Annotated in this window: 45 protein-coding genes and 1 pseudogene (2 of these 46 running past the window's edge); 39 read left to right on the forward strand and 7 right to left on the reverse strand. The window is 42.6% G+C overall.

All coding sequences use genetic code 11. The features are described from left to right. Together MKX60_RS14775 and MKX60_RS14780 are read left to right on the forward strand one after the other, a co-directional pair. Nucleotides 1-1,358 carry the 3' portion of a GNAT family N-acetyltransferase gene (locus MKX60_RS14775; protein WP_341060184.1) on the forward strand. The gene continues 1,819 nt to the left of window position 1, outside the view, so 1,358 of the gene's 3,177 nt are visible here — the last part of the coding sequence; its start codon lies off the left edge, out of view; it ends in the stop codon at nucleotides 1,356-1,358. Then, nucleotides 1,345-2,220 carry an amidohydrolase family protein gene (locus tag MKX60_RS14780; RefSeq protein WP_076286532.1) on the forward strand — a complete coding sequence of 292 codons (876 nt, stop codon included), beginning with the start codon at nucleotides 1,345-1,347 and terminating at the stop codon, nucleotides 2,218-2,220. The genes MKX60_RS14775 and MKX60_RS14780 overlap by 14 nt, the downstream gene beginning before the upstream one ends. Nucleotides 2,221-2,353: 133 nt before the next feature. Here MKX60_RS14780 and MKX60_RS14785 read toward each other — a convergent pair whose 3' ends face one another. Then, nucleotides 2,354-2,908, reverse strand: a complete 555-nt coding sequence (locus tag MKX60_RS14785) for a helix-turn-helix domain-containing protein (protein WP_076286531.1) — start codon at nucleotides 2,906-2,908, stop codon at nucleotides 2,354-2,356. Between the two features lie 124 nt (nucleotides 2,909-3,032). Here MKX60_RS14785 and MKX60_RS14790 point away from each other — a divergent pair, with 124 nt between their 5' ends. The 3 genes from MKX60_RS14790 (at nucleotide 3,033) to MKX60_RS14800 (ending at nucleotide 6,025) form a co-directional block, all read left to right on the forward strand. Then, the gene (locus tag MKX60_RS14790) at nucleotides 3,033-3,614 is read left to right on the forward strand and encodes a LysE family transporter (RefSeq protein WP_076286530.1); all 582 of its coding nucleotides are present in this window, start codon (nucleotides 3,033-3,035) and stop codon (nucleotides 3,612-3,614) included. A gap of 118 nt (nucleotides 3,615-3,732) precedes the next feature. Further along, entirely contained in the window at nucleotides 3,733-5,133 is a 1,401-nt protein-coding gene (locus MKX60_RS14795) for an ADP-ribosylglycohydrolase family protein (protein ID WP_076286529.1), read from the forward strand. Between the two features lie 73 nt (nucleotides 5,134-5,206). After that, nucleotides 5,207-6,025 (forward strand): CAP domain-containing protein, encoded by an 819-nt coding sequence (locus MKX60_RS14800; protein WP_341060185.1) that lies wholly within the window; start codon nucleotides 5,207-5,209, stop codon nucleotides 6,023-6,025. 130 nt (nucleotides 6,026-6,155) lie between these two features. Here MKX60_RS14800 and MKX60_RS14805 read toward each other — a convergent pair whose 3' ends face one another. After that, complete coding sequence (locus MKX60_RS14805) at nucleotides 6,156-6,434, reverse strand: hypothetical protein (protein ID WP_076286528.1); 279 nt, start codon at nucleotides 6,432-6,434, stop codon at nucleotides 6,156-6,158. A gap of 82 nt (nucleotides 6,435-6,516) precedes the next feature. On the opposite strand from MKX60_RS14805, the gene MKX60_RS14810 reads away from it, so the two are divergent. The 9 genes from MKX60_RS14810 (at nucleotide 6,517) to MKX60_RS14850 (ending at nucleotide 17,813) form a co-directional block, all read left to right on the forward strand. Continuing rightward, nucleotides 6,517-8,094, forward strand: coding sequence for a spore germination protein (locus MKX60_RS14810; RefSeq protein ID WP_076286527.1), 1,578 nt, complete (start codon nucleotides 6,517-6,519; stop codon nucleotides 8,092-8,094). After that, the gene (locus tag MKX60_RS14815) at nucleotides 8,084-9,265 is read left to right on the forward strand and encodes a Ger(x)C family spore germination protein (protein WP_076286526.1); all 1,182 of its coding nucleotides are present in this window, start codon (nucleotides 8,084-8,086) and stop codon (nucleotides 9,263-9,265) included. The genes MKX60_RS14810 and MKX60_RS14815 overlap by 11 nt, the downstream gene beginning before the upstream one ends. A 33-nt stretch (nucleotides 9,266-9,298) precedes the next feature. Then, nucleotides 9,299-10,405, forward strand: coding sequence for a GerAB/ArcD/ProY family transporter (locus tag MKX60_RS14820; RefSeq protein ID WP_076299321.1), 1,107 nt, complete (start codon nucleotides 9,299-9,301; stop codon nucleotides 10,403-10,405). A 92-nt stretch (nucleotides 10,406-10,497) separates the two neighbouring features. Next, nucleotides 10,498-10,923, forward strand: coding sequence for a MarR family winged helix-turn-helix transcriptional regulator (locus MKX60_RS14825; RefSeq protein WP_042189684.1), 426 nt, complete (start codon nucleotides 10,498-10,500; stop codon nucleotides 10,921-10,923). Between the two features lie 151 nt (nucleotides 10,924-11,074). After that, the gene (locus tag MKX60_RS14830) at nucleotides 11,075-12,460 is read left to right on the forward strand and encodes an MFS transporter (RefSeq protein WP_341060186.1); all 1,386 of its coding nucleotides are present in this window, start codon (nucleotides 11,075-11,077) and stop codon (nucleotides 12,458-12,460) included. A gap of 166 nt (nucleotides 12,461-12,626) precedes the next feature. Then, nucleotides 12,627-14,027 (forward strand): MFS transporter, encoded by a 1,401-nt coding sequence (locus MKX60_RS14835; RefSeq protein ID WP_341060187.1) that lies wholly within the window; start codon nucleotides 12,627-12,629, stop codon nucleotides 14,025-14,027. A gap of 93 nt (nucleotides 14,028-14,120) precedes the next feature. Continuing rightward, a complete protein-coding gene (gene hcp / locus MKX60_RS14840) occupies nucleotides 14,121-15,413 on the forward strand; it encodes a hydroxylamine reductase (protein WP_341060188.1) in 1,293 nt (430 codons plus the stop codon). A 287-nt stretch (nucleotides 15,414-15,700) separates the two neighbouring features. Further along, the gene (locus MKX60_RS14845) at nucleotides 15,701-16,228 is read left to right on the forward strand and encodes a hypothetical protein (RefSeq protein ID WP_341060189.1); all 528 of its coding nucleotides are present in this window, start codon (nucleotides 15,701-15,703) and stop codon (nucleotides 16,226-16,228) included. 376 nt (nucleotides 16,229-16,604) lie between these two features. Beyond that, nucleotides 16,605-17,813 (forward strand): hypothetical protein, encoded by a 1,209-nt coding sequence (locus tag MKX60_RS14850; protein ID WP_340971181.1) that lies wholly within the window; start codon nucleotides 16,605-16,607, stop codon nucleotides 17,811-17,813. Nucleotides 17,814-17,987: 174 nt separating this feature from the next. Here the strand turns inward: MKX60_RS14850 and MKX60_RS14855 are convergent, their stop codons facing one another. After that, nucleotides 17,988-18,461, reverse strand: a complete 474-nt coding sequence (locus tag MKX60_RS14855; protein WP_341060190.1) for a hypothetical protein — start codon at nucleotides 18,459-18,461, stop codon at nucleotides 17,988-17,990. Between the two features lie 270 nt (nucleotides 18,462-18,731). Between MKX60_RS14855 and MKX60_RS14860 the strand changes: the two genes are divergently transcribed. From MKX60_RS14860 to MKX60_RS14905, 10 genes and pseudogenes are all read left to right on the forward strand, one after another. After that, entirely contained in the window at nucleotides 18,732-20,009 is a 1,278-nt protein-coding gene (locus tag MKX60_RS14860) for a hypothetical protein (RefSeq protein ID WP_341060191.1), read from the forward strand. Nucleotides 20,010-20,131: 122 nt separating this feature from the next. Then, nucleotides 20,132-20,542 carry a DUF6855 family protein gene (locus MKX60_RS14865; RefSeq protein ID WP_042189670.1) on the forward strand — a complete coding sequence of 137 codons (411 nt, stop codon included), beginning with the start codon at nucleotides 20,132-20,134 and terminating at the stop codon, nucleotides 20,540-20,542. 182 nt (nucleotides 20,543-20,724) lie between these two features. Beyond that, on the forward strand, nucleotides 20,725-22,269 hold the full coding sequence (locus MKX60_RS14870; protein ID WP_341060192.1) for a flavocytochrome c: 1,545 nt from the start codon (nucleotides 20,725-20,727) through the stop codon (nucleotides 22,267-22,269). A 156-nt stretch (nucleotides 22,270-22,425) separates the two neighbouring features. After that, a complete protein-coding gene (gene dcuS / locus MKX60_RS14875) occupies nucleotides 22,426-24,033 on the forward strand; it encodes a DcuS/MalK family sensor histidine kinase (protein WP_341060193.1) in 1,608 nt (535 codons plus the stop codon). Further along, nucleotides 24,030-24,737 (forward strand): response regulator, encoded by a 708-nt coding sequence (locus tag MKX60_RS14880; protein WP_076286516.1) that lies wholly within the window; start codon nucleotides 24,030-24,032, stop codon nucleotides 24,735-24,737. The genes dcuS and MKX60_RS14880 overlap by 4 nt, the downstream gene beginning before the upstream one ends. Nucleotides 24,738-24,915: 178 nt before the next feature. Beyond that, entirely contained in the window at nucleotides 24,916-26,259 is a 1,344-nt protein-coding gene (locus MKX60_RS14885) for a 2-hydroxycarboxylate transporter family protein (RefSeq protein WP_341060194.1), read from the forward strand. A 70-nt stretch (nucleotides 26,260-26,329) separates the two neighbouring features. After that, nucleotides 26,330-27,520: an NAD(P)-dependent malic enzyme gene (locus MKX60_RS14890; protein ID WP_341060195.1), complete on the forward strand. Its 1,191-nt coding sequence runs from the start codon at nucleotides 26,330-26,332 to the stop codon at nucleotides 27,518-27,520. A gap of 19 nt (nucleotides 27,521-27,539) precedes the next feature. After that, nucleotides 27,540-27,950: pseudogene (locus MKX60_RS14895) on the forward strand (MFS transporter); the annotation flags it as partial. Between the two features lie 347 nt (nucleotides 27,951-28,297). Continuing rightward, on the forward strand, nucleotides 28,298-28,903 hold the full coding sequence (locus tag MKX60_RS14900; protein ID WP_179085852.1) for a YkoP family protein: 606 nt from the start codon (nucleotides 28,298-28,300) through the stop codon (nucleotides 28,901-28,903). Nucleotides 28,904-28,981: 78 nt separating this feature from the next. Then, nucleotides 28,982-29,632, forward strand: coding sequence for a polysaccharide deacetylase family protein (locus MKX60_RS14905; RefSeq protein ID WP_179085854.1), 651 nt, complete (start codon nucleotides 28,982-28,984; stop codon nucleotides 29,630-29,632). A gap of 21 nt (nucleotides 29,633-29,653) precedes the next feature. On the opposite strand, the gene MKX60_RS14910 is transcribed toward MKX60_RS14905, so the two are convergent. Continuing rightward, nucleotides 29,654-30,493: an AraC family transcriptional regulator gene (locus tag MKX60_RS14910; RefSeq protein ID WP_042189655.1), complete on the reverse strand. Its 840-nt coding sequence runs from the start codon at nucleotides 30,491-30,493 to the stop codon at nucleotides 29,654-29,656. 271 nt (nucleotides 30,494-30,764) lie between these two features. Here MKX60_RS14910 and MKX60_RS14915 point away from each other — a divergent pair, with 271 nt between their 5' ends. The 9 genes from MKX60_RS14915 (at nucleotide 30,765) to MKX60_RS14955 (ending at nucleotide 46,093) form a co-directional block, all read left to right on the forward strand. Beyond that, a complete protein-coding gene (locus MKX60_RS14915; protein ID WP_076286561.1) occupies nucleotides 30,765-31,637 on the forward strand; it encodes a chitosanase in 873 nt (290 codons plus the stop codon). 88 nt (nucleotides 31,638-31,725) lie between these two features. Then, nucleotides 31,726-34,314, forward strand: a complete 2,589-nt coding sequence (locus MKX60_RS14920; RefSeq protein ID WP_445670760.1) for a metallophosphoesterase — start codon at nucleotides 31,726-31,728, stop codon at nucleotides 34,312-34,314. Nucleotides 34,315-34,532: 218 nt separating this feature from the next. Beyond that, entirely contained in the window at nucleotides 34,533-35,486 is a 954-nt protein-coding gene (locus MKX60_RS14925; RefSeq protein ID WP_076286513.1) for an ABC transporter permease, read from the forward strand. 43 nt (nucleotides 35,487-35,529) lie between these two features. After that, nucleotides 35,530-36,411 (forward strand): carbohydrate ABC transporter permease, encoded by an 882-nt coding sequence (locus tag MKX60_RS14930; protein WP_076286512.1) that lies wholly within the window; start codon nucleotides 35,530-35,532, stop codon nucleotides 36,409-36,411. Between the two features lie 58 nt (nucleotides 36,412-36,469). Next, entirely contained in the window at nucleotides 36,470-38,101 is a 1,632-nt protein-coding gene (locus MKX60_RS14935) for an extracellular solute-binding protein (RefSeq protein WP_042189649.1), read from the forward strand. A 137-nt stretch (nucleotides 38,102-38,238) separates the two neighbouring features. After that, entirely contained in the window at nucleotides 38,239-40,596 is a 2,358-nt protein-coding gene (locus MKX60_RS14940; protein WP_076299303.1) for a hypothetical protein, read from the forward strand. A 120-nt stretch (nucleotides 40,597-40,716) separates the two neighbouring features. Beyond that, nucleotides 40,717-42,522 (forward strand): sensor histidine kinase, encoded by a 1,806-nt coding sequence (locus MKX60_RS14945; protein WP_341060197.1) that lies wholly within the window; start codon nucleotides 40,717-40,719, stop codon nucleotides 42,520-42,522. Nucleotides 42,523-42,550: 28 nt separating this feature from the next. Beyond that, nucleotides 42,551-44,119 carry a response regulator gene (locus MKX60_RS14950; RefSeq protein ID WP_341060198.1) on the forward strand — a complete coding sequence of 523 codons (1,569 nt, stop codon included), beginning with the start codon at nucleotides 42,551-42,553 and terminating at the stop codon, nucleotides 44,117-44,119. A gap of 138 nt (nucleotides 44,120-44,257) precedes the next feature. Further along, nucleotides 44,258-46,093: a hypothetical protein gene (locus tag MKX60_RS14955; RefSeq protein WP_340971150.1), complete on the forward strand. Its 1,836-nt coding sequence runs from the start codon at nucleotides 44,258-44,260 to the stop codon at nucleotides 46,091-46,093. Nucleotides 46,094-46,469: 376 nt separating this feature from the next. Here the strand turns inward: MKX60_RS14955 and MKX60_RS14960 are convergent, their stop codons facing one another. Beyond that, nucleotides 46,470-47,759, reverse strand: coding sequence for a lytic polysaccharide monooxygenase (locus MKX60_RS14960; protein ID WP_445670761.1), 1,290 nt, complete (start codon nucleotides 47,757-47,759; stop codon nucleotides 46,470-46,472). A 722-nt stretch (nucleotides 47,760-48,481) separates the two neighbouring features. Here MKX60_RS14960 and MKX60_RS14965 point away from each other — a divergent pair. Genes MKX60_RS14965 through MKX60_RS14975 form a run of 3 tightly spaced genes read left to right on the forward strand, consistent with a single transcriptional unit; the run spans nucleotide 48,482 to nucleotide 52,093 of the window. Further along, entirely contained in the window at nucleotides 48,482-49,807 is a 1,326-nt protein-coding gene (locus tag MKX60_RS14965) for a glycosyltransferase (RefSeq protein WP_341060200.1), read from the forward strand. 44 nt (nucleotides 49,808-49,851) lie between these two features. Continuing rightward, complete coding sequence (locus tag MKX60_RS14970; protein ID WP_341060201.1) at nucleotides 49,852-50,952, forward strand: acyltransferase; 1,101 nt, start codon at nucleotides 49,852-49,854, stop codon at nucleotides 50,950-50,952. A gap of 4 nt (nucleotides 50,953-50,956) precedes the next feature. Then, nucleotides 50,957-52,093, forward strand: a complete 1,137-nt coding sequence (locus MKX60_RS14975) for a glycoside hydrolase family 18 protein (protein ID WP_341060312.1) — start codon at nucleotides 50,957-50,959, stop codon at nucleotides 52,091-52,093. Between the two features lie 282 nt (nucleotides 52,094-52,375). Here the strand turns inward: MKX60_RS14975 and MKX60_RS14980 are convergent, their stop codons facing one another. Then, on the reverse strand, nucleotides 52,376-53,182 hold the full coding sequence (locus MKX60_RS14980) for a M23 family metallopeptidase (RefSeq protein ID WP_341060202.1): 807 nt from the start codon (nucleotides 53,180-53,182) through the stop codon (nucleotides 52,376-52,378). 193 nt (nucleotides 53,183-53,375) lie between these two features. Between MKX60_RS14980 and MKX60_RS14985 the strand changes: the two genes are divergently transcribed. After that, a complete protein-coding gene (locus tag MKX60_RS14985) occupies nucleotides 53,376-53,750 on the forward strand; it encodes a hypothetical protein (RefSeq protein WP_060622951.1) in 375 nt (124 codons plus the stop codon). Between the two features lie 172 nt (nucleotides 53,751-53,922). Beyond that, entirely contained in the window at nucleotides 53,923-55,563 is a 1,641-nt protein-coding gene (locus tag MKX60_RS14990) for an alkaline phosphatase (RefSeq protein ID WP_341060203.1), read from the forward strand. A gap of 131 nt (nucleotides 55,564-55,694) precedes the next feature. Here the strand turns inward: MKX60_RS14990 and MKX60_RS14995 are convergent, their stop codons facing one another. Beyond that, nucleotides 55,695-56,741 (reverse strand): DUF418 domain-containing protein, encoded by a 1,047-nt coding sequence (locus MKX60_RS14995; RefSeq protein WP_341060204.1) that lies wholly within the window; start codon nucleotides 56,739-56,741, stop codon nucleotides 55,695-55,697. Nucleotides 56,742-56,925: 184 nt separating this feature from the next. On the opposite strand from MKX60_RS14995, the gene MKX60_RS15000 reads away from it, so the two are divergent. Continuing rightward, nucleotides 56,926-57,671, forward strand: the 5' portion of a protein-coding gene (locus MKX60_RS15000; protein ID WP_341060205.1) for a VanZ family protein. It continues 403 nt past the right edge of the window; only the first 746 of its 1,149 coding nucleotides appear in the window; the start codon lies at nucleotides 56,926-56,928; its stop codon lies off the right edge, out of view.

A 57,671-nucleotide genomic window follows, 5' to 3' on the forward strand; every position in this document is an offset into this window, starting at 1 on the left:
GCGGCGTTTGCTGGGACCCTTCGCTGAAGCTGCTTCGTCCGGAGTATCCACTTGGACTGGAACATAATCTTGGTCAAATCGCTGCTGGAGATGTCGTACGAACAAAGGCGCTGGTGTTCGCTTTAAACACCTTCCTGAAGTGGTCGGATTTCCGCACCTTTGCCCGGAAGCAGCTGGATCCGATCACACCTGTGTTGGATGATCATCTTGAATTAACGCTCGGCGGTGGAAATCCGTTTGCGGCGGGGGCGCTTCATGCGGAGTTAATCGAACGAAAGATGACTCCGCTTAATGGAAGCCTCGAGCTGTATGTACTAACGGATAGAGGAGAGGAGCAGAAAGTAGCTGAGATGGAGCTGCAAAGAGAGCAGAATCTGCACTCCGCGGGCTTTGAGCTCTCACCTGAGGAAGCGGAATCTTCTTCAGAACACAGCCAATCAGGACAGAAGGTACGAGTCGTCTATCGTGGAGAGGATCGTATTCAAGAGCGAACAGGCCTCTGGTTCCCTCAAACGGAAACAGCAGCCGTTATCTGTGATATAGAAGAGGGACCAGCGGGTCCTATTTACACTGTGAGTAACGGAGTACTTTCTATTGCAGCTACTCCTGATTTCGGCAGTGTTGTGCACTCCCTGAAGCACCATGGAGAAGAATGGCTGGATAGCTCCTACCCGGAAGCAGCACCACGTTCCTGGTGGAATCCTTGGCATGGTGGACTCGGTGTAGGTATTTCAGGCATAGGTGGATTTAGTCGTTTGGAGGAGCCAAGAAGCGCAGCTTGGACCGAGCAAATGGATGTTCAGGGCAATGTATGGAAAGGATTACGTATCACTACTTCAATCGAGAAGCAGGAAAAGAACCGAGGGATTGTTGTTAATCAGCATTACCTTATGCTCCCCGGCGTCCCTGTGCTCTGTGTGTTGCATTCGGTGACTAATGACAGCGGAATGACCTTGCCGAATTATTCGTTGTCGGAGGAGTATTATATCAAACCTTCGCCAGTCTATGCCGAAGGATGGATGGAATTCTCCAAGGAGGGCAAGTTCTTATTAGGAACGGTTGAAACCTATCTTGAGGCCAAGGGACTATTGCGAATTGGTGCATCTTCGCGTAAGGATATGCTGCATATGGTGAGCAGTCACCCGAATCAGAGTGCCTCGGCGTATGTGAACAATAAGGTATTTAATCACGGGGTGCATCATCATCTTCCGCTTCTAAATGGAGAAACCGTTTGGACACAGCCCTCCTTCCTGATCATGGGAGAACTCGCTCTGAATTCAGAGGATGTCCGCAGTCTTTTGAAGCTGACCTTTGCTAGACCTACTGACGAAAAGGAGATCTTAAATGCCGATCATTGATATTCACATTCATCTGTCGGACATCGACAGCTTTCATCAAACAGCACTGGATCTCTCCAAAGTCGATTACACTGCTGCCGGGCTCAAAGCGGAGTTTGATAAGAACGACGTTGTTCTCGGCATTGGAATGGGGGTCACGGAACAGACGAAGGGAGCTTTCCCTGACTCTACTTCCCCTAATCCGATGAGCCTTGACTTGGAGGATACTGTGCCGCCTTTCTTAATGGAATGCGTGGGGATCAATCCGAACATGCTCGGAGGAAAGGATGCACAAGAGGAACTGGATCGAATTGAGGCACGGCTGCAAGCGCCCGAGGTAGCTGGTATTAAGCTCTATGCCGGGTACTATCATCATTACGTTTATGACAAAATCTATTCGCCGATCTATGAGCTGGCAGCAAAGTATGGCACGCCTGTGGTCATTCATACCGGTGATACGTACTCGATGAATGGATTGCTAAAATATGCACATCCACTTACCGTGGATGAATTAGCGTTTCAACGACGTGATGTGAATTTTATGATCTGCCATCTTGGCGATCCGTGGGTGATGGATGCCGCCGAAGTGGTGGCCAAAAATCCAAACGTCTATGCCGATTTGTCCGGTCTTGTGGTCGGTGATCGGCCTCATTTTGAACGGTTCATGAATGAACCTCTGTTCATGGATCATTTTCGCCGAGCGCTGGTGTATTCCGACCACTATGAGAAAATGCTGTTCGGCACGGATTGGCCACTCGCTCCTATTGACCTGTATGCGGAATTTGTCCGCCGACTTGTCCCTGAGCAGCACCACGAAAAAGTATTTTACGAGAATGCCTTCGCCTTATTTCCACGCATCCAGCAGCGGATTGCGGCGCTCTAAGCATTACGAACAAGCCATCCTTTAGTTCTTCTAAAGGACGGCTTGTTTTTTTTTGTAAAAGGATATTAGCTCATCTAGCAACCCTATCATAGAGAACGTAATCCCAAGGCTCAAGTGCCTTGGGATTTTTTTGCTAAGAGGGGTAGTATAAAATCATGCTTAACCGGGTTATTGTTTGTCCTGGATTATGATATACATGGGGTTTGTCTGCGAGGAATGAGATAGAATCACCTGATTTCAAGAGGTATTCATTGTTATTGACACGGAAAGACAATTCTCCGTCAAACACGGTGATTAATTCTTCGGTACCTTCCATATGAGAATTGGCATCAAGGTATCCACCCTTGTCTATCTCCACGGTATAACCTTCAAACCGTTTACTTTCTTCAAATGGAAAAGATAGATACACTCGATATTTTCCGTTATCTTCAAGCAGTGGCTGAATGTCACTTCTTAAGATTACTCTTGTGTCAGGCTTTGGGTAATCTATCAGCGCAGAAAATGAAATTTTTAAGCCATTGGCGATTTTCCAAAGGGTTGTAATGGTTGGTGTCGATTCGCCTCTTTCGATTTGACCAATCATTGTTTTGCTGACGCCTGTTAATTCCGCAACCTTTTCCAGGCTTAACTCTTTACTTTTTCTTATCTTTTTTATATTTTCCGCAATAATTAGATTTATTTCTTCCACTGTAATTACTCCTGTCTCCATTTACTTTATAACGATCGTGATATACAATAAAACGCACGAATGTACGTTATAACGTCTGATGGATACATTATAGCATACAAGCTGGAAGGGGAGATATAATTTAGTGTTTGTTTCTTTGTTTTTATATGCATTTGTTGCAAGTTTTACTCCGGGACCCAATAATATTATGGCAATGGGTTTTGCAAACCAAGTTGGGCTCAAAAAATCAATGAAATTTTGTTTAGGAGTGGGTACAGGATTTTTTATAATCATATTGTTATGTTCCTACTTTAATCTACTTTTGAATAATCTTCTTCCACAAATTAAATCTATTATGGCTGTAATAGGCGGAATCTACATGCTGTATTTAGCAGTTAAAATGATTACAAGTAAACAAGCAGAAAGTGATACAGCTGGAGATAAACACAATAGCTTTATTGCAGGAATGCTTTTACAATTTATCAATCCAAAAGGGATATTATATGGGATCACAGTTACATCGACATTTATCCTTACCTATCCTTCTTCCTCTTTTAGATTATTGAGTTATTCATTAATTCTTGCTTTCATCGGTTATATGGGCACTTTTTGTTGGTGTTTGTGTGGTTCTCTTTTCAAAAAAATGATATCTAAATATAGAAGTCAATTTAATGTACTGATGGGACTGTTGTTAGTGTATTGTGCAGTTTCGATAGTGTTGGGATGAAGGATTATTAAGGGAAAATCAATATTCGACCAATACTTTTTTGTCTAGTTATTTTTTACTTCTAAAGCTTATGATATTGATGTATTGTGGATAGATACGAGGACAAAGGAGATGCAATATGCTACCATCACTCACATTTCTTAAACTTCAATTAGAGGGAGTTCTGCGTAATAAATTCGAGCAGGGGCATCAAACCTCCGGTTATTTAGCTAAGTTGGAAAAGCTCCCTGCAAGCTATGATGCCTATCTAGAATTCGCCCATAGCTTGGCTGTCATTCCAATGAGGGACAACTGGCCTTACTATGAGCCAAACGATTTAGATGAGATATGGCGGGAATGTGATCCGGCTCGACCTCTAGGTCAGGTCGGGATTTTGAATCTGAAGGATAGCTCAAAGCGTGTAGAGGCAGGTTTCCTTGCTTCAGTCTGTGGCTCAATGCTAGGCAAACCGATAGAGGTAAACCCCAGCTTGTTGGAATTACGTCAAGCGTTAACTTCTGTAGGGGAATGGCCACTGAATGATTACATTTCTGAAGAAACTCTCCATGCGCTGGATCGTCGTCATTGGTCTTGGTTTGAGACGACACGGGGGCGAATTCGTTATGTGGCACCTGATGATGATATCAATTACACATTAATGGGAATGATGGTGCTAGAACAATTCGGTGATGGTTTTACGAAAAGAAATTTAAGGGATTTATGGTTAAATCACCTTCCGATAAGTACAACTTGGGGGCCGGAAAGAGCTATTTTGATGCGATCAGGGATTAGCTATTTGGAGCATGATAAGGAACTATTCAATCATTCTGAAATAGAGGCTTGGCCTGATTTTATGGTGCAGGGAACGGAACTATGCGGTGCGGCGATTCGTGCAGATGCTTACGGATATGCCTGTCCTGGTCAACCTGCTCTGGCTGCTGAGCTAGCTTGGCGGGATGCAAGTTTTACTCATCGCCGGACCGGCATTTACTCCACGATGTTCATTGCTGCTGCGATTGCTGTTGCTCACGTGCAGCGCGATCCCATTGAAATAATCAATACGGCTCTGCAATTCGTACCTAAAAGAAGCCGATTCTACGAGATTACTAAAGATTGCCTTGAGATGGTAGCGAATGCAGATGACTGGCTGGAAGCGTATCAGAGCATTAACCATAAGTATGCGAATTATTGTCACTGTGATGTTTATCAGGAAATAGGCACCTTAATTAATACCCTGCGTTTTGCAGACAATGTTGGTGATGGAATATGCAAGCAGGTGATGCAAGGCAACGATACGGATAGCTTTGGAGCAACGGCTGGCTCTCTGCTTGGGGTTTATTTCGGTCCTGATCACTTAGAATCAAGGTGGCTTAAACCTTTTCAAGATCGGATTCATACGGGGCTTTCTAATTTTCATGAGCAAAGTCTTTCTTGTTTAGCGGAACGGATGGGGCGTTTACCAGAGCTGCTGCAAACCGGTCGATATCAAGTTCAGCCTAGTGAGCTCTATGTGAGCAAGAATACGGATCTCGATACATAATAAGCTTACAAAAAGTCCACAGCAACAAATGTTGCTGGTGGATTTTTTTGCTTTTTATTTTTTTGAATTAGAGATGAATAATTCAATCGTGCTTTACAAAAACTTTATTCGATTAAGTCACTACTTTGCCAAATCAGGAGGGGTCGTTATTAAACCATTTATCGTAATAGTAGCGCTATTGCTCGTTACAGCTTGTTCGGGTAATCAATCTGCCAACAACCAAATGACTACTCAACAAACGAAGGTTGGACATCATGCTGGCAAAACAGCTACAACAACAACCTTAACTCAAGCGTCTTCTATTTCCACAGAGAATGCTAGGAAATCAACGATTAATGCTAAACAAGTACCCGGCGATGTAACGAAATGGCTGGATGGGTTTATCCGCACTACTCCACCTACAGGTGGTACAACAGGTGATCAAACCACTTATCCGCAAACTTCCGCTAAGCCACAGTATTCTGCTAATCCGCAACAATCGGCCAACCCACAATATTCTGCTAATCCGCAAACCTCCACCAATGCATCGGCATCTGTGCAGAAAGTATTGGAACTGGTAAACAAAGAAAGAACAAACGCAGGCTTGAAACCCCTTAGTTTGAATAGTGAGCTGTCGAAAATGGCTTTGGCTAAAGCGCAGGATATGTCCGATAACAATTATTTTGACCATCAGTCACCAACCTACGGATCTCCGTTCGACATGATGAAGGCATTTGGGATCTCCTATAATACAGCAGGGGAAAATATCGCCAAAGGCCAGTCGAGTCCGGAAGAAGTAATGAATCAATGGATGAATAGCCCTGGTCACCGTGCCAACATCCTGAATAGTTCCTTTACTGAAATTGGAATAGGTTACTACAACAGTGAGTGGGTTCAAGAATTTATTGGTTAGTGTGATCAGCAATCTAAACGTCACATATTAAAAGCTAATTTTAAAACCCATGTCATCAGACATGGGTTTTATTTTTATAAAGGAGGGTAGTTAATTCCACGTATGGCTGGAAGATCGAAATCGATGATCACTATTTCGTCTGGGTTTTGTCGACATGCTCGGATGGTTGACCTTGCGATGATGGAGATTGCTGTGGCAGCCATTTTTGTACCAGTGGCCACATTAAATAAGTTATTGTGCCTACAATCAAGAAATTAAAGATGATGAGTTCTGAGGTACTCATGACGCGAAAAGAGGCCATTAGATTACGAAATGTTTCTTGTATGTTAAAGAGTGAAATGAAGTCAAGCAGAAAGGTCAGTGCTATTACTAAGATTAATAAGAGTATAGTTACGACGAATATTTTCATACTACTTCCCTGCCTTCATTGTTAATCTTCCAATAATATTTGCTGTTAATGGGTAGAATAATCACGCAAAGAGCAGCAAATAATGGAGAGAAAGGTGAAGGGCATGGCAGAGGATGGCAATGCAAGTAGCAAAAGTGCTGGAAGCAATCCACAATGGACCGTCCCTTCAATTCCGATTGATTCAACAGAATTAAGAGTCAATTTAGAGCAGATTCGCCAAAAGACAGGGAATAGTGGAGATATAATTATTCGAGAATTTACGATTGGGGGCTCGGAGGAGGAGCTTCAAGCCGCAATTATTTATGTGGATGGCATTGTTAACAATACAACCATTAATCAATTTGTCATGGAAGTCTTGCTGAACGTCATGCTGAGTAATGAACAAAGGACATTAAATGATCTGGTCCAAGTAATCACTGATAAAATTGTTCCAATCGGTGGTCTGAAGACGCTTGTTCAATGGGATGAACTCTATGATGCTCTGTTGTGGGGGCAGACTATTTTATTAATTGATGGATCGAATGAAGCCCTAGCGATTGCTACATCGGGCGGTGAAGTCCGCGCTATAGATGAGCCCGGTACGGATACTTCTATTCGAGGATCTCGTGAAGGGTTTGTTGAAAGCTTAACGACAAATATTTCGATGGTTCGGCGTCGCATAAGAAATCCTAATTTATGGCTGGAATCGATGACATTAGGTCAAGTTACACATACCAGGATAGGGATCATGTACATAAATGGGATCGCGGATGATAGCATTGTTGAAGAGGCGAAGCGACGTCTCCGCAAGATCAAATTGGATAGCATTCTGGAATCAGGATATATTGAGAAAATGATAGAAGATCAGAGTTTTACTCCGTTTCCAACGGTCCTACCTACAGAACGCCCAGATACCGTCGCTGCTAATCTTTTAGAAGGGAAAATTGCAATTATGGTGGATGGAACGCCCTTTATGCTAATCATCCCAGCCGTTTTTAATCAATTCTTTCAAATTACAGAGGATTCTTATCATCGGTATGATATCAGTGTTGCATTGCGGCTGTTACGAATCGTAATGTTCATCATTTCGATGATTGGACCTTCTTTCTATATTGCAGCAACAACCTTTCATCAAGAAATGATACCAACGCAGTTAGTGATTTCGCTTGTTTCACAGCTAGAAGCAACGCCATTTACCGCGTTTGTTGAGGCGCTATTAATGGAGGTTATTTTTGAAATTCTGCGTGAAGCGGGTGTTCGTATGCCAAAAGCAATTGGATCAGCAGTATCCATCGTTGGAGCACTTGTCATTGGGCAGGCAGCTGTACAAGCAGGTTTAGTGTCAACGGCAATGGTTATTGTTGTTTCACTTACAGCTATCTCTAGTCTAGCGACGCCTGTTTTCTCAATTGCTGTATCCGCGAGATTGTTACGTTTTCTCCTCATGATCAGTGCAGCAACGTTCGGTTTCTTTGGAATGATTCTTACCTTGATTATGATCATTGCACATATGTGTAGTTTACGTTCATTTGGTGTACCTTACATGGCTCCTTATAGTCCAATGATGCATGTAAAGAATAGTCAGATTCATGCACCTTTACCGATTTGGATGAGACATTTGATTCCAAAATTGATGAAGAAGCCTACAACAGAGCAAGTGGGTGATCAAGATGGGACGTAGAATGGCACGGTTTTGTTTGTCGATGGTTATGATTGCTCTCCTTACGGGTTGCTGGGATAGTCGAGAGTTAACGGATATCGGTTTTGTGGTTGCGATGGCGATTGATAAAGGAGAAAAAAAGAACATTAGGGTTACGGTTCAGATCGTGAATCCTGTAAATGTCTCAAGTACACAAGGAGGAGGTAGCCCAATGCCTTTACCTCCAACCACATATTCAGCAGAAGGAAATAATGTATTTGATGCCACTCGCGTTCTCTCACAAAAACTTTCTAGGCAATTGCATTATGGTCATGCGATAGTTCTCTTGGTAGGTGAAGAATTAGCTACAACACAAGGGATAAAGAAGCTTTTTGACGGCATTGAGCGGGATAGTGAGTTTCGTCCTTCCGCTACAATGGTTATCGCGAGGGGAACGACGGGAGAAGAAATCATTAAACAACGAACGAGTCTCGATAATTCACCTGCCATTAAAATTAAGAAAATGGTAGCTGAAACCGAGAAAGCATTTGGTGAAAATATTGATGAGAAAATATACCAAGTCATTCAAGCCATCGTCTCATCTGGTAAAGAACCTACGATTACTGGCATTCAACTCGATTCTACAAATAAAGAAGACAAATTAATGGCTAATGGGATTGCTACTTTTAAAGATGGAAAATTAATGAGGTGGTTAGACGGAAATGAAAGCCGTGGATTCTTATGGGTGTTAGGCAGAGTTAATTCGACATTGTTAACCATGGATTGGAATGGTCAGCCACATACAATCGGGATCGAGAATATACGAACCAAATCATCATTTCATTCAAGCTTTGATAAATCCGGTAAACCAATTATTGAGGTGAAGATTGGCGCGGATGCAAATATTGGTGAGGTTGATGTCCCAATTGATGTAACTAACCCGAAATTGTTCTTGCAAATTGAGCGCCTGTACATGCAAGCCGTTCATGATGAAGCGGTAGCCACGATTAAATTAATGCAACAGCAAAAGTCGGACATTTTTGGATTTGGAGAAGTGGTGCATCGTGATCACCCTAAGCAATGGAGAACGTTAAAGCGGGATTGGAACGATGTGACCTTTCCCACCATTGAAGTAAAAGTGAAAGTGGAGGCTTATTTGCGTAATACTGGGTTGCGTAATAGAACCATAATGGAAAGTATCGATAATAGCTGATAAATGAATTGTTCATAGAGAGAAGGAGTGACATTGGAAAAAGCAAAGATCAGTCCCCGTCAATTGCTTATCCTTGTATTGATGTTTGAAATCGTGAGTGCGATTATCTCCGGATTTGGTGCGGAAGCCAAGCAAGATGCATGGATCACCGCAATCCTCGGAATGCTCGGGGGAATTTGTTTATTTCTAATCTATCATCGATTGTTTTTATTTTATCCGGATCTTCCGCTCACGGAATATGCGAAAAAAATATTAGGGCCCGTTGTGGGTCGTATCGTCGCCTTGTTATATGTCGTCTATTTCTTGTTTAATGGGAGTTTTGTAGTCCGTGAATTCGCCTCAATGGCTGTATCCTTTGTTTTTACACAGACTCCCTTTCTCGTTATTATTGCCTTGATGCTACTTTCGGTTATGTATGTCATTGGAAAAGGTATTGAGGTGTTGTCGAGGACAGCGGAGCTCTTTTTTTCTGTGTTACTTCTTGTTACTGTAACCGGTCTAATTTCGATTGTTACATCTGGGAATGTAAATCTTCAAAATTTAAGACCTGTACTTGAAGAGGGATGGTTAACCGTACTGAGGCAATCGATTCCAAGCACCGTTGTATTTCCTTTTGGAGAGATTATAGTGTTCTTGATGTTGTTTCCCTATGTGAATAAACCGCAACAAGTGAAGAAAACAGTGATTACAGGATTATTGATCAGCGGATCTTTTATCGCGTTTGTTACGATGCTAAATGTGTCTGTCCTCGGTGCGGATCTATTTACAAGAACACAATACCCATTGCTGACAACCTCGGAGTTGATTGAGGGAAGAGCTTTATTAGAACGATTGGATGTATTGTTTCTCGTCACGGCTATTGTCGGTGGTTTTTTCCGTATCGGCATTTATTTATATGCGACGCTAATCGGTGCGGCAACATTGTTCGGTATTCCCTCCTATCGCAAATTAATGATCCCCGTGACTATGGTTATGTTTATTTGTTCCATTGCGATGGCAGGAAACTATGTAGAATTTATCTATACAGGATTACGTGTCGTCCGGTTCTATGTCCAGATTCCGATGCTGTTTATCATTCCACTAATACTTCTAGTGATGGGCTGGTTTCAAGAGAAGAAGAAGCTGAAATCTGCGAAATAAGGAGCTTATATTCTAGAGTTGCATTTATTAGCCTTTACAATTATACTCGTCATAGCAACTATAATCATGTCAATTATCTGGGGGCCATACCATTGGAATTAGAAAAATACATAGGCGTAATTGTACACCGGGCAGATTTAAAGCTGAATAACTATTATCAAAAAGTGGTAAATCCCTTTGATATTACGGTGGACCAATGGGAGATCCTCGTTATTCTTTGGGAGAGTGAAGGGATTACTCAAAAGGATATTGCTGAAAGACTCTATAAAGATCAAACTAACATTGCGCGTATGCTCTTCAAGCTTGAAAAGAAAGGCTTTGTTCATCGTGTAACCCATGAGACGGATAGAAGATCTTTACGTGTATATCTAACCTCTAAAGGGCGTGAAATAAAAGATGAGATTCTTGCTCCCTCTCTTGAAGCGTATAGAAAGACCATTGAAGGGTTAACTGAGGAAGAGGTTGAAACCTTTAGAAGGCTACTTTCTGTCATTCATAATAATGTAAAGGATTTATAGTAGATTTTGTTTGTAAAAAGAGAAGCTCTTCACGCCAATTAGTTGCTATGACGATTATCGTCAAGACCATTTGTTTTGAATCGTTTGTTTTTTATTACTTAATACTTGCTATAGCAACTAGTGCTTCGACAATTATAAGGAGGATACAAAGATGAGAACAAGCAATAATAAAATCGGGATTTTTGATGCCCAGTACAGAGCGTTGACTATCGGTATTATTCTGGCAGTCACAACAGTAGCATTTGAAGGATTGGGGGTTACGACGATTGCACCAAAGGTGGCGCAAAGTTTGAATGCGATCCATTATTATGGTTGGATTTTTAGTGCATTTCTTTTATCCCAAATCATTGGCACAATGGTCATTGGACAGCAGATTGATAAGAATGGTGTATATAAATCATTTGTAGTTTCTATTCTAATCTTTGTTACGGGTATCGTCATTGCAGCAACTTCCTTCAATATTTACATGTTGATCGGCGGAAGAGCTTTTCAAGGTTTCGGAGCAGGTGCACTTTTAACTTGTGTATACTCCAGCATTACTTTAAGTTACCCTGACAGTCTAAGAACAAAAATACTTGCAGCTTTCTCTAGTGCTTATATTCTTCCAGCATTAATTGGTCCTTATATCGCAGGGCTTTTAGCCGAAAACCTTTCGTGGAGGTTTGTGTTCTGGCTTGTTCTACCGTTCATTGTTCTATCTGTATGCTTAACGCTCCCATTATTTCGTAAGTTACAAACTGAAAATAATAATACTTCAACGACGAAAAGAGGGACGTATAAAGAAATATATGCAATTTTATTAACATTAGGAACAGGGCTGCTATTAGCAGGATTAGGATTTTTACCTTCTTGGAAGGGGATTGTGATTTCAATTGCAGGGGGCTTAATTATGATTCAACCTTTACGGAAACTGCTGCCTGAGGGTGCTTTAGTAGTTAGAAAAGGTTTGCCGGCAACCATTGTTACTAGAGGGCTGTTTGTTGCATGCTACTATGCTGTTGAAAGCTATGTTGTGCTAGCTCTAACAAATGTTAAAGGGTTATCGGCAGATATTGCGGGCTTAATCGTTGCTGCCGGGGCTATAAGTTGGTCAATAGCAGCGTGGATGCAATCCAAGCTTGATGAACAAGACCAGGGGAGGGGCCGTAGACAACGGGTGACGATTGGCGTTGCTTTTATGATAGTCGGAGTTGCGCTGGTCATAACCGTGATAGGCATTTCAGGTAATGGAATTGTGCTCGCAGTGTTCTCACAAATACTTACCGGTTTTGGAATAGGGCTGGCACATCCAACCACGGGAGCCATTGCGCTCCAGCATGCCGAAGATGGCGATGCAGGTTCAATTTCAGCGAATATTCAATTTATTGATGCGTTTAGTCCTGCACTTAGCATCGGATTAGGGGGTGCCCTAATTACCATTAGTGAATCCTTTGGATGGGGCGTAATGACAGGAATCCTCTTGGCCTTATCGATCCAGCTTCTTTTCGTAATTTTAAGCTTTTTAGCTACTTTCCGAATTGCGAAGAAGGCAAGCTGAAGTAGATATAATATATGACTGTGAAAGCGAGGGGGAAGACAAGGCTGTACTGACTGGAGCCTATTTAAACATCTCATATCCCATCTTTATGGGATTGGTCCTGGCAATGGATCTACTTATAATTGTTAGTAATTCTTAGACAAATATGAGTGGGGACGGGATCGGTATGATTGTTGCAAAAAATACAGAGCTAGCGGGCACCCGCAGGCGGCGGTTGGGTATGATGGCGGCTATTTGTATGGGAGCTTTTATTTCCCATTTTACAGCCGGAATTATGAATGTATCGCTTCCTTTTTTTATAAATCATTTTCAGACGGAGCTTGCAAAGGGTTTGTGGATCACAACAGGGTACCTACTAGTGATTACTGCGCTTCTCCCTGTGATGGGAAAACTGGGTGATCGTTATGGGTTTCGCCGCATTCATAATCTCGGATATGTGATTTTTACAGTTGGTTCGATCTTGGTCGCTTTTTCACCTAATCTGCCAATATTGCTTACGCTTAGAGTTGTGCAGGGCATAGGCGCTGCGATGTTCCAAGCAACGAATATTGCGCTCATCACCATCCATATGCCGACAGAGAAAAGAGGACATGCACTCGGAATTCTGAGTACGGCAGTCGCACTGGGCGGGATGACAGGCCCTATTGCGGGAGGGTTAATTGCGGAGTGGCTTAGCTGGCAGTGGCTATTTTTGATCCATGTTCCTGTGGCGATTGTGGCTACAGTTATGGCTTACCGGTACATTCCGAGCCGTGTGGAAGATCGTAAGTCGGGAACTGTCAGCATCGTGGGGGCTAGCTTGTTCATGGTATGGATCACCTTGCTTCTTCTCGTGATAACAAATGGGAGCAAGTGGGGCTGGGTGTCTACGCAGACGATGGCGAGTTTGATGGGGTTTATCCTGCTGTTGGTCACGTTTCTATTATGGGAACGGAGGCAAAAGACACCTTTTCTACCTCTTCGGGCGCTGAGAATTCCTGCTGTAGCGGGTGGCTTGATCGTAAGCTGTGCCTCCTTTATTCTTTCTAATACCTTGCTTGTCCTTATTCCATTTTATTTGATGGGAGCAGCGGTTCAGTTTTCGTCCTCCACGACCGGTTACATTATGGCGGCTTATCCCATTGCATTGGCCTTTGCTGGTCCTCTTGCAGGCTACTGGTCCGATCGTTATGGTTCTCATCGGCTGATGCTTATGGGGCTGAGTGCTATGGGAGGCGGGTTCGTCCTGTTGCTAGTATTTTTAGAGAATATCCCGGTCTATGGAATCGCTGCGATTCTATGTCTTATTGGACTTGGGATGGGGCTCATTGCTTCTCCGAATAATAGCTATATTATGCAGCAGACGCCTAAGGAACACGTAGGTTCAATTGGAGGAATAATTGCCTTAACACGAAATGCGGGGATGGTGTTTGGCTCAGCACTTGGACTTGGGATGGTGAGTGGAGAGATAGGGCAGGAGAATCAGCTACAGGCGTTCAAAATGGTTTTTGGGATTAATATTTTCATTTGTATAGGCGTTATTATAATGATGGTTGTTATCAATAGACGGCCATTTAAATCTGCTTGATCTAAAAAAATGTGTGTGTAATCACAACTCAAGGTTTGGTGTTCTGTTACGTTGAGAGTAACGAAAGATTATCTAAATATGGAGGATAACGATATGTTTTGTTACCAGTGTGAACAGACACCGACTGGCGGTTGCACCGTTGTTGGAGTATGCGGCAAAAATGAAACCATTGCGAGTTTACAGGACACGATGATTTTTGCCTTAAAAGGAATTGCAGCTTATGCAACACATGCTCGGCAGCTAGGATATAGTGATCCCGAGGTGGATCGAATTACCCACGAAGCTTTGTATATGACCTTGACCAATTCCAACTTTAATACGCAGGAGCATTTGGAAATGGCGATGAAGGTTGGAGATGCGGCGGTTCGCGTCATGGATCTGCTGGATCGTGCGCATACGGACCGCTTCGGGATTCCACAACCAATCACAGTCAGCCAGAATAAAATTGAAGGTCAATGTATTGTGGTGACAGGGCATAACCTGTATGCACTCGAGGAATTGCTGCAGCAGACGGAAGGAAAGGGCATCAACATCTATACCCACTCGGAAATGCTACCTGCCCATGGCTATCCTGCGCTCAAGAAGTATAAACATCTGAAAGGCAACATCGGCAAAGCTTGGTACGATCAACGCAGACTTTTCGAGCAGTTTCCTGGTGCGATTCTTGCAACTACAAACTGTGTGATGCCGATTAAGGGTACGTATGCAGACCGCTTTTTCTCATATGAAGTAGCAGGGCTGGAAGGTGTAGCGAAAATCACGAATGACGATTTCTCCCCACTGATTAATCGTGCGTTGTCATTACCTGCGGCTGATGTAGAGTCAGATCTGGTACTTACGACAGGATATCATCATGAAACAGTAATCGGGCTGGCACCAGAGATCATTCAAGCTGTCAAAGATGGGCATATCCGCCGGTTTTTCGTCATTGCAGGCTGTGACGCGCCAGGTAAAGGTGGGAATTATTACCGCGAGTTGGCGACCTCCTTACCGAACGATACCGTCATTTTAACCACTTCTTGCGGAAAATTCCGCTTTAATGACGTAGATTATGGAACTGTTGGAGACACAGGCATTCCGCGTTATATTGACCTTGGGCAATGTAATAATTCTGGTTCTACGGTGAAGATTGCTTTAGCTCTGGCTGAGGCATTTGATTGTACGGTGAACGAGCTACCTGTCAGCATCGTGCTGTCTTGGTTTGAGCAGAAAGCAGTAGCCATTCTGTTTGGTTTGTTCAGTCTTGGCATTCAGGATATTCGTATCGGACCGAAACCGCCTGAGTTTATCTCGGATGGGGTGTTGGATGTGTTGGTAGAGCTCTTTGGATTGAAGCTGATTACAACTGCCGAGGAAGATATGAATGCGATGTTGGCGTTGTCGTAGGTTTAATAATCATGTTATGTGGAATAGTTCGACAGAGGGTGTCCCAAAAGTCATAAAATGACGGAGGGACACCCTCCTTTTTTAATGTGGGGGCGTAGCGGTCATTTCCAAAATTCAGGTGAAAAGTAGGTAGACTCAGGACAAGCGATCACTATAATGGAAATAAGATACATTCATAGAACCGATTTATAGCATATAAACAAGAATTCGGCTGAGTAAATAAGCGATTAGAGGAGGCCATCTCGTGGGAAGATCATTCGCAAATTTGCATATCAGGTCGAACAACCTTGAGAACACGTCGAAGCATTAAGAAAGCTAAGCGAAAGGCATGGCGAATATTAGGTAAGTCAAATAATGAGGCTACAGAGATCAAAGTTGTCATGTACGTAAGCAAAAGCAACGAGAACTGGATCAGCGTGCTCCACGATTATTTTGTATGGGGTACGGTGAAGGAGATCGGCAAAACGTTGTCCTCGCTTATCGAGGAGCCTGTGATGACCGCCGGATATATGAATGAGGAAATATTCGAGTTGTCGTTTTTCGAGAATGGAAACCTTCAAGCCGAAAGAATCTTTTGTGAACAGTGGACGAGGGATGAATATGAACAACTCAAAGAAGAGCGTCTTAATGATGACTACTTGTGGAAAGCGTTGGATTTCCGTATTGAGGATTTTGAGGACCTCATTAGTATTACGAGACCGGAACAAGCCGTAGATAAGCTGTCAGAAATCGTAAGAATGTCTTTATGGAGTGATTCGGAGTGGATCCCGCATGAAGAAACTCTCAGAGAACGTTTTGGGACATATGAATTTTGAAAAAAGTATGAAGGAATACCGGAATCATGTTAGCGTTAAAGTTTATCTGTTATCTGGGTATTGTTCGTATGCCATTGATTCTCTGTAAACAGGAGGAGTATTTATGTACATCGTATCCCGGCCAACACCGCCGTCTTTTATGAACAGGATGCTGGGCAGGCGTTTGAAGTTATGAAGCAGTGGCTCTTGTCGAAAGAGTGCAAAGCGATTTCAGAAAATAACAGATGAACTGCTGCCATTAGAGGAATTAGAAAATACATGGAAGTTCCTAATTTATTGATCAGACGATAGTTCTTTAACCGCGAATATTAGTTCAATTAGCAGTTAATTCACGTCGAATTGATCTTGATATGTTTTAGTGGAAAGGATGATAGAAATGCCAAATGATAACCAAGCTCGTCCTTCAGCTGGTTCTGTTAGAGAAGTTGGTAGTTATCCTATCGATCTGACAGGTCCATGCAGTCACACTCTTGTCATTAAGCCTGGTGTGGGTAGTCTATCTATTGGTCCGTCGCAATTGGGGAAGAAGGCAGACCTTCATGTCGCGTCTGATGCGCAAATCGATTGGACCGTATTTGATGCCTTTGCCACGCCGGCTGGCTCTCCCTGGCCACGATTTCTACATTATACAGGCAGTGACCCAGGCTTCTTTGACTGGGCAAAGAAACGGCCCATTGAAGAGATGACGTGGACACCGATCCTGTCTGCAGACACGGTGGTGGACACCAGTCAGTCCAATTTGCATGGCTTGCATATCGAGTTGGCCCCATCCGGGAGTTCCCTTAGCCTAAAGCTTCCAAAGCGGTCTTTCCGTCTGAGTGTGTCCGGCGATCTAACACGCTTCTCGGCCACAGGCGATATGCCATCTTCCCTGACACTGGCGCCGCGTACCGGCCGACGCAAGAATGATATTCCTTTCTTGCTGCCCGACCTGGGTGAGTTGCACCAGGTAACGAGCTTGACGCTACAGAACACACCGCTGGGACAGCCTATCTCGCTGGAGTGTCTAAATCGGTATCCAAACCTTAACTCATTGAGTTTGTGGGGGAACTTCTGCGACCTGGACATATTGGCTCAACATGCCAAATTAACGAATCTGGAGCTACGTTTCATGCCGGATCTGGGGGAGCTTCCTACCTTGAACTCCTGGCCGTTGCTTGACAGATTCATCGCCTACAATGTGGAAGAGATCGCTGGCAAGCATCTGAAACAGCAAATGAAAAAACGAGCTGAAGCACGCCCTTGGACCGACCATGCTTCAGTGAGCCAATTACGAAAGCCTGAGTGGTGGACGACAGAGTTCGGCCGCCCGTTCTCGTCCTGGCCTAAACGTCTGGCCAAGCTGGCTAATGAAGCTTATAACGTTGCACAGGCAACTTTGTCCGAGGCCCGAACCTTTGCCGAAGCCGAGGCAGCCATTTCTGCCTTCACCGCGCGCTTTAACAACCTCAAAGGCATCGAAACCACCGAACGAGAAGACCTTGCTGAAGCGGTATGGCAACTCAGCCAGTCTGATCATCTGATTGGTCAGCCAATAACAGAGGAGATGGCTCAACGCTGGTTCGATGCATCGCGCGATTACTGAATGAATTGAAAGTCATTACAAGCCTTGAACAGCTACAATCTTTTAAGAAAAGATTGAAAAAATATGTAATTAGGAGCAATGGAAGGTAAGTAAAAGAATGTACCTCTATTGCTCCTTCTCTCATTTAACCCTCCCAATTTAAAGAGTGCACTACATTATACTGGCGGGGTTTTGTTATATGATCAACCCCATTTCACGGAGTCTATCTTTAATTTTCTTTATCCGAGCTTCTTTTTCGGAAGCTTCACTTAATACCACCACAGATGTTTCGTTATACTTCTTTATAATCCTCTTTAAAGTTAATTCTTTAATATCCTTTTTACTCTGCATTGTAACACGAGGGACAATTGTATGGTTTTCTATGGTTTTGGGATCTGCAGAAATTCGTTCTAGTAAATTAAGTAGAAGCATCAGTCTTTTGTGTCCCAACCTCGGAACTTGGTATAGTTTTTTCCATGTGGAATTTAGTAGGTGATCAAGGTTTATATATCCCTTGGAGTATAGAGCATTTATGAGGCCCGTTAAATTTGGTCCCTGCTCTTCTGCATAAGCAACAGTTACAATACAAGCAATATCCTTACTATAAAGATGCGCTGGAAGTGGGAAAAATTGTATTAACGCCGCATTTCCATCGATGATGTCATTCATGATGATTTACCTCCAATAAAAATTTTTGGTCATTATTCACGTATAGAATTCTGGTGAAGGTTGTGCAAAATATTATTACACTCTGCATTATTAAAACCCAAGCTACTGATCATTTTCTGAACATCAGCAAAGCCCATTGCATGAGCATGTAGAATATTCAGAAGATTTTACTATTTAATAAGTAACAATCGACTCGAATATTCGCTGCTGCGCTTCGTAATCAACACTAAGTAATGGTATGATGTAGGCATCAATTTTATGGGGTGCACTATGATGGATATTCGAATCAAAGAACTGCTTGATGCTACACAGCAAAAATATGGATTGGACAACTACTACTTACAATCTCATGAAATTTATCGCGACGTTACGATACTGGGAGAGACCAACTATTTTCTTAGTATGGAATGGTTTCCTGCACATATGAAGGAATGGAAGGGCGATTACAATCCGGAAGGAACTGCCGTCATCACGATTGACCTACAATCCCGCAACTATAAAAGTGTGATTTTTGTTGGCGGGATATCTTATGCGAATGGGACACCATTCCAAAATATAGATTTTAACGGAGTCATCCGGTGGATTGAAGATGAGGCAAGGATTGTATACGGTAAACAATTCCACTTAGAGAAGGAACAGATTGGAGAATATCATTTTATTGAAAAAATAGGTAGCATACCAGTCACTCCTGGTGGACGGATCGAGCTTCGCTTCGATGCGGAAGGCAGGCTTGTTTTTTACAGTGTATATGGCCAGTTTCCTTCCAGCTCCCTTGTGCACAAAGAGAACTATACTCTCACACTTCAAACGATAGAGCCACAGGCGAGGAAACAACTACAGCTTATAGAATATCCGGTGTACGAGACGAAGCAACTCCTGCCGATCTATGGGATAGAAGAAATCTACATTTCAAATGACGGAACAACCACCATCCCATTTGAGTTTATATCAGGTACGAGAGCACGACTGAGTATTGATCAAGTAATACATTGGGAGCAACAGAATACGGAGCTGGAGCCGTTCGAAAGGACGGAGATACGCCTACTTGAGGTAGTTTCCATTGAGCAGGCAATAGCTAGTGAGCCGCATCCGGACTCATTTCCTATCACAGACGCAGAACAAGCCGAATGTATAGCCGCAGTCGAAGCTGGTTTAAGCCAGCTCTTTCCGGATGAATCCGGAGAATGGATGTTGAAGACTTTTCAACGGGAAAGAGGACATATTCAGGCAACACTGAGGATGAAGGCGCCAAGTAATCGTATATTCCAGCGTAAGATCCTCCTGTTCATCGATGTGCAGAATTATAAGGTTATAAATTATATGGATAACAAGCCAATGCTCGATATATTTGATGAGTTCAAGAGCGAAGAGGGGATTTCTGTAAGCCATGACGAAGCTTATGACAAGCTCAAGGGATGGTTCGAATTAACACCCGTCTATGTGTATGATCCTGGGCAGAAGAAGTATGTGCTGTGCGGGAAGTTAGATTGTAATTATGCTGTGAAGGCCACTAGTGGAGATGTGGTGGAGTTGAGTAGTTTGGAATGATAGTGCAAGCTTTCTTATACTGAGTAGGACGAATAAAGGTAATGAAGTATAGTAAGGTGATGCAAATATAATAAAATCAGTAGAACTTACTAATTTTGTGAGTTACTTTGGGAGTTGAAAATATGACGACAGCTACAGGAACCAAGGAAAATCCTTGGAAGTTAAAGACACCACCGCAAACATCCGAGTATGAAATGTACAAGGTCGAAAAAGACGGTAAAGAAATTATAGTTTGCACTGTAGGGAAAACGGTTTTGCATTATGACTACCGCTGTATTGAAGATCTACACGCCATGCTTATACAAAATGGTGATTGGATGGAGTTAGGAAGTGCTGATGAGCAAAAACCAGCAAAAGAAGGTACCGTTGAAGCATGGGGGCGTTCACCTGAAAACCCTGTCGGCGGTTGGTATGGATTAAAGAAGGGACTTCGGGGGCGATTCGGAATGTATATCCCACCGTTGCTCGAAGAATTGGGTCTTGCGGAAGTAGAGCATAATCCAAGAAACAATCGGATGAAAGCGATCTTGTAAACGAAGGAGAGCCTAAAGGCTCTTCTTTTTTTGAGCCATGCCCCTAACCGGTGGTCTTTCGTACACATTGCAGTGATTAATTTAGTTACAAAACGTTTTTTTTAGTTACATAAACTTTCAAGAGCAGGCCCTTTGCCGTTAAGCTGATTGTAAAAATATTCACAAGGGGGCAAAGCTATAACATGAATAAAAAAGTAACCACTGCTCTTATTCTCGTTCTCTCAGTCATGCTTGTTATCACAGGATGTGGCAACAGCAACAGCAGCAATGGAAACGGGAACAAGAACACCAGCAAGAACACCAGCAAGATCAACGAGACAAAGGAAACTGAAGCCGTTTCGGGAGCATCCAAAGCTAGCTATACACCGTACGATCAACTAAAAGATAAATATGACATCATCATTATTGGTGCAGGCGGTGCCGGAATGTCTGCTGCACTTGAGGCGAGAGCAAAAGGTATGAACCCGGTTATTTTTGAAAAAATGCCGGTTGCCGGCGGAAATACAACAAAATCATCTTCGGGAATGAATGCTTCTGAAACGAAATTCCAAAAAGAGCAAGGCATTGAAGACAGCAATGATCTGTTTTATGAAGAGTCCTTAAAAGGTGGCCATGATACGAACGATAAAGAGATGCTTCGTTTCTTCGTAGACAATTCCGCAAGTGCGATTGATTGGCTGGATTCTATCGGGATTAGATTGAATAATATCACGATTACAGGCGGGATGAACGAAAAACGCACACACCGTCCTGAAGATGGCTCTGCAGTAGGACAATACCTTGTCAAAGGCTTGGTGAAAAACGTACAAGAACAAGGCATTCCCCTTTTTGTGAACGCCAATGTCAAGGAAATTACCGAAAAAGACGGTAAGGTCAATGGCGTCAAAGTTATCTTTGACCAAACGGAAGAGAAAACGATTACAGCGTCTGCTGTCGTGGTGACAACCGGCGGTTTCGGCGCCAATTTAGACATGATTTCAGGAGTCAGATCTGATTTGGAGGGGTACGTTACCACCAACCAGCCGGGCAGCACCGGTGACGGTATCAAGATGATTGAGAAGCTCGGCGGTACCACAGTCGATATGTATCAAATCCAAGTTCACCCGACTGTGCAGCAGGAAAAATCCTATCTCATTGGGGAGGCTGTTCGTGGGGAAGGAGCGATCCTGGTTTCAAGTGTAGGCAAACGTTTCACAAACGAACTGGATACCCGAGATAATGTCACCGCTGCAATCAATAAGCTTCCTGAGAAATCTGCGTTTCTTGTATTTGATTCCGGCGTAAAATCTCGCGCTAAAGCGATTGAACAATATGAAAAAATGGGCTTCGTTATCCAAGGAGATTCGATCGAGGCTTTGGCAAAAGAAATGGACGTACCAGCAGATCAGTTGAAAACTGCACTGGACACATGGAACAGCGCGGTGACGAATAAACAGGATGCCGACTTCGGTAGAACGACCGGAATGGACAATGACTTGTCCGGCGCGCCATATTATGCAATTAAAATCGGCCCTGGAATTCACTACACGATGGGGGGCGTGAAAATCAACACCAACACAGAAGTTTTAAATAAAGATGGACAACCGATTCCAGGCCTTTTTGCAGCAGGCGAAGTTACCGGAGGCTTGCATGGTCAAAATCGGATCGGTGGTAACTCTGTTGCGGAAATTATTATTTTCGGCCGCCAAACGGGTATGAAATCCGCTGATTTCGTAAAAGCTCAATAAGTTATCCCCCCTGTCTCTTTTCGGTTAGACAAACAAACGCTTGGGCTCATCTTAGCCATGCGTTTGTTGTGTTATTATGACGGTGTAGCGTATAAGGTCATAGCGATCCTTGCACGTATACGTTAGAATGAAGAAAAATTTCCGGAGGGACAGCTGATGAAAATTGGCAAACATACACTTCGGCTGCAAACTACAATTACTTTGATGATTGGTGCAGTTCTTATCATAATGCTGCTAGTGGTCTATGTGCTATTTAGTATAAAGGTTTCCTCACAAACAAAATCCTCGTTGGAACAAAAGGCTGTGATCATTTCCCGTACGTTATCGCGTAACCCTCTAATTATTGAAGCGTTAAACAAATCACGCAGCTCGTCTGAATTGCAAAGCTACACTGAGGAAATCCGATTGTTGAACAATGTGGAATTTGTTGTGGTCATGGATATGAATGCAATCCGATATTCCCATCCGGACAAGGACAAAATTGGTAAGCATTTTATCGGTGGCGATGAAGCTGCAGTCTTGCAGGGGCGGGAAAGTATCTCGGAAGCCGAGGGTTCTTTGGGCCCATCTGTAAGAGCGTTTTCACCTGTCTTCTCTGCAAGCGGGAAACAATTAGGAGCGGTGGCAGTAGGGATATCTCTGGGAAACATCAGACTTGCCATAAGAGAGAACGTGGGAATCCTTTATTGGGGATTGCTTATAGGCAGTCTAATAGGGGCTGCGGGAGCATTTCTGCTGGCACGTGTTATCAAAAAAATGATGTTTGGCATGGAACCGGCCGCTATTGCTAAGCTTTTGGAAGAGCGCAACTCCATGCTACAGTCAGTTAGGGAGGGAGTCATTGCCGTTGATAAAGATTCACGTATTACTTTGATTAATACAGAAGCCAGGCGTTTGCTTGCAGCCATTGGCATGCAGGATGATCCCTTGAACCAGTCGGTAGAGAGCTTTTGGCCATCACTGCGGATGAATACAGTGCTCAAAACCGGTGAAGCCAGCCAGGACTTGGAGGTGGAGCATAGCGGTGTTACGTTACTGGCAAACGTGGTTCCCATTCATGTAAAGGGAGCTGTAGAAGGTGCAATTGCCACATTCCGTGATAAGACGGAGATCAGCATACTTATGGAAAGGTTATCTGGCATCTCCTTATATGCTGAGGCATTGCGTGCCCAGGCGCATGAGTTTATGAACAAGCTGCATGTAATATTAGGATTAACACATATGAAAAGGTATGATCGGTTGGAGGCGTATATAACAAGTACTGTCACAACAACACAGGCAGAGATGGGAACGGTGGTGAGACAAGTGAAGGACCCTGTGATGGCGGGATTTCTATTGGGTAAGCTGAGCCGGGCCAGAGAAGCCGGAGTTCGACTGGTGCTTCTGGAGGATGGGGTTCTGCCGGAGCCTAGCGATCCGGAACGCTCCTGCCAACTCATTACGATAGTCGGTAATCTTTTGGATAATGCAATGGAAGCGCCGGAAGGTAGAGGCAGCAAATATATTCATTTCAGCTTTCAATATCAGGATAAGACGCTGATAGTTACGGTTAGCGATAATGGAAGCGGTATCCCAGATGAGAAATTGCCGCTTATTTTTCAACAGGGGTATTCGACAAAAGGAAATGACCGAGGCATCGGCTTGTATCTGGTTGAGCGGAGCCTTAAAGCTATGGGAGGTAAGATTGTTTGTGAAACAGGAAAGGGAGAAGGGACTCGATTTACGGTTAGTTTACCCTATCGAGCAAAGAGTGATGGTCAATGATTAGTGTATTGATTGTAGAAGATGATCCGATGGTAGCCGAGATGAATAAATTCTATTTGGAGCAAGTGGAAGGTTTTCAGTGTAAAGGCTGGGCAAAATCAGTGGGTGAAGCTCTGATCAAATTGGCAGATGAGTCTTTCGAGCTGATTCTGCTGGATATTTACATGAAAGAGAGCAATGGATTGGAGCTGCTGTCCGCTCTCCGTCGAGGCAGTAAACGAATAGATGTGATTATCATTTCAGCTGCGAGCGATAAGGACAGTATCCGAGACGCGCTTCAGAACGGTGCAGTCGATTACCTTATCAAACCGTTTGAGTTTCAACGCTTTCTCGCAGCCCTTTCCGCCTACAAGGAGCAGAATTTTCTGTTCCGCAATCAGGATTCCCTGGATCAGTCTGAACTAGATAAGCTAACCGGGTATAGGAAAGAGCCCTCGGCCGTTCAGGATTTATCCAAGGGCTTTACCCGGCATACATTGCGGACGGTCTGGAAAGCGGTGGAGACCCATAATGCAAATTCCTTTAGCACTGAAGAGATTGCAGTTAGTTCCGGAATCTCGCGGGTTTCGGTCGGGAAATATCTTGCCGTCCTCGCAGATATGGGAGCGCTGAACAGTGAATTGACCTATGGCACCATAGGAAGACCTGTACAGCGATATCGCATGTCTTCCCGCGGCAGTTCTGTGATTTCTAAATTCATATAATTTTTTGGAGTGGGCCGCCGGTTCCGTGTTTTATAAGGAATCGGCGGTTTTTGATTGCCTATTTTTGATAGCGCTTACTTTAATAATTTTTATAATTCAATCAATAATTACGTAAAAACAAAAGCGCTTTCATTTCCGCTACTATAAGGCTAGAAAAGAGTTTAGGAGGAAATGAAAAATGCAAAATACGATTCCATCACCTGTTTCCCAAGGAAAGGAAGGTCCCCTGCCAGAAAAGGCTGCCTTCATTCAAAAATGTAAGCAATTTAAGGTGGGTGTCTTTCCGCTCCCTGTGTATCTAGCTCTGGCAGTGGTCATTCTTCTTGCAAGTGTGGCGGGGAAGCTACCGAATGACATGATTGGAGGGTTCGCTGTCATTATGGTTCTGGGTATTCTGCTGAGTGATATCGGTATGAAGCTTCCCTTGTTGAAAAATATAGGCGGCCCCGCAATCATGGCCCTTATGATCCCATCCCTGTTAATTTACTTGAATTTGTTCAACTCTACTGTGACAGACGCTGTCACTACATTGATGAAAGAGGCCAACTTTCTGTACTTGTACATCTCCATCCTGGTGAGTGGCAGTATGCTCGGTATGCACCGCAAAACACTGGTAGCGGGTATTACGCGGATCTTCATCCCGCTGATCGTCGGGACGATTGCCGCAGTTATGGGCGGACTACTGGTAGGAACGCTCACAGGTTATAGCATGTATCATACTTTCTTCTTTATTATCGTACCGATCCTTGGCGGTGGAATCGGTGAAGGCATTCTTCCTCTCTCCATTGCATACTCAAGCATTCTGGGTGGACACGAAGCGGGTTATTACGTATCGCAGATGATCCCGTCGGCAATTATCGGCAACGTATTCGCCATCATTGTGGCGGGCTTCCTGAAACGTCTGGGCGAGAAAAAGCCCCATCTAAGCGGTAACGGTACACTAGTCAAATCCGGTGACGATCTACAGCATGACAATCCGGATAACAAACCCAAAGATTTCATGATGATGGGTGCGGGACTTCTGATCGCATGCAGTTTCTTCATTGTTGGGGCATTGCTTGCAGATTATGTAGGGATACCCGGACCGATTGTCATGATTCTGATGGCCGTACTGATCAAATGTGTCAAGGCACTTCCAGAAAGATTCGAAAATGGGGCTTACCAGTTGTATAAGTTCGTTGCTGGTAACCTGACATGGCCGCTCATGGTAGGTTTGGGCATGCTATACGTTCCTCTGAAGGATGTAGCTGCCATTATCTCTCTACCTTATGTGCTGACCTGCCTTGCCATCGTCTTCAGCATGGTGGTTTCCGGCTATTTTGTGGGAAGAAAAATCAATATGTACCCTGTCGATGCGGCAATTGTAACCGTCTGCCATAGCGGCTTGGGTGGAACCGGAGATGTAGCCATTCTCTCTGCCTCCAATCGTATGCAGCTCATGCCTTTTGCCCAGATCTCCACCCGGATCGGCGGCGTCAGCACCGTTATTGTGGCAACTATTCTATTGCGGTTTTGGAGCTGATTAGGATGTCAAGCATACGGCCAGAAAGCTTATAGAGAAAAATATATTGCAATTAACAGGAGGAACAGTAATGAAAATAATGGATGAAGTAATGAAGATGCATGTTGGCGGCAAGCTGGAGACCGGCTTGAAGAACCCTATTCGAAGCATGGAGGATTTATCCAAGGTATATACACCCGGAGTAGCTAAAGTGTGTCAGGCTATCGCCGCAGACCAAGATAAAGCATACGAATATACGATAAAGAAAAATTCGGTGGCGGTCGTTAGTGACGGAACAGCTGTACTCGGACTTGGCGATATCGGTCCCAAAGCAGCCATGCCGGTCATGGAAGGCAAAGCAGCGTTGTTCAAACAGTTTGCAGATGTGGACGCTTTCCCAATCTGCCTGGATACAAAAGATACCGAGGAAATTATCGCGATTGTCAAAGCAATCGCCCCTACCTTCGGAGGCATTAATCTCGAAGATATTTCTTCGCCTCGTTGCTTTGAGATTGAAGCGAGACTTAAGCAGGAGCTCGATATTCCAGTCTTCCACGACGATCAGCATGGAACGGCGATTGTGGTACTGGCTGGAATTTTGAATGCGTTAAGAGTATGCAACAAGAACATTAAGAATGTGAAGATAGTGGTGAACGGTATTGGAGCCGCCGGTATCGCCGTATCCAAGATGCTCCTGCATGCCGGTGCTGTAAATTTGATCGGTGTGGACCGCCAGGGTGCAATTAACCGTGCTGTCCATTACGATAAATCGCATTGGAGCGAGTTTGCACTAATTACAAATCCTCATCTGGAGATAGGTTCCTTATCTGAAGTTATTCAGGGTGCTGATGTATTTATCGGACTATCCGCCCCCGGTGCCTTAAAGCTAGGTGATGTAAAAAGAATGGCTGCTGATCCGATTGTATTTGCCATGGCCAATCCTACTCCGGAGATTGATCCTGAAATTGCCGTGCCTTACGTCAAGGTTATGGCGACAGGGCGCTCCGATTTTCCTAACCAAATCAATAATGTTCTCTGTTTTCCCGGTATTTTTCGTGGAGCCCTTGACTGTGGCGCTACTGAAATCAATGAAGATATGAAACTGGCTGCTGCAGAGGCGATATCTTCGGTAATTGACGCCAGTGATCTTCATGAAACTTATATTATGCCGAATGCGTTTGATCCACGGGTAGTGGAGCGTATCCGGGAAGCGGTTATTCGAGCGGCGCTCAAGAGTGGTGTGGCAAGAATAGGTACGTTAATGGAAAGCAATAATACATGATGTTAGGTAACTCTGCCTTATGCTTGTTTCTCCATTCGCTGGAAGAATATCCAAGCATGTCGGCGTAGGTATAACGCTTCGCGGTGGATTGCTGCAAGCGATCATTGGTTTGGCGTCTATGGGGATGATTTCTAATCTGCCGCTTCTTATCGTGATGAGGATCCTTTTTGTGGGGGGGATCGCACTAGCCGTTCCTTCACTTGTTTCGCTTGTTGGGCAAGTGGGCGGCAAGATGCGCGGGATAGCTGTATCTGTATATACTTTTATATTGTTTACAGGCACAAGCTTTGGTCCGATTATCTCGCTTCAATTGATGAATCATGTAAGTTATTTAATTACGTTTCTTCTATTGGCATGTATTCTGTGCATTGGGTTGCTAGCAGCATGTCTTATTCATCATGAGGAGGCAGGGGAGTTAAACAGCCAGTAAATTTGTGATCAATAAACAAAAGACGATGAAATGACATCATAACGATTGTTTATTCAAGGTAACTTCTTTTGAAGTTACCTTTTTACTTTGAAGTCACGTGGGCCCGTAATGTGGTCTGGAGAAGCTTATGTCCTAATGAAAATAGTTGTATAAAAATTTGATATACGCGCAGAGAAATTCCGGTGAATAGCGTCAAATAGAAGTGGACGTTAAAAAGATTTAATTTGGTTCATTATGTTCCTTGTTACAGTCGAACAGTGCTTAAGCTTTTTGTAAGAATCCGATAAGAAAAAAGAAAGTTCTGTTATGTACAATGTATGAAATGAGAGACTATAACTGTATTAAGGATGGTGGATGAGTTGGGTTTCAAAATACGTAAAACCACAGTGCAATCCGTCTGGATGATGTGGGAAAAAGCTTTTGCGTTGCTTTCACATTTTCGCGGATCGCATAAGTCGAGTTTTGGTATATGTACCGTGATGCTAAAAAAACACCGAGGACAGCCAATTGTATGCCAGGACGCCACGGTCATCAACCAGGGGGAGTGGGTGGGAGAGCTCCACCTCGATAATGGAAGCATCCTGAAGTTGATCCAGTCCGAAGGATCGGATCGTGCTGCACTCCAAACGGCTCGCATGCTGCGTAAATCAATGCAGCAAATCAATGAAGCCTTCGAATCGCAGTCCGAGTTCAGGCAGGTCAAGGCTTTATTGGGGATTACACTGCTCCATCGGGGATTAACACACGGTCTTGGTTTTGAACAACAAAATATAAAGTCCGGTGTTTTTGAACGCATCACCACCATTTATCTTCGATTGCTGCTGTCTGCTATGCATCCGGAAGGGAGACACAGAATCAGTCGGCGAACCGAACAACTGGTCCCGATGTTACTGATTCATTCACGGGCCTCACTGAAGAATAGGTTCTCACCCGGACAGAACTACTCTGGATAAGTCTTAAGCTTGTTATATGGAGGTGTAATTATTCTTACATATTTAATAGGAGGGATACTATGTACCGCCACTCTTTACATGTTTATTCCGAGTTTGATTACGCGAGTGAGCGGCTTTGGTGTCTTTCGCAAAGGAACGGTAAAAAAACAGGTGGCATTCACTTTTGACGATGGGCCACATCCGAAATATACGCCGATATTGCTGGATTTATTGAAGTTGCATCAAGTGAAGGCTACTTTTTTCGTGCTAGGATCGAGAGCGGAGCAGTATCCAGACCTGATCAGAAGAATGGATCGGGAAGGCCATCAGATTGGCATCCATAATTATTGTCATACCTCTAACTGGCTGATGCTGCCCCGTACTATTAGGCGAGAACATCTGGACCGCTCTGCTGATATTATAGAGTCTATAGTCGGAACCCGACCCAATCATTACCGTCCACCCTGGGGATTAATCAATCTATTTGATTTCTTTCGATACAAACAGTATCGAATTGTTCTATGGTCGCTGAAGGCAGGCGACTGGAACACCCGGGTCTGTCAAACCCGGATGCAGGCCACTCTGTTAGGTGGAATCACCGATGGCTCCGTTGTCCTACTTCACGACAGTGGTGAGACTGTGGGCGCGGACCGGCATGCTCCTTATTTTATGCTGCAATCTTTAGAGGAAGTGCTAAACCAACTGCAGGCAAGAAACCTGCAATTTGTTCGTCTTGACGAAATGTCTTGACGTATTCCAGTGTTTTTGCTGTTAAGACTTAAATTGTTTGCGGAAGCAGAGCGGCGAGATGCCCATCAATAATTTGAAGGTTCGTCCAAAATGGGAGGTGTTATCAAACCCAACCATTCCCGCAATTTCAGTAACATTAAAAGAAGAGCCGACCAGCAAATCACGCGCTTCTTTAATGCGGATGTTATTGATATATTCAATGAAGCTGAACCCGGTGGCTTCTTTAAAAGTTCGGCATAAGTAGGAAGAGCTTATGTCGAATTTCTGTGAAATCTCACAGAGCTTAAGCGGTTCCATATAATGTTGATTTACATAATTAACGATGTCCAGGACTTTCTTGTGTGTACGATTGGATTCCACCATTGGAGCAACACGGCTGTCGAATAGTTTACGATTAAGATAGAGGAGCAACTCCACCAATAATAGTTGTTGGTACTGTTCATATCCGCGGGCTTGCTTCTTCCCCTCCTGAATCATCTTCTGAAAAAGCTGTTCGATGAAATACTGATCTATACCGGTCATCTTCAAAGCGCGGTAATCACTTTTGAACAATTCGAGCAGTTCCTCACTTTGACCACCGGTACAAAAATGCTGCAGGAATTCTTTTTTAAACAGCAGTGTAACCCGTTCATACATATTGCAGCCGGAATTAACCAGTTTGTGCATTTCGTGAATATCCATAAATAGCAACGTACCGCCCGCAACCTGGTAGGTTCTGTCCCCTATAAAATAATAAAAATCCCCGGATATTAAATACAGAATCTCATATGCATCATGATAGTGTCTTGAAGGCATGCTGGTGTATACCTGTTTCTTGCGGCTGATCTCAAAAAGAGTAGACTCATAAAATACCGGTTTCATTCAGCACCTCCTAAGAGGATTGTAGACTTAATCTAGGGGTTATAGCAATATATGTATAAAAATTAATAATTACAAGAAAATACGTGCTGTTTGGACAAACTTTTTGAGATAAGCTTAAATTGAATTACCAAGTGTTGGAAAAAGGAGGGCTGTCATGCTCAGCTAGGTTGGGGATAAGGTTCGCTGCCACTCAAAGTTAAAGCGCTTAAACTATTTAATCAAAGGAGAGATTGCGGTGCTTAATTCAACGAATAGTAAGGTTTCCAAGAAGATGAGATTTTCATTGATGATCCTGCTCAGTTTTTCAATGATTTTTTCTTATGGCTATCTGTCCAGTGCATCTCAACAGAAAAGTTATGCGGCAGGGAACCCTGATTCTAATTTCTCACCGGCAACACTTCAATTCTTGCGCGACAACACAGGTCTGGATGGTGAGCAGTGGAACAATATTATGATGCTTGTCAACAAACCGGAGCAGGACGATCTGAACTGGATCAATTTTTACGGATATTGTGAAGATATTGATGATGACCGCGGATATACGATTGGAATATTCGGTGCGACTACAGGCGGCTCAAATGATACCGGTCCCGACGGTCCGGATCTGTTCAAGGCATATGATGCTGCCAAAGGCGCGAGTAATCCTTCGGTTAAAGGCGCATTGGCCCGGATCGGTGTCAAGGGTTCGATGAAAGGGAAGATCCTCGAAATCAATGAAAGCGAAGAGAGCTTCTGCAGAAAAATCGGCAATTTGCAAAATGATCCCGAGTGGAGAGAGGCTATGTGGAAAACGTTCTACAATATCTACATTAAATACAGTGTGGAGCAGGCCCGCAATCGCGGCTTTAACTCGGCATTAACTATTGGTTCCTTCGTGGATGCAGCGCTGAACCATGGAGCTACCGGCGGTTCCGAGACTCTTCAAGGGCTTTTGGGTAAATCAGGAAGCAGCACGGATGAGAAGACTTTCATGACCAAGTTCTATAAAGAACGGACCAAGATTGTAGATACTAATGAGTATAACGATCCGCCAAACGGCAAGAACCGTGTGAAGCAGTGGAGCAATTTGCTCAACATGGGAGAGACAGACCTGAAGGGTGCAGATTCGGCAGTCCTTCAAGTCACCGACTGGGAACTCCAATAACAGGAATGCGAGAGTAGACAAAACCGCCGTTCTTCTTGGAGACGGCGGTTCGATGATAAGTGAGATTAATGAAGAGGGAGATGGTCGAATGGATAACCACCAATCTTATCTCAAAAACAGATTTCCAAAGGTAATCAGTCTAATGGTTGTAGGTTTGCTGCTTGCCATGGAGTTGACCGGTTTTGTTTCAGCAGGAAGGGAGGGAAATGAGGAAGATCTTGCAAGCGAAGTTACTGCAGCTCAGGAAACGATTGCCCAGTGGATTTTTAAAGACAAAGGCGAGAACGGGGTATTTCCGGCTACAGGCGGGGTATATCAAACGGCTTCATCCATTCGTGATGTAGGAACAAATACGGATGCATACACCTATGAGCCCAGTGAGAACAGCGTACGCAACCAGGGCTGGCATGAAGGAACGGGCACTAAATACTGGCTTGCCACGCTTTCTACCCAAGGCTTCGAAGGTATCTTCCTCTCTTCACAGCAAACTTCTTCAAGTACAGGGCCTAGGGATTTTAAGGTGCAATACAGTATAGATCAGCAGGAATGGACAGATGTTGCGGGCGGCAACCTTGTTCTAGCCCAGAACAATTTTAATTGTTCCAATAATTCCTGCAAATTAACGAACCTCGTTTTGCCTGCGGGAACTAACAATCAAGATGTACTCTATATCCGCTGGGTGGTTAACTCTACGAAAAGCGTGAGCGGGGGAACAGTGTCCAGCTCAGGCTCAAGTAGAATCAAAGATGTAGTAATTAAAGGAACACGTAGCAACGGCGAACCTGGGGACACTCCCACACTTGAGGTAAGCAAAACTCCCGCTTCAGGGGCTGCAGATGTTTCCCTTAATGCAGAGATCACTGTGAAGTTTAATAAAGCCATCAGTCTCGATAGTGGTTATCAAGTTGAAATCACAGAAAACAATGTTCCTCTTAACAACATCTCTGCCTCGCTTCTCGGTCAAGACTCGGTCAAAGTTAGCCACCCCAATTTTACTGCCGGCAAAACTTACAAGGTGACCATCCCTAAAGAGCTTGTTAAGGGGGCTACGGATGGCCGGACACCGGAGAACGATATTACCTGGAGCTTTAAGACGAAGTCACCGGATACCGGCAACAAAACACCAACACTGCTGAACATGACTTTTAATGGGGACCCAAAGACAAGTATCGCCTTTGACTGGTATACAGCCGAAACTGTCAGAGGTACAGTAGTGCAAGTGGTGGAGGCCTCCAATGCGGGAGGAAGCGAGTTCCCGGAACAACTGGCAACCTCTTATGAGGGCAGCTCAACAGTTATTGAAACCTTAATGACATCAGGAGACAGAAGTTCCAAAAAGTATAAAAAGTTCGCTAGTCACAAAGTTATTACAAGCGGTCTCAATCCTGGAACTAAGTATATATACCGGGCCGGTAACGGTGATGCGGACGGCTGGAGCGAGGCGGGTTCTTTTACCACGGACAAGGCGGATAATCAGGATTTCCATTTCCTCTACGTGACCGACACCCAAGGCTCAAGTAAATCGAATTTCGATCTGTGGCAGGATACTTTTAAGAGAGCTATTGAGAAAACGGTAGATCCCAAGTTTGTTCTTCTTACAGGGGATCTAACGGATGATGGTGATCTGGAGCAGCTGTGGCAGTGGTTCTTGGGTGTGCCGAAAAAAGAATTTGCCAATGTGCCATTTGCACCGATTATCGGCAACCATGAGATAGAGGATTATCCGAATAATAACTTCTATAACCATTTTAATCTTCCAAAAGATGTCGGGACGGGTGCTCATGACGGGTCTGTATATGCTTTCGAATACGGCGATGCTCTGTTTATGCAAATCAATTCCCAGTACGAAGGGGAGGTCAAGCCGTACAAAGCAGATATTCAGTTCACGAAGCAATTGGAATGGATGCGGAATCAGGTGGCAAAGACCGATAAGAAGTGGAAATTCGTCTCTATGCATAAGGGAGCTTATTCCTCAGGGGATAATGCTTCGGCAGAAAGCGACCGGGTAGAATTTTACCGGAAATATCTGATTCCTGTATTTGATGAGCTGGGTGTGGATATGGTGTTTGAGGGACATGACCATATGTATATGAGGTCTTTTCAAATGCTAAACAACGTTCCGATTAAGAATGTCATTACCGATGAGCAAGGAAATGTGCTGAATCCCAAAGGGACTGTGTATCTAATGGGCAACTCGGCTGCTTCGAAATTCTATGCTATTAATCCAGACGCAGACACTTTTTTTGCAGCAAAAAACGATCAGCCCAACAAGAAAATGTTCGTGGATGTTTCCATTACAAACGATGTGCTGAAATTTACATCCTACACAGCAGTTAAAGATAAACCCCTTGCCGTCTATGATGCTTACAGTATCAAGCGGACTGACGTCAAACCCGGCATTGTCGAAAATCCAAGCGCAGTAAGACAGTCAGGGAACCGTGCAGTTCTTTCGTGGAAAGCACCAACAAATAGCCCTGAGCCGGTGCGAGGTTACCGGATTTATGAGAAAAATGATAAAGTTAGCACAAATTGGAGCGTGTATGTGCCGACGGTAAGCGGTCAGACGAGTTACAGCTATACATTAAACGGCATAGATTCTGCTAAATCCTACAATATCGTTATTAAAGCAGTGGGGACAAGAAATAACTCGCTTCCAGCAGAGGTAGGAATGCAATGAATCCTCGAAAAACAAAATTACTAACCGAATGTACCCTGGTTAAAAGACACTAGCTCACGCTAGTGTCTTTTTCCTTCCAAGGGCAAAGACCTATAAATATTGCACCTTATGTATATTTTATCTGTGTTTCGGAATTTTAATCCCCTTTATAATAAGGTTTGTAACAGGGTTGGTAGGCCGGCCGAGCTTTACAAAACGAAAAAGAAGAGGAAGCTACAATGTCAAATGAAGCAGGGAAAAAAATAAAGCTTTCACGAATCGGAAATTCGCTAAGGCAACAGAAATATCTTCAACTTATGGTGCTACCTGGTCTTATATGGCTAATTGTTTTTTGCTACATCCCTATGGTCGGACTTTTTGCAGCATTTTTTGATTATAATCCTTTTCTGGGAATTCTAAAGAGTCCATTTGTAGGCTTCGCGCACTTTAAAGAACTGTTTCACGATGAGTTGTTCTGGAATTCGGTAAGAAACATGTTCGGGTTAAGTTTAACGAAGACGGTTTTTGCCATCATCATGCCGATTTTGTTTGCCTTAATGCTTAACGAAATCAAGAATATGACCCTGAAAAAAATCGTTCAGACGGCGAGTTATCTTCCGCACTTTATCTCGTGGGTAGTTGTTGCAGGACTGTTTATTATGTGGCTCAACACCGATGGCATTGTCAATCATGTACTGATGTCGCTTGGTTTCACCAATGAGCCCCAAGCTCATCTGAATTCTCCCGGAGGCTTCTGGATCTGGATGGCAATTATTGACACCTGGAAAGAGACCGGGTGGTGGGCGATTATATATCTCGCTGCCATTGCTGCGATTCCTGTAGAACAATATGAATCTGCTGTGGTGGATGGAGCAAGTCGCATCAGAAGAATGATTAGCATCACTATTCCGTCCATTAAATCCACAATTATGATGGTAGTTATCCTTAGTATTGGAAGCATGATTTACGGAGGACTCTCCGGATCAAATCTGCAGCAATCTCTACTCTTTGGGAATTCGCTCAATTATGACAATTCCATGATTTTGGAAACCTATATCGTAAATATGGGGCTTTCCCAAGGTCGCTTCTCTTATGCTATTGCTGCAGGGTTAATCTTATCATTGTTATCGTTTGTGCTGTTCAGTGGAGCAAATGCAGTCAGCCGTAAGTTAACAAACACCAGTTTATATTAACAAGCAAATTCCCGTATAAAGTGAACCGTCAGGAGCGAAGGAAATGAAGGGAAATACAGAAGACAAAGTCATCAACATAGTTCTGTTTATTCTTATGTCGATTGTCACCCTGGTAACGTTGTATCCATTGTACTACTCATTCATCATATCCTTGAATGATGCCAATGACATCGCCGAAAAAGGCTTCATCTATTTATCTCCAAGAAAATTCACACTTGAGAATTTCAAGATTGTTTTTACAGAGAGCAAGTTAGCTCATTCATTCCTAATTACAGGGGCGAGAACGATTTTGGGTACAATTGCAAGCGTATTGTTTACTGCTTGCGTGTCTTACCCCTTATCTAAAAAATACTTGGCCCTTAGAAGCTTCTATATCCGGACGGGTGTAATCACCATGTATTTTTTTGGTGGAATCATTCCAACCTATCTGCTGCTCAACTCACTTGGATTAATTGATACCTTCTTGGTGTATATCATACCTTCCCTGTATTCATTTTTTAATGCCATTTTGTTTATTAACTTTTTTTCCTCCATTCCCGATGCGTTAGAGGAATCAGCCAAGATAGACGGTGCAAATGATTGGCGTGTTTTCTGGAAAATATTCCTTCCGTTGTCTGCGCCGATTCTGGCCACCGTGTCGTTGTTCTATGGAGTACAGCAATGGAATTCATGGTTTGATGCAGCCTACTACACCAATTCACCAGACCTGGCCACCCTGCAACTGGTTCTTTATCAGATCATCAGTCAATCGGAAGGAGCCGCGATTGCTGCAAATTATCTCGGAGCCGGTAAGCAGAATATTAACATTATTGATTCCATGAAGTATGCAACTATGGTTGTGTCCGTCGTTCCGGTAGCTCTCGCGTATCCATTCCTGCAGAAATATTTTGTCCAGGGCATGATGGTGGGCTCTGTAAAAGGATAATGCTCGATATCTAGGTCACTTGCCTTGATATATACACACAAAAAAAGGGGGAAAGAAGATGAGTAAGGGAAAAAGGATTGTGTCAATCTTTATGGCAGTAATGATGGCTGTTGTTTTTAGCGGGTGTCAATCGAATAAGGATGCGGAGAGTTCAAGTCAGCCAGCAACGGGTACAGAAGCAACTGCGGGTTCGGAAGAATTGACGCAGGAACCTCTAGTTATCAAGCATTTCTATAATTATGACTGGTTCAATGTCGATTGGACAAGTTCGCCCTCCGGTCAGGAAATTCAAAAGCAGGCCAATGTAAAGATTGAATTAAGCAAAGCAACTTCTGGTGATAATACCAAGCTAAATATGATGGTTGCTTCCGGTGACATTCCTGATTTGATTACAACCAACAAGGATGATCCCGCCATCGATTTAATGATCAAGAATGGCATGGTTTTGCCGATTTCTGATTTTATTGATCAATATGCGCCTGAGATTAGGGAGCAGAGTGAACCAGAGGTCTTTAAATACTACAACTATAAGGATGGAAAGCAATATTTCTTCCCGTCGTTTCTCGTTACCCCATATGACCTTCAACAATCAGATTATAATACGGTTAGCGGAGGTGATGGAGTAAGCGCTATCAGAAGTGATGTTTATGAGGCAATCGGAAAACCAGATATGTCAACGCCTGACGGATTCTTTAATGCAGTGAAAGCAGCAAAGGAAAAGTTTCCTAAGCTTACCGGCTGGTATTTCGGGGCTTTCAACAAAGATCTGACCTTCTTTAAAGCAGGTGAATTTCAAGGTTATATGTTCCCTGCTACCCAATTCGGCATCCATGTATATGATGTAAACGCGGATGGAAAGCTCACATCGGGTGTGCGTAATCCGAAATTCACTGAATTCGTAAAGTTCATGAATAAAATGTACACGAATGGATTAATGTCCTCTGAATCATTCGTAGATGCGCAGGATATTAAAGAAGCTAAGAAACAAAAAGGGGATACGATCGTATTCTCCGGGATCGTGAATGATTTTAACGAAACGATCAAAACTCAGGATAATCCGGAAGTGGGCTGGGAGCCTCTACCGTATTTCCCGGATGGTAAGTATTTCAAAGATGGCTCTGGTTGGACAGCTACGCTGATCTCCAAGAAAGTCGCTGACCCTGAACGGCTGGCTAAATTCATCTCTTTTATGACTTCTCAAACAGGTAGAGAGCTTGATGCTTATGGGGTAAAGGGCGTTCATTGGGAGATGAAGGAGATCGATGGGAAGCAAGTACCAAGACGGACTCCGGAATTCCAGACCTTATACGAAACCGACGGAAGCAAATATCAGAAGGAAACAGGGGTATCCACCTACTTTGCTTTCTCGGATGACTATATCCATGGCAGAATGGCTGCACTTACCGATTCCGAGAAGACAGATTACAGAAAGAACTTGGAGAGCATTGTCAAGCCGCACAAAGAAGCGGATATCGCATTGGGACTTATTCATCCATTGTCCACTTCTGAAGAAGGGATTATCCAAAATAAGCTCAATGAGCTCTCCAAAGCGTACTACCCTAAAATGGTTATGGCCAAGAACGAGGGTGCCGCTTTAGATACCTATAATGAGTTTGTGAAGAAGGCGGAAGACACCGGTTTGGCAAAACTGGAGGCTGCTTGGACCGCTAAGTATGCGGAGTTTAAATAAGTCAGCTTAGCAATAAAATAATGTTAATCAAAGAAGTGGATGAGTGTGACGAGAATCAGGCTCATCCTTCTTCTTTTCGCAAGGAAAACTCTTAAATCCACTACAAATCCGCGTTATACGTTTATTCGGGGGATACAATGAAGGAAACCATTAAAATCTGCAAAAAAGGGTATGACATTGTCATCGAGAAAGGTTCTGGCTGCATCAGGGAATTGTATGACAATAAAGATGCTAACCGGGTGAACCTTGTTGACCGCAACAGGCGATTCGGGAGCTTGGCCGCAACCTTTAAAGACAAGAAATCATACCATACAGAAATAAGCCATGTCGCAGAGTCCAAGAAACACATCGTTATAGATGACCAACTCATCACCCATTCTTTTTCTTATCTGAGAGGTTCCTGTGCCGTTTTTACCAATTTCGAATATAACTCCACCTTAAAATACGAATTTATGGACGAGTTTTTTATCCTTTCCATTGAAGCTGCAGACACGAATATCAGCCAATTCGGCATGAACCTTGATTTCAATTTTTTAGGGAAGTTAGGCACAGGATATGAGGATCAGGTGATCCCGACATCCCCCTATACCTCAGCAGACGGCAAAGCCTCCTATTATCTAATGACAAGGCCTAACGGCAGATGGGTTCTGGTTACCTCACCTCAACCCCTGGCTGGGTGGCGACTGGAGTATTCTCCCAATAATTTTGGACATTTTATTCTCGGATTGAAGATGTTTGAGAGCTTTGATGATGTTTTTGTTTCAGATTCAGGCACGAAACAAAAACATACGATAGCCCTTAGGATCGACTTTCCCGACACGTACAGGGAGGCCATGTCGCTTGCGAGCTCCGCCTTGGGATCCCCTGTTCCCTATTTTCCGGTTGCAGGGGGAACATTGGGGACAGAGCTTCCCATGACTATTGAAGGAGTATATAACAAAATTATCCTTCATTCACCATCAGGTAACAGCACGGATATTACAGAGCATGTAGTAGAAGATAGCGGCGGATATCAGGTTTCAATTAGGCTTTGTGAAGAGGGATTCTACAGGGTTGAAGCATTTGGAAATTCCCTGAACAGCCTGGACTGTGTATTATTCAGCTTCAGCGGTTGGAACGAGCTGTTCCGCAAGGCGAGCAGTACTATCGAACAACCCTATCACTGTGATGAGAATCTTGCTGAGGGAGGGGTGTGGTGCTGGGCTCTGTGTGAACATATCAAGCGGTTTGGGGTGGACCCGCAATTGGCGGACAGGGTTTTAGAACATATTGATCATAAAATATTGAATCTGTCCGGAGTCTCCCCTACGCCAGGATGCTCCATCGTACCTTATCCGCACAGGTTTGAGGGTCGGGAATATGGGCCTTACCATATCTTCGAGTCAACCCGAATACAAGAGCAGTTTTTTGGGGTGTCTATTCTTCTATCTGCTTATCAAGCATTTGGCAATTCAAGCTATCTGGAGTATGCGATTGATACCTTGCTGAACCTGCTCCATGAGCATATTGCCGAGAATGGGGCCATCCTGTGTTATGAGAAAGGAAGAGAGATCGATTATACCACCGTATGCGCCCCTGTAATTGCAGTGGTGGATATGGCGAAGGTGCTTGGGGAGAGGAGAGATCCCAGAGAGGCTGTCTTTCAAGCAGCAGCCGTGAAAATTGCGGATTATCTGCTGCAACGGGGATTTCATTTCCCTACGGAGGGGGATCAGGAATACTCACAGTCGGAGATGGAGGACGGCTCGATCTCCTGCACGGCATTATCCGTTCTGTATGTTTGCTTTCACATTGAATTCAAGCATGAATACATTCGATTTGCCGAAAGTATTCTACGGCTTCATGATGCCTGGAAGATGTACACGCCTGATGCCCGGATGTACCAGTCATCCTTCAGATGGTGGGAGACCATCTGGGAAGGCGATCAGGACGGCCCGTGCATCAATGCAGGACATGCCTGGACGATCTGGCGGGGAGAAGCCGATTTCTATTACTCACTCCTCACAGGGGATATGAACAGGCTGCTCTCTTCCTACAATGCTTATCTAACCAATCTCAGCAAGATTCAACAGGATGGCACTGTATATGCCTGTTATATTCCGGATTATATTCCTTATAGCACGGAACCTGGGGTGCTGGTCCACCGATACCCGCTGAAGCCAGACCATTCTCTCTCCAGGTATGTGTGGCCGCGGGCAGTGGACACCTGGTTTAAATCGAGCGGCATTCACAGCCAGAAGGGTAAGCCGATTGCTTTGAATGGTGAAGTTACGTTTCATGAAAATTGCCTGGTTTTTATGAGCACGGCTCCCGAGTTTAGTTATTTTTTTGTTGGTGATATAAGGGGAAGAATCAGGCTTGCTACAGAGAAAAGAATCACAATCATATCTCAAACAGAGTATTTGTCAGTATACCAGGGTCGTATTGAGGCTGCTCAGGGAATCCGTTGCGAGATTACACCGGAGAACAAATGGATTGAAATTGAATTAGGGTAATCTCCCATGCAAGAGGGCAGTAAAGCTCAAAAAATGTTCATTTTTTGTCGATTTCAGTAAGTATTGATATAATAAATACGGTCGCGGCAGTGGATATTGAGGGACAGAGAGGGACGAGTTATGTTAAGAATGCTTCGGGGACCCGTAAACACCAGCTATACTTGGAAGATCATGATTTCCTTTGTGCTTGTCCTTCTCATACCCGTAACCTTGTCGGCTGTTTTTATCTACATTCGGTCTGTCCAATATGTGGAGGATCAGTCTAAGACCGCCCTCAAGGAAGCCTTGGCAAAAGAAAAAGAGAATGTGCATCAAATTTTTAACGATTACCGAAAACTCGGGAGCCAAATTGCGCAATACCCTTTGCTGATTTCATATTTTGATGATTTATATATGTCCGATACCAACAAGATTGATTTTTCCTATCATTACCTCAATTCTTTTATGGATTGGGTCCGCAGCCTGGAGACTACGGAGTATCACTTCCGGTTCTTTACTGCGAATGACAACACCTTTCAGAATGAATGGATTTACCATTCTAAGCCTTACGGTAACGAAGCATGGTTTGAAGAAGCGATCCAGGCGACCTACAGCGCTCCATACTGGGAGAATCTCCACAAAGCCCGTATTTTGGATTATGACAAAGTCAAAAACCCAGCGATTCGAGATCAGGAAATCTCCTTGTTCGTGCCTATGTTATCCTATACAACCAACGATAGAAACACGCTGCTGGAAATTTTTATTGCACCTGACGCTATTTTTGGTGGTCTCGGCAAGATGGAGGAGTTCAAACAGGGAGCCGTGTTCGTATATGATAGCGTAGGTCAACTGGTCTATGAATCCAATAATCACCCGGCAGGTGTTCTCTCACAGCTATCCTCCCAATTAAACAAGGCTGAACAAAGTACAACCAATTTCGTTACGAAGGTGGGAAGCCAGTCCTTTCTGACGGAAATCCAGACATTAGAGAATCCTAACTACAGAATTATTGGAATGTTTCCTCAGAATCTGGTTATCCAAGAAACCACGAAAGCGCGAAACACCTTCGTAGTTTGTCTCGTAGCCGCACTTATCTTGATGATTCTCATCTCCTATGTTTTTTCCAGAAAACTGATGAAGAAAATAAAAAGGCTCGTAAAGGTCATGAGGAGCGTCCAGAAGGGCAACCTGAATACCCAAGTGGTAATTGAAGGAAATGATGAAATTGACGAACTCGGCAAGGATTTTAATAGAATGCTTAACAGGATAAATGAACTGATCGAGACGGTATACAAAACGGAAATTCTTCAGAAGGATGCGCTGTTGAAAGCGCTTGAGAACCAGGTGAATCCCCACTTTCTGTATAATACGCTGGAGACCATCAAGATGATGGCCGAGATCAACAGGGAAAGGGAAATCTCCGATGCGTTAACCTCATTGGGCGCTATGGTCCGCTACAATTTGACAAAAGACAACAGGCTGGTCATGATAACGGAAGAAATCGAACAAATCAGGAGCTATTGCAGTTTGCAGAATTTGATGATGAACGGCCGATTGGAGCTGGTATGCTCGATTGCAGAGCAGATATATTCGTTAAAGATGCTGAAGCTGATCCTTCAGCCGATCGTAGAGAATGCAATCCTCCACGGGTTTCGCAACTTTGATGGTCAATGTGTCATCAAAATTTCGGCCGAGGTATACCAAAATAATATCCGATTCACAATTTGCGATAATGGGAACGGCATTGAGCCCGGGAAGCTCAGAGCCTTGAGAGAACGGTTGGAAAACAACCATAAAAACAGGTTATCCCCAGGTGAGAACGGAATCGGTCTGTCCAATGTCAATGACCGGCTTAAGCTGGCGTATGGAAGCTGCTATGGTATAGAGATTGAAAGTGAAATGAGGGAAGGAACCCGAATTTATATCAGCATTCCGGTTATTGATTAACCAAGGAGGGATGAACGTGTATTCATTATTGATCGTAGATGATGAGAACATCATTAGAAAAGGGTTGCGAGTGATTATCGACGATCTTGGGTTCTCGTTCAGGGAAGTGGTGGAAGCCGAAAATGGAGTCCAAGCTTTGGCAATATATGAGAAACACAAGCCGGATATTATTATAGTCGATATTCAAATGCCTCATATGGACGGTATTGAATTTCTTAAAAAAATAAGGGATATAGGTGCTGATAGCCGGGTTATTATTTTCAGCGGCTACAGTGAATTTGAATATGCCAGGGAAGCTATTCGTTTTAAGGTTACCGAGTATTTGCTCAAACCGATCAAGAGACAGGATCTGGAGGCTGCCCTGAAGAGGGCTTTGGACGATCTGGACCAGGAAAAGGGAACGGAAGAACTGCCTCCTGGGAGCCTCTCCGAGACAGATGGGAATATGCTTAAAGATATGCTGCTAAGCGCTGGTGGGAGCGATGAGGTCTTTCAAATGTTTTTATCCGAACGAAGGATTGAAATGCCTTGCCCGCATTTCATCATTTTATATGCACAGTTTACCCACCTGCAACTTTTTTCAGATGCCGGACAGGGAAGTATTCTCCCTGCAACTATGCTCGGCAGTAAGCTGGTGGCAATGTTTCCTCAGGTACTGTCTGTTCCGCATGTGAAAAACAGTGTGATCTCTATCATCAACATAAAAAAAGGAGACGGTTTGAGAGAACTTCGAGCCTCCTTAAACGAAATAAATGAATATCTCCGGGAAAAAGGGCTTCGAGTAAACTGGGGAGTCAGCGGTATTAGCAGTAAATCTGTGCCTCTGTACACGCTGTTTAGGCAGGCCAAAGCCGCCTTCATGGAAAAATTGGTATACGGCGAAGGGAATATTTATTTTGCAGATGAACTGCCTAAACTCGCTGACAGGTTGCACTTTAACGAATCTGATATTACCCAAATGATATCCATGCTCAGAATGATGGACACCGGGAGGCTGGAAGTCTTCATCAATCAGAGGTGCAATGAGACAAGTATAAAAGGAATGGTAACGGTGAAGGAATACCAGGACAAGCTTTGCAGCTTGCTTATACAGGTGGGGTCCGGTATAAACGGTTCCGAAAAGGCCGGTGTTTTTATGGCTAATAACATCTATCAATTCGTGGAGGAACTGGAGGAATGTACTTCTTTACCGGCGGCCAATAAGCGCTTTATTGATACTTTAGTATTGATAAGTACCTATGACCATAAAGAAGGAACAAAATCAGGAGACAATAAATCAATTGCGCTTGTCAAACTATTCATCCAGAAGAATTTCCACAAGGTAATCAATCTCGATATGCTGGCAAATCAGGTTTCCATGAATCCTTCCTACTTCAGTGTATTGTTCAAAAAGGAGGAGGGCATATCCTTAACCGATTATATTGTGAATGTCAGAATAAACAAGGCAATGGAATACCTAATAGATCCCCAGTTCAAAGTGTACGAGGTCGCAACCAAAACCGGATTCAATGATGAGAAGTATTTCAGCAAGGTATTTAAGAAAAATGTGGGAATTACACCTAAGGAATATAAAGAAAAAAGCATATTCCACATGTAGGTTTATTTTTAACAACAATAAATGCGATTTCAATAAATATGGCACGCTTTCTTGAAATTTTCCATTCTTTTTTACAGGCAGTGTTGCTAATATTCAGATTGTAGTCCCCTACAACACAAGTTTAGAGGAGGAGAAAAAATGACTTGGGCTAAGAATAGGTTTTATTGGATGTTTTTTTTATCTTTTTTGGTAGCGTTTACAGTCGGTTATGTCCGGCATGCCGAAGCAGCAGGAACTAGTACAGTCTATCCGTTTCCGGCAAGTCTCGCTTCAAACAGCGATTTTCAGGTGTGGGTCGAAAACACTTCATCACCCGTATGGACTGCACCGGGAATGGCCGCTACCCCCAAAGCAGTTACCAGCTTCGCATTCACGGGTACGGTGACTGTTAAGGTACAGTACAAGTCCAATTTCACATCAGCTAATATTATGCCTTCCCAATACGGAATAACGTATACTAAACCGGCGGCCAACCAGCTTCAGTTCACGTTAAACGATTATAAAAAAAGCAAAATTATTATTCAGATCGACAACGATCCGAATAAAGAGCTTTTCTTGTTCGGGGATCCGCCTGTAGCGGCGCCTCCTGCCGGTGCAACCGTCTATCAAGCAGGGGCGCATTATCCCGCTAATAATGAACTCACGATGCAGGACAATCAGACGATTTTCCTCATGCCGGGAGCTGTTCTGCATGCCAGAATTGATACCGCTAACAATTCCAACCTAAAAATTCTGGGCCCAGGAATTGTTGTTGCCTATGATACAGGTGTGAATCCGAATGAATCAGAGTTTGAAAACAACATGGTATTCTATAAATCCAACAATGTCGAGTTGCGGGATTTCATCCTGGTACGAAATTTTAACGACAATCTGATCCATCAACTGGTTGTACGCAATACGGACAATGTGTCCATAGACAATGTTAAAGTTATTAGCGATGCTAGATGCTCTGACGGTTTATCGCTTGGTGGAAATAATGGGGTAGATGTTAAGAATTTCTTCAGTGTATCCGGTGATAATAATCTTGTCATTGGCTGGTGGGGCAAAACCGATAATGTAACGATCGATAATTACATTGCTTATTTCCCCGAACATGCCGGCATTGCTCAAACTTCAGCCATCTTCGCTCAGGGGATTGAGGGAACTAAGCCGGGCGAGGATACCAGCTCGATTGGAACTGTTCGCATTACTAACTTCTATGCCATAAAACAAACAAATGTACTGGGAAGCATATGGGGTAAAATTCAGGACAATATCGATAATTTTACGATCGAAAATCTCTATACCGAGCCGGGTTCGACTAGGGACAACTTGCTGTATTTTGACCTGAATGTATCCTCCAATAAAAATTTCAACCTGAAGAATGTATACTTTGATAAAACCACTGGAGGCTATCTTAGTGATAAATATTATGTAAGATTTGACAACGTATATTATAAAGGCAATTTGGTCGCCAATACTTCCGCTGCTAATGTTACAGGCTCTGGGAAAGTTCAAGTGTTGAATGGGACATCCGGGAAGCACTATGAATTTGAAAATGGTCAATTGAATGGGCCAATTGCCGCCAATAAGAATTATGCATCCTTTGGAAAAGCTGTGGCCGTTATGAACAGTGTAGGGAGTTTCGCGGAAGTTACAATAGATGTGCCTGTAGCCGGAGACTATATACTGGATATTGCCTATGCGAACGGATCGGGGGCGGATGCCGCCCAAAGCGTCTATGTAAATGGAATTTACAAGTTCCAGGCATCATTCCCCAAGACAAATGCTGGATGGGACCAGTCTGCCTCCTCATGGAAGAAAGTATCTGGCGTCGGAACGGTAAACCTGCAAGCGGGGACCAACAAAATTAAAATCCAAAAGGATTCCAATGACCTCTACACAGCAGACCTTGACTATCTTGAGGTAACTTTAAAGCCTATCCATGTGGAGATGGAAACCGGAACCGTTGAACCGTTGGTGGAGGCGCGCTGATTGTAAACAAGTACTATGCCTCCGGATTGAAGGCTGTAGGGGTTATGGATGCTGTAGGAAGCTATGTCAATCTCACCGTAACCGTTCCGAGTGTATTTGTTTTACCAGGCTCAATTGGTTCCATTTGAGTACAAATGTTTTCATGTATTCCCTCCGATTTTAATATGGAAATATTACTAAGCCCAGCCAGCAGTTGTAATGAGGTAAGTTAATATTTAACGTTAGTTTATCATGAAAATTGTCGGCCATGTACGAGTACCAAAATTTGTGAAAAGGTAATTGAACGATATGATCGAAACAGTAAAAAACCACGAAGTACAGTTTCACTGTATCTCGTGGTTTTTTAAGATTTAGGTATTCTATGCTTTTAACATCATTACTTCAACAACCATAACGCCGGGGAATTGGCAGGCTCCCAACTGGTTAGCGATGTATGGGCTTGACGACATTCATACACAGAACCATTATAGGTTACCAACGCACCGACTGTGTAAGAGGTATTAGGTGCCCAAGCTGGGGTTGTAGACGCTGTCGCGGTTGTTCCATTGATGGTGCTGGCCACTGATTGATTGTCTGCGGCGTCGAAGGCATATACATTGAACGTATATGTTGTGCCTGCACTAAGACCTGTTACTGTATAATCCGTTGTGGAGCCAGGTACAGTGGTGATTAATGTCGTTCCTCTATAAATACGGTAGCCTGTAACACCAACATTATCCGTTGACGGAGTCCACATTAACTGAATGCTGGATGATGTTGGGGTCCCCATAACATGTAAGCCGCCGGGGGCTGTCGGTGCTTGCGTGTCATTACCGACGGGTGCATCGGTAGTAACACTGACGGAATTGCTTCCATTTGAGATATTGCCAGCAGCGTCTCTTGCCTTGACACTAAAGGTATAGGCAGTATTCGCGGTTAATCCCGAAACGGTGTAATTTAATGTTGTGCCGGATACGGCAGCGACCAAAGTAGATCCGTTAAATACTTGGTACTCTGTCACACCGGTATTGTCCGTGGATGCGGTCCAGGCTAAGGAAACGCTGCTGGATGTTTTTGCAGTTGACGTCAAAGCTGCTGGCGCGGAAGGCGCTTGGGTATCTACCGGGTTGCTGCCGCTAAAGTTGACATCAATGACATTATAGAAGGCGTTCGGAGTATCTGCGACTTCCCACACAGCCAAGATGACGTGATATCCACTACGTTCTGGAACGTTACAAGTGTCTGAGTAAGAGAAGGGTGGCTGAACACCTCCATAGTTCACCGAACAGAAAGGAGTAAGGTCGAATGAATCCCGAGTAAGAGCGGAGTTAGGATTCCAGTTGGGCTTTGTAATATAGTATTTCCAGCTTGCCGTCGAATGAGCGGCAGTCAGTTTCCAAGTGAATGTATTTTGTCCAGCAGATATGTTGACTTTAGACCAGCGTGTTGCCGATTGTTCATCAAGCTTAGGAAAAGCTCCGTTAGCACTTGCAATCTTCCCGTCTGCTGGCCCTGCAGCAGGGAACCCCTTAGGGGCCTCTAGACTTTGGGGCTCATAAACAATCGGGCCACAATCTGTATTTTGTCCGGATTTACAGAGTGCTGCCCGGCTAGCAGGTCCTTCAACATAGCCGTGAGAAAAGGACCTTTCCGGGAATAACATTATAACCAATGAAAAAATCAACATGATACTTCCATAAGCTAGAAACTTTGCCGAAGGTGAATGAGAAATGCGAATGAATGACATTTTATTCCTCCTTTTTTTGAAATATGCACTACGAACGAATGTTACATTCAGAACCGAACGTCTTGTCTCAATTACAACTCCTTTCTTTGTTGAACGTATTTATATAAACTCACAAAGAGCTCATATATCGACATGAAAGGTAAGTGAAAAAGGTGCGTAGGGCTAAATTCATTGAATGATAACAATTGTTATAACACCACAGTGATTATATGCAAATAAATGGTAATTGTCTACCATAATTAGGATAAAATGAGAAAAGAATAAGCTGTTTTTTAGTATGAAATGACTTCCTCGGAACCTGATCTACATTCCCCCTATCTTTCCATATAAATCTTGGAATTTGAAAGATTCATTTTAAATTATGATCAAACGATTAATATACCATTTTCTTAATTTATCTCTCTTTTTATTTTGTTTTCTTCTTTTTTTGTGATGAAAAATGAAAACTCCTGTATGTAAAATAAAGAGGGAAACTATATATTATTCAGAAAATTACAATAACAACGCTTTCAAAGGTTGTTATTTTTGGTTTTATTTACTATTATTAGTTGGAATTACTAACAAAGGATGTAAGTGATTGAAATTAGTGTGGGATTAACTGTCTGGAGAACAGTTCAATTCATAGAATTATAAGCTTTAGATAGATAAAAAGGAGTGAGGAGATGCAATACTTTTTTTATTTGTTAACCTTCATTTTTATTGGGTTTCAAACTCTTTACACAGTCATCCCTTTATTTTTCAGTAAAGTTAAGAAGTTGAATAACGATTGTGATGAAAAATCGATTTCCGTTTTAGTTCCTGCTTATAACGAGGAGCTCACTATTAAGAATTGCATAGATGCAATGGAGGGCCTAAATTACTGTAATTATGAAGTCATCATTATTAATGATGGTTCAAAGGATAAGACGTTTCAAAAATTAAATGAGCTTTTGGATTTATCGATAAGTGATAGAGAGGCAGAGGGTAAGCTTTCATACGCTGCTATAAAAGGAATTTATTTTTCGGAGAAATATGAAAAAATATTTGTAATTGATAAATTAAATGGCGGAAAGGCAGATTCTCTTAACGCCGGCATCGATTGTGCGAATTCTGATGTTGTTATCACGCTGGATGCAGATAGCATGCTGGAAATAAACTCTCTTAAATATGTAAATCAATATTTTCAAGATGATAAGATCATCGCCTTAGGTGGCACGGTAAAGATCGTACAGGGCGCTGAGAAAAGGAACGGAGTTATCCAAGATAAATTTACTGGTAAAGGTATTATAAAAAGCCAAGTTATCAGCTACATCCATGGATTTTATGTTAGAAAACTAACACAATCGGTTTTTAATTCAATTGTCGTTATTTCAGGCGCATTTGGTGCTTTTTATAAGAGTATATTGGTGGACGTTAACGGGTTTAGAAGTACTGTAGGCGAAGATATTGATATTACCTTAAAAATTCACGAGTTCATTAAAGCGAATAACTTGAATAAGAAGCTCGTCTACGCGCCAGAAGCCGTATGCTACACGGAATGCCCAGAAAACTTAAGTAACTTTTATAAACAAAGAATACGCTGGCAAAAAGCTTTTGTAGATTGCATATTAATCTATTGGTCTAAATTATCGCGAAAGTTTAGCGTTGGCGTCAGTCTCTTTTTTGCTATTGATGGTTTTGTTCTAGGTACATTAACAGCATTTACAAGCGTTTTTTATCTTATACAATCGCTCTTTCTAGGTACAAATTTATTTAAGGCTTTTATTCTCTTGTTGTCTGTTATTGTCATTAATGCGCTGCAAATCGGGATTTCTCTCTATTTATGCAAAAAATATGGCAGCAATTATTCAGTTAAAGATTATTTTAGGATGTTTTTGTTTAGTCAAGTTGAATTACTAACCTATCGAAATCTGCTGCTTTATATGAATATCGTAGGCACATTTAAATACTTTGATAATGACGAGGGCTGGGGATTCGTTGAGAGAAAAGGTGTTTCAAGTATCAGCTAGTCTCCTATTGTAACTATCAGCAAACTATTCATCGGGAGGTATTTATGAATCATATATTGAAAGATAAACGAATCATATTTATAGATGTATTAAGAATAATGTCCATCATAGCCGTCATCATTCTACACTACACTGCAGACTTACTTACAAGGACAAATGATTTCAATACAACCTCTTGGTGGATTAGCAACTTTTTTAATTCGATATCCAGATTTGCTGTGCCAGTGTTTTTTATGATAAGTGGTGCAATGATCCTTAGAGTGGAAGTGAAATCATATCGGCAGTTTTATATTAAAAAAGTACTTCCTTTAATCATTTCCTTAGTTAGCTGGTCACTCATTTATGCCGTTTACACCCAATATTTTATTCAAAAAAGCAGCATGGGCGTTTATGATTTTTTCATTCATTTTTCGTACGGTTTAATCTTTGATAAAAATTATATACATTTATGGTTTCTATACGCGATTATTGCGATCTATATAACAGTTCCATTAATTAGTAAGCTGGTAAAAGTGTGCAGTGAAAAGGATTTGAAATATTATCTACTGATCTGGTTCCTGATAAGTATGGTTTATAAATTCATCTCCGATCTTGTATTCAGATTGACCTCCGAATATATCAATATTCCTATAACTAATATACCTTTTTTTATGGGTTATCTAGGATATTTTATCCTGGGATATTATCTCTTTAACTATACGATATCGATGAAAGCCAAAAATCTTTTCTTTAATTTAGGCATTATATCCTTTTTTGTTACGCCATTAGCGACCTATTTTTCTTCCTTGTACAGTGGTGTGTTAGATGAAATGTTCTATGGCAACTATTCACTCACGACATTTTTTATGGCTATTGGAACGTTTATCTATTTTAAAGAAAAAGAAACCGCGATTAGCGAGAAGTTAAATTACAAAGTCAAAAAAATAATCAGCTCCATTTCCAAGGCTAGCTTTAGTATCTACTTAATTCATTTGTTAGTTGAAATATTGGTATCCAGAAGAGCAGAAATACAAGCTACTATACTCCAATCCATATTTAACCTTGCTTTTAATGTCATTATTGTATTCTTAATTAGCTATATCACGGTTAAAGTCTTAAATCTAAATAAATATATTACACATGTATTATTTGGGGGAAGAAGTTAACATGATGAAAATAAGTATATATACAAAAGTCTTCCTGGCTATATTAGCTATAGGCATGGGAATTTACTATTACAATCTCAATGATTCAGACAAAAAAATAACCTCCGTGTACATACCGTTATGGAAAGATTTTAAAGATCTTAAGCTAAAAGACAAAAACATTGATATTGCTATTCTCGCCTTTGCCAAAATTAATAAAACCAATGTATATTTTGATCTAGACCCTGCTAAAAATGAGATCATTAAAGAAAATATAAAGAAACTGCAAGAAAATAATAAAAAAACGAGTTTCATACTTGGTGTTGGTGGGTATAAAGCGGACGGATTCTCCGATGCTTCATTGGATGAAAACCGGTACTCCTTTACTGAGAGTATGATCGCAATGGTTAAGGAGTTAGATTTAGATGGGATCGATATAGACTGGGAATATCCAGCCTTTGATTCCTGGAATACGACTAAAGCCCGACCTGAGGATACCAAGAACTTTACTAGTCTAATGAAGGAACTTGATGAAAAATTGGATAGACTCCCGCGTAAAAATAAAAATTACTATTTAACCTTTGCTGCAGGGAATGAAGAGTGGTTCTTCAAAAACGTTGAAGTTAAAAAAGTAGAAAAGTATGTGGATTTCATTAATGTCATGAGCTATGACTTGACTGGAGCTTGGTCAGATACAACAGGGTATAATTCGAATTTATTTATAGATAAGCATAAAAAGAGCAAAACCAGCGTGGATCGTATTATTCATTTATATTTAGATCGTGATGTTGATCCGAGCAAGCTTCTCCTAGGTATTCCAGCTTATTCCTACGGATGGGAGAATGTTAAAAGTGATGTGAATAAGAAGGCCTCATTTTTACTGGGTAAACCTATCAATATCGACAAAGTAGATTTAAGCTACAAGACGATAAAAGAAAAATATATGATCCAAGATGGATTTAAACGATACTTTGACGATACAGCGAAGACGGCCTATTTATATGATGGTGATACTTTTATTACGTATGAAGATAAAGAGGCCTTGCAGGCAAAAGTTAAATATATCAAAGATAAAAAACTGGCTGGTGTCATGGTGTGGGAGTATTCTCAAGACTCTGACGACGGCATTGTTAAGTACTTATCTGATAATCTGAATAAGTAGCAAGTGCTAAATAGAAGAGGAATAGTCTGAAGAGGCTTATTCCTCTTTTTTGTGTTTTCTTTCTTTAGCTATCCTAAAGCTGATTTGAAGTCTATGCCCGAAGTCGTCCGCATCTTTGCTGAACATCATCGTTGTTAAAGCTGTCCATTCCTCCTACGGTAACTCCTCCGAAAGACAGCTTCACTCTTCACCAGATCATGGTTCATTGCGCATTGGCGTGACTTCTGTTCCTTTTAACGGCATAGCCTTTGCATTTGTATCTTCAAAGTATAACGGCAGTCCTTATGCTAGAATAGGCAAAAGGGTTTGGGTTGGGTCTTGGCGCTGATGATGAATATGCAGGTGGGGTTCTGATGTGGAACCACTATTTCCTACATGTCCAAGCACTTCACCGGCATTGACGTGATCTCCAACTGCAACGGTAACACTATCTTGTTTGAGGTGATTAAGTAATAAGTAGGTTCCCGTCGCATCAATCCTGAGATAAACGTGATTTCCTTCCATGGAAATGAATTTTTCAGTACCTGGCACAATATCAGATTCATCGTCAAAAGCTGCAATAACCGTTCCAGATACCGGTGATAGTACCTTTTGCTTCCAAATTCCGTAATCTTCCAGATTAGTACTTTCTGTATTATAGGGTTCCATGACTAAATCATAGGCCCAACGTTCCGAAGGCCAAGTGGCATGAGGCAGATTATTGTCGGTGGAATCACCACCCCAGCCAACAACTGTTTGCTCAGAAAATGGCCATTTAACTGTGACTGAAGGGTGGACGTTGATTATACGTACAGGATATACCAACTGTATAATATTCATGGTCAGGAGGAAATGTGAAGCTAATACAGTACATAAAACGAGAGGCATCCATTTATCGGAAATTCTTTTCTTCTTGATAATAGAAACTAATATTAAAAAGATATTTAATAATACTCCTACGAAACCTAGCATTGGGATGATTAATTTAAGTGCCATCCATGCATAGACACCAGGTAAGCCATTAATAAATAATACGCAGATCCATGACAGTAATGCTGCAGCTAAAATTGTACTACCTAAATACCCGAATGCTTGAATTATTCTTTTCATATTCGCTCCTAACGTATAAGAAAGTATATAGTAGTTAGACGAATATAACTGGAAAATCACTTCGACTGCTATTTTGGATAATATCACCGCAGGGAAATCTGAAAAACAAACATTTGTACAACTATATTTGTCTTGTACCGTTCTTTGAAGTTGGTAATAGACTAAATCAATCTCAGAGAAGGAGTTGATTTAGTTGGCCAACAGTGATGTACGTCTTGCTCTATGGTCGGGTACTAATTTTACCAATCGCCGGATTCGATTCAGACGTGGAGGAGTTGCGGTTCGTGATCTTGGAGCGTTTCGGTTTAACAACGTTCTTTCGAGTTTCCGACTCAGAAATGTTGTGGAGAGCTCTCAAGTAACGCTTGTACTATTTTCACGCATTAACTTTCAGGGATCGTTCCGTGTGTTCCGTGGCAGCCAAAACGTAGCGAACTTGAATAATTTTAACTTTAACAATGTCACATCTTCGTTTATATTGGTAGGCCGTATCCTTACAAGCTCCGAAATTTCCCAAATTCAAAGTACTGGTAGAGCGCCTCGAGATATCCTCGTAATAAGACAATAATAATGCAAAGGGTGCCCCTAGGGCGCCCTTTTTTTTGCAATTATCAGTAGCACAGGTCAAGACAAAATATGCATAGAATTTAATATATAACAAGAGAATAGGTGCTGTCCCGCAAACAATCCTCCTTTAAACTAGTAACGTACTTAACAAAATCTGCTAGAGGAGGATTCAAATGCGCAAAAAGGTTATCGGGAGAATTTGCAGTACCGTTATGGTTTGTAGTCTGCTTGCAGCAGGCAACGGAACGACCTACGCCAGTGGCGCCAATAACTCTGATGCTCCTACCAACAAATCGGTCAAGAACGTGATCCTGTTTATTACGGATGGGATGAGCTTATCCGATGTGAACTTGGCCAGATGGTATCAGGGAGGTCAGGCGCTTGCGATGGATAAGTATTTCAGTGGGCTGGTGAGAACCTATTCTACGGATTCACTGACCACAGATTCCGCTGCGGGAGCTACGGCTTATGCCACAGGACATAAGGTTAAGAGTGAGACCGTATCCATACTACCCGACCGAATAACGATGCCGTTTGTGGGTGCAGTTAAGCCAGAGGACGTGAACAAACCTCTGCCTACCATTATGGATGCAGCGAGAATGGCAGGGAAAAGTACAGGAACGGTATTTACTTGTGAATTAACGGATGCGACGCCGGCTACATTTTTAAGTCATGCATACACGCGTGACAATGCGCAGTCTATAGCAGAACAGATGGTCTACAGTGGCGTAGATGTTCTTCTCGGGGGTGGGTCCGGGTATTTGGTACCCGGCAAAGAAGACATTAACCGTAAGGACGGAGAAGATTTAACCAAAATCCTGAAATCAAATGGGTATGAATACGTAACGGATAAAGCAGGTTTAATGAATTCTAAAACGAATAAAATCTGGGGTCTGTTCAACCCTGAAGCACTGGATGCTGATTTTGATCTGAACCCGCAAAAGCAACCGAGCCTTGCTGAAATGACCAAAGTAGCGATAGAGAAGTTGTCGCAGAACGATAATGGTTTTATTCTGATGGTCGAAGCAAGCCAGATTGACTGGTATGGTCATGATAACGATCCGGTGGGGATTATGAGTGAGACATTAGCGTTTGATAAAGCCTTTAAAGCCGCTGTTGACTTTGCAGAAAAAGACGGAAATACAGCAGTCTTGTCCGTTTCGGATCATGCTACTGGCGGGCTCAATATGACGAACTATGATTCCACCAAAGACCTAGTCTCCGTATTGAAGAAAGCGAAACACACCAGTTATTACATTGAAGGCAGTATTAATGAGCACAATTTCAAAAAGGTCCTAGCGGATAATTATGGACTTAGTGATTTAACCAAAGAAGAAGCGGATCAAGTCAGATTAGGAATGAAAGATAACCTTTCGCCGGTCATCGGTAAAATCTTGGGGAATAAGATAGGCGTAACCTTCTCTACGGATGATCACACATCGGAAGAGGTTGGATTGTTCGCCTACCATCCGGCTAATTATAAACCGACCGATTTCGTGAACAGCGGTGTAATCCAGAATACGGATGTGAATAAGTATATTCAAGAAGTGACCGGACTCAATCTGGCGCAACTTCAGGATACACTGTACGTATCCAGTGATAAATTCAAGGCCAAAGGAGCTACGATCACCCTAGACAAGACCGATAAGACTAATCCGGTGGTTGTAGTGAAAAAAGCAGGCCAAGTTCTCAAGCTGCCTATAGATAAAAACATCGCCATTCTGGATGGCAAAACAACGAAACTCAATGTACTGACAGTAATGATTAAAGATAAAGTGTGGGTTTCACAGGATGCATTAGACTTGATTCTCTGATTATTACAGTTCATGTTGTGATCTGTCGCCTAAAAGTTAAAGCGCTTAAACTTGAGAACCCCTTTTTATAAGGGGTTTTTGGGTTGAGAAAAGAAATTTCGACTTGAATTGAGAGGAGGAAAGCGAAGCTTTTATCGTTTTGTTGGAGGCTTTGTTCCATAGGTCATCAAGCGCCAAAGCTTTTCTAAAGGTCCCATGGAAAAGAACTTGAACCAGATGGTACTACAAATGATTTGAATAATATAAATCAGAACAGCGATGTAGAGAATATCTTTGGGTGAAACGACTTCGAGACCTATCGTTGAAATGATTGCCGTCCCTATAATGCTTTGAGCTACATAATTTGTAAATGCCATTTGACCCACCCGTGATATGGGTGTCAGGAATTTCACCATTTGTTTGTTTTCTAATAATAGAAATAATGTTGTTAAGTAAAACAAAGTGGTTGGAAGTGATCCTAAGCCCGTAACTGAATCTACATTGCTGCTCCCGCTTTGAGAAGCGTTCCAAATCCATAATGAGAAACCAACGAACAAAAGAAATGATGCCATTTGAATCCATCTAATTGGTTTTGATAATTCTTGTATATGTGTCAGCCAACCTGACTTTGCAGTTAAAAAACCGGCTAAAAACATAATAAAGATTTGCATAGCGTCATTAGAAAAAATATCAAGGATAGATGAGACTGCCCCTTGAGAGGGTGAAAATATTTTTACCATCAAGGAAATGATGTAAATGGATGTCATACCCATAAACCACTTTTTAAGTGTAGAAACCGTTGTGTGATAAAAAGGGATCAGAAACAATCCGATAATGGCGTATACGGGTAGAATGGTTCCCCAAAAGATAAACACATGAATGATTCCCAGCAGCAAGAGGATCAGTAAACGTCTAGCCATACGCCATCTAGGTTTATCTCCCCGGCTTTCGGCTCTTGAGGCGAAAATGTATAGACCTACACCAAATAGGAATGAAAAAATAGAAAAGAACTTTTTTTGTACGAAGATGATTATCAAAGTATGGATGATTCCATTAATGCCACTATAGTCTGGTAAGGGATTACCTTCCATAATAACTTTAAAGGCTCCAACATTTATCAGCAGAATGCCAAAAAGAGCAAGTCCGCGAATGATGTCGAGTGAAATGATTCTTTCTTTTTGTGAAATCGAGGGATTCATTAATAGTTCTCCTTTGAAAATAGTTTCATTTGCTTAGAAGTCAGTATAAGTTGAGAACCTTACAATAAATTGATGCCAACATTACAGGAACCTTAAATATGATAAAATGTTCCAACTCCAGTTGAATTAGAATCAGTTTTATGGTTAATATAAATACTAAATAATTATGGGGTGTGAACTAGAAATGTCAGCATATACTCAACCAATCTTTGTGGCAGCGATCTTTTTTGTTGTTTTAGCGTTTGCCTTATTTATCCCATGGCTCATTTATACATATAGAAAATACAATTATCTACCATTTTCCACCACATTGATTTCATTTTCGTTTATCTTTTACTTTCTAGCAGCGTTATTTTTAGTATTGTTGCCGTTGCCAGAGATACGCAATACTTGTTCGCTACAAAAACCGGGCACACAACATTATTCACTTATGCCATTTCAATTTATAGTGAACACCTTTGGGAATAGTGGGATCGTGTTATCACAGCCTGCAACTTATCGACTGTTATTTAGCCAACCCTCATTCTATCAAGCGTTTTTTAATTTCTTGCTATTATTACCTTTTGGTGTTTATTTGCGATACTTTTTTCAAGACAAGAAACACTGGAAGAAAGCTCTAGGCTTCACATTCCTATTAACATTATTTTATGAGATAACACAGGTCACCGGCATTTACGGGATTTATAATTGCCCTTATCGCATTTTTGATGTGGATGATTTATTGTTGAATACATCTGGCGGGGTATTGGGTTTCTTTATTGCTCCAGCTGTTTTAGCGCTATTCCCATCAAAAAAGAAAATTAATGAGAAAGCAGAAAGATTATTGGCTCTTGATGAAGTAAGAGGGATGTCTGTGTTGCTGGCAGTTATTATTGATATTTTTATCAGCAACATGGTAGTTCAAGTTATGTTGAGTATGACCAACGTTAA

Origin of the sequence: Paenibacillus sp. FSL R5-0914, assembly GCF_038004525.1 — a bacterium.
Classification (GTDB): domain Bacteria; phylum Bacillota; class Bacilli; order Paenibacillales; family Paenibacillaceae; genus Paenibacillus_AQ.

What these genes read in the sequence shown, in the direction of transcription:
- hcp (WP_341060188.1), top strand. Translation starts at nt 14,121, where the DNA reads ATGTTTTGTTACCAGTGTGAACAGACACCGACTGGCGGTTGCACCGTT.
- MKX60_RS14920 (WP_445670760.1), top strand. Translation starts at nt 31,726, where the DNA reads ATGGATAACCACCAATCTTATCTCAAAAACAGATTTCCAAAGGTAATC.
- MKX60_RS14855 (WP_341060190.1), bottom strand. Translation starts at nt 18,461, where the DNA reads ATGAATGACATCATCGATGGAAATGCGGCGTTAATACAATTTTTCCCA.
- MKX60_RS14805 (WP_076286528.1), bottom strand. Translation starts at nt 6,434, where the DNA reads ATGAAAATATTCGTCGTAACTATACTCTTATTAATCTTAGTAATAGCA.
- MKX60_RS14970 (WP_341060201.1), top strand. Translation starts at nt 49,852, where the DNA reads ATGAATCATATATTGAAAGATAAACGAATCATATTTATAGATGTATTA.
- MKX60_RS14990 (WP_341060203.1), top strand. Translation starts at nt 53,923, where the DNA reads ATGCGCAAAAAGGTTATCGGGAGAATTTGCAGTACCGTTATGGTTTGT.
- MKX60_RS14835 (WP_341060187.1), top strand. Translation starts at nt 12,627, where the DNA reads ATGATTGTTGCAAAAAATACAGAGCTAGCGGGCACCCGCAGGCGGCGG.
- MKX60_RS14865 (WP_042189670.1), top strand. Translation starts at nt 20,132, where the DNA reads ATGACGACAGCTACAGGAACCAAGGAAAATCCTTGGAAGTTAAAGACA.
- MKX60_RS14925 (WP_076286513.1), top strand. Translation starts at nt 34,533, where the DNA reads ATGTCAAATGAAGCAGGGAAAAAAATAAAGCTTTCACGAATCGGAAAT.
- MKX60_RS14975 (WP_341060312.1), top strand. Translation starts at nt 50,957, where the DNA reads ATGAAAATAAGTATATATACAAAAGTCTTCCTGGCTATATTAGCTATA.
- MKX60_RS14890 (WP_341060195.1), top strand. Translation starts at nt 26,330, where the DNA reads ATGAAAATAATGGATGAAGTAATGAAGATGCATGTTGGCGGCAAGCTG.
- MKX60_RS14885 (WP_341060194.1), top strand. Translation starts at nt 24,916, where the DNA reads ATGCAAAATACGATTCCATCACCTGTTTCCCAAGGAAAGGAAGGTCCC.
- MKX60_RS14980 (WP_341060202.1), bottom strand. Translation starts at nt 53,182, where the DNA reads ATGAAAAGAATAATTCAAGCATTCGGGTATTTAGGTAGTACAATTTTA.
- MKX60_RS14945 (WP_341060197.1), top strand. Translation starts at nt 40,717, where the DNA reads ATGTTAAGAATGCTTCGGGGACCCGTAAACACCAGCTATACTTGGAAG.
- MKX60_RS14935 (WP_042189649.1), top strand. Translation starts at nt 36,470, where the DNA reads ATGAGTAAGGGAAAAAGGATTGTGTCAATCTTTATGGCAGTAATGATG.
- MKX60_RS14900 (WP_179085852.1), top strand. Translation starts at nt 28,298, where the DNA reads ATGGTGGATGAGTTGGGTTTCAAAATACGTAAAACCACAGTGCAATCC.
- MKX60_RS14795 (WP_076286529.1), top strand. Translation starts at nt 3,733, where the DNA reads ATGCTACCATCACTCACATTTCTTAAACTTCAATTAGAGGGAGTTCTG.
- MKX60_RS14965 (WP_341060200.1), top strand. Translation starts at nt 48,482, where the DNA reads ATGCAATACTTTTTTTATTTGTTAACCTTCATTTTTATTGGGTTTCAA.
- MKX60_RS14910 (WP_042189655.1), bottom strand. Translation starts at nt 30,493, where the DNA reads ATGAAACCGGTATTTTATGAGTCTACTCTTTTTGAGATCAGCCGCAAG.
- MKX60_RS14960 (WP_445670761.1), bottom strand. Translation starts at nt 47,759, where the DNA reads ATGTTGATTTTTTCATTGGTTATAATGTTATTCCCGGAAAGGTCCTTT.
- MKX60_RS14860 (WP_341060191.1), top strand. Translation starts at nt 18,732, where the DNA reads ATGATGGATATTCGAATCAAAGAACTGCTTGATGCTACACAGCAAAAA.
- MKX60_RS14800 (WP_341060185.1), top strand. Translation starts at nt 5,207, where the DNA reads ATGAATAATTCAATCGTGCTTTACAAAAACTTTATTCGATTAAGTCAC.
- MKX60_RS14830 (WP_341060186.1), top strand. Translation starts at nt 11,075, where the DNA reads ATGAGAACAAGCAATAATAAAATCGGGATTTTTGATGCCCAGTACAGA.
- MKX60_RS14915 (WP_076286561.1), top strand. Translation starts at nt 30,765, where the DNA reads ATGAGATTTTCATTGATGATCCTGCTCAGTTTTTCAATGATTTTTTCT.
- MKX60_RS14815 (WP_076286526.1), top strand. Translation starts at nt 8,084, where the DNA reads ATGGGACGTAGAATGGCACGGTTTTGTTTGTCGATGGTTATGATTGCT.
- MKX60_RS14930 (WP_076286512.1), top strand. Translation starts at nt 35,530, where the DNA reads ATGAAGGGAAATACAGAAGACAAAGTCATCAACATAGTTCTGTTTATT.
- dcuS (WP_341060193.1), top strand. Translation starts at nt 22,426, where the DNA reads ATGAAAATTGGCAAACATACACTTCGGCTGCAAACTACAATTACTTTG.
- MKX60_RS14780 (WP_076286532.1), top strand. Translation starts at nt 1,345, where the DNA reads ATGCCGATCATTGATATTCACATTCATCTGTCGGACATCGACAGCTTT.
- MKX60_RS14870 (WP_341060192.1), top strand. Translation starts at nt 20,725, where the DNA reads ATGAATAAAAAAGTAACCACTGCTCTTATTCTCGTTCTCTCAGTCATG.
- MKX60_RS14940 (WP_076299303.1), top strand. Translation starts at nt 38,239, where the DNA reads ATGAAGGAAACCATTAAAATCTGCAAAAAAGGGTATGACATTGTCATC.
- MKX60_RS14810 (WP_076286527.1), top strand. Translation starts at nt 6,517, where the DNA reads ATGGAGAGAAAGGTGAAGGGCATGGCAGAGGATGGCAATGCAAGTAGC.
- MKX60_RS14880 (WP_076286516.1), top strand. Translation starts at nt 24,030, where the DNA reads ATGATTAGTGTATTGATTGTAGAAGATGATCCGATGGTAGCCGAGATG.
- MKX60_RS14905 (WP_179085854.1), top strand. Translation starts at nt 28,982, where the DNA reads ATGTTTATTCCGAGTTTGATTACGCGAGTGAGCGGCTTTGGTGTCTTT.
- MKX60_RS14995 (WP_341060204.1), bottom strand. Translation starts at nt 56,741, where the DNA reads ATGAATCCCTCGATTTCACAAAAAGAAAGAATCATTTCACTCGACATC.
- MKX60_RS14850 (WP_340971181.1), top strand. Translation starts at nt 16,605, where the DNA reads ATGCCAAATGATAACCAAGCTCGTCCTTCAGCTGGTTCTGTTAGAGAA.
- MKX60_RS14955 (WP_340971150.1), top strand. Translation starts at nt 44,258, where the DNA reads ATGACTTGGGCTAAGAATAGGTTTTATTGGATGTTTTTTTTATCTTTT.